46 protein-coding genes, 3 pseudogenes and 1 riboswitch (1 of these 50 running past the window's edge) are annotated in these 57,671 nt (G+C 71.9%); of the genes and pseudogenes, 21 read left to right on the top strand and 28 right to left on the bottom strand.

What is annotated here, in order from left to right; genetic code table 11:
* Positions 1-347 precede the first annotated feature (347 nt).
* From ACZ56B_RS11430 to ACZ56B_RS11490, 13 genes and pseudogenes are all read right to left on the bottom strand, one after another.
* Positions 348-887, bottom strand: a complete 540-nt coding sequence (locus tag ACZ56B_RS11430) for a hypothetical protein (RefSeq protein WP_468788679.1) — start codon at positions 885-887, stop codon at positions 348-350.
* A pseudogene (tpg, locus tag ACZ56B_RS11435) lies at positions 884-1,380 on the bottom strand (telomere-protecting terminal protein Tpg). Before tpg ends, ACZ56B_RS11430 begins: the two are co-directional and overlap by 4 nt.
* A 228-nt stretch (positions 1,381-1,608) precedes the next feature.
* Positions 1,609-2,159 (bottom strand): annotated as a pseudogene (locus ACZ56B_RS11440) (transposase); the annotation flags it as partial.
* 46 nt (positions 2,160-2,205) lie between these two features.
* Positions 2,206-2,319 (bottom strand): annotated as a pseudogene (locus tag ACZ56B_RS11445) (Pycsar system effector family protein); the annotation flags it as partial.
* 21 nt (positions 2,320-2,340) lie between these two features.
* Positions 2,341-3,363 (bottom strand): ABC transporter substrate-binding protein, encoded by a 1,023-nt coding sequence (locus ACZ56B_RS11450; protein ID WP_468788681.1) that lies wholly within the window; start codon positions 3,361-3,363, stop codon positions 2,341-2,343.
* Between the two features lie 38 nt (positions 3,364-3,401).
* Positions 3,402-4,175 carry an ABC transporter ATP-binding protein gene (locus tag ACZ56B_RS11455; RefSeq protein ID WP_468788683.1) on the bottom strand — a complete coding sequence of 258 codons (774 nt, stop codon included), beginning with the start codon at positions 4,173-4,175 and terminating at the stop codon, positions 3,402-3,404.
* Positions 4,175-5,278: a FecCD family ABC transporter permease gene (locus ACZ56B_RS11460; RefSeq protein ID WP_468788685.1), complete on the bottom strand. Its 1,104-nt coding sequence runs from the start codon at positions 5,276-5,278 to the stop codon at positions 4,175-4,177. The genes ACZ56B_RS11455 and ACZ56B_RS11460 overlap by 1 nt, the downstream gene beginning before the upstream one ends.
* Positions 5,279-5,381: 103 nt before the next feature.
* A riboswitch (cobalamin riboswitch) is annotated at positions 5,382-5,525 on the bottom strand.
* A 42-nt stretch (positions 5,526-5,567) separates the two neighbouring features.
* Positions 5,568-5,720: a hypothetical protein gene (locus tag ACZ56B_RS11465; protein WP_468788687.1), complete on the bottom strand. Its 153-nt coding sequence runs from the start codon at positions 5,718-5,720 to the stop codon at positions 5,568-5,570.
* A gap of 416 nt (positions 5,721-6,136) precedes the next feature.
* Positions 6,137-6,775, bottom strand: a complete 639-nt coding sequence (locus tag ACZ56B_RS11470; protein ID WP_468788689.1) for a maleylpyruvate isomerase family mycothiol-dependent enzyme — start codon at positions 6,773-6,775, stop codon at positions 6,137-6,139.
* A 7-nt stretch (positions 6,776-6,782) separates the two neighbouring features.
* The gene (locus tag ACZ56B_RS11475) at positions 6,783-7,598 is read right to left on the bottom strand and encodes an SAM-dependent methyltransferase (protein ID WP_468788691.1); all 816 of its coding nucleotides are present in this window, start codon (positions 7,596-7,598) and stop codon (positions 6,783-6,785) included.
* A gap of 93 nt (positions 7,599-7,691) precedes the next feature.
* A complete protein-coding gene (locus ACZ56B_RS11480; protein WP_468788693.1) occupies positions 7,692-8,975 on the bottom strand; it encodes an aminotransferase-like domain-containing protein in 1,284 nt (427 codons plus the stop codon).
* Positions 8,975-9,667 carry an aspartate/glutamate racemase family protein gene (locus ACZ56B_RS11485; protein WP_468788695.1) on the bottom strand — a complete coding sequence of 231 codons (693 nt, stop codon included), beginning with the start codon at positions 9,665-9,667 and terminating at the stop codon, positions 8,975-8,977. The genes ACZ56B_RS11480 and ACZ56B_RS11485 overlap by 1 nt, the downstream gene beginning before the upstream one ends.
* Positions 9,668-9,728: 61 nt before the next feature.
* Positions 9,729-11,153, bottom strand: coding sequence for an FAD-binding oxidoreductase (locus tag ACZ56B_RS11490; protein ID WP_468788697.1), 1,425 nt, complete (start codon positions 11,151-11,153; stop codon positions 9,729-9,731).
* Positions 11,154-11,297: 144 nt separating this feature from the next.
* On the opposite strand from ACZ56B_RS11490, the gene ACZ56B_RS11495 reads away from it, so the two are divergent.
* The 5 genes from ACZ56B_RS11495 to ACZ56B_RS11515 are packed head-to-tail and all read left to right on the top strand — an operon-like array spanning position 11,298 to position 17,086.
* Positions 11,298-13,043 carry an amino acid adenylation domain-containing protein gene (locus tag ACZ56B_RS11495; protein ID WP_468788699.1) on the top strand — a complete coding sequence of 582 codons (1,746 nt, stop codon included), beginning with the start codon at positions 11,298-11,300 and terminating at the stop codon, positions 13,041-13,043.
* 33 nt (positions 13,044-13,076) lie between these two features.
* Complete coding sequence (locus tag ACZ56B_RS11500; protein WP_468788701.1) at positions 13,077-13,289, top strand: MbtH family protein; 213 nt, start codon at positions 13,077-13,079, stop codon at positions 13,287-13,289.
* A 29-nt stretch (positions 13,290-13,318) separates the two neighbouring features.
* Positions 13,319-14,428 carry a 4-hydroxyphenylpyruvate dioxygenase gene (hppD, locus tag ACZ56B_RS11505; RefSeq protein WP_468788703.1) on the top strand — a complete coding sequence of 370 codons (1,110 nt, stop codon included), beginning with the start codon at positions 13,319-13,321 and terminating at the stop codon, positions 14,426-14,428.
* Positions 14,425-15,816 carry a condensation domain-containing protein gene (locus ACZ56B_RS11510; RefSeq protein ID WP_468788705.1) on the top strand — a complete coding sequence of 464 codons (1,392 nt, stop codon included), beginning with the start codon at positions 14,425-14,427 and terminating at the stop codon, positions 15,814-15,816. Before hppD ends, ACZ56B_RS11510 begins: the two co-directional genes overlap by 4 nt.
* A 46-nt stretch (positions 15,817-15,862) precedes the next feature.
* Complete coding sequence (locus ACZ56B_RS11515; RefSeq protein ID WP_468788707.1) at positions 15,863-17,086, top strand: NAD(P)/FAD-dependent oxidoreductase; 1,224 nt, start codon at positions 15,863-15,865, stop codon at positions 17,084-17,086.
* A gap of 282 nt (positions 17,087-17,368) precedes the next feature.
* Here ACZ56B_RS11515 and ACZ56B_RS11520 read toward each other — a convergent pair whose 3' ends face one another.
* Both ACZ56B_RS11520 and ACZ56B_RS11525 read right to left on the bottom strand, forming a co-directional pair.
* Positions 17,369-18,526, bottom strand: coding sequence for an acyltransferase family protein (locus ACZ56B_RS11520; protein WP_468788709.1), 1,158 nt, complete (start codon positions 18,524-18,526; stop codon positions 17,369-17,371).
* A 607-nt stretch (positions 18,527-19,133) separates the two neighbouring features.
* On the bottom strand, positions 19,134-20,123 hold the full coding sequence (locus ACZ56B_RS11525; protein WP_468788711.1) for an aldo/keto reductase: 990 nt from the start codon (positions 20,121-20,123) through the stop codon (positions 19,134-19,136).
* A gap of 809 nt (positions 20,124-20,932) precedes the next feature.
* Between ACZ56B_RS11525 and ACZ56B_RS11530 the strand changes: the two genes are divergently transcribed.
* The 4 genes from ACZ56B_RS11530 to tpx all read left to right on the top strand — a co-directional run bounded on the left by ACZ56B_RS11530 (position 20,933) and on the right by tpx (position 24,882).
* Positions 20,933-21,817, top strand: a complete 885-nt coding sequence (locus ACZ56B_RS11530) for a ParB/RepB/Spo0J family partition protein (protein ID WP_468788713.1) — start codon at positions 20,933-20,935, stop codon at positions 21,815-21,817.
* Positions 21,818-21,845: 28 nt separating this feature from the next.
* Positions 21,846-22,613, top strand: a complete 768-nt coding sequence (locus ACZ56B_RS11535; RefSeq protein ID WP_468788715.1) for a helix-turn-helix transcriptional regulator — start codon at positions 21,846-21,848, stop codon at positions 22,611-22,613.
* Between the two features lie 240 nt (positions 22,614-22,853).
* Positions 22,854-24,092, top strand: a complete 1,239-nt coding sequence (locus ACZ56B_RS11540) for a class I SAM-dependent methyltransferase (RefSeq protein WP_468788717.1) — start codon at positions 22,854-22,856, stop codon at positions 24,090-24,092.
* Positions 24,093-24,333: 241 nt separating this feature from the next.
* Positions 24,334-24,882 (top strand): thiol peroxidase, encoded by a 549-nt coding sequence (gene tpx / locus ACZ56B_RS11545; protein ID WP_468788719.1) that lies wholly within the window; start codon positions 24,334-24,336, stop codon positions 24,880-24,882.
* 578 nt (positions 24,883-25,460) lie between these two features.
* On the opposite strand, the gene ACZ56B_RS11550 is transcribed toward tpx, so the two are convergent.
* The 5 genes from ACZ56B_RS11550 to ACZ56B_RS11570 all read right to left on the bottom strand — a co-directional run bounded on the left by ACZ56B_RS11550 (position 25,461) and on the right by ACZ56B_RS11570 (position 31,737).
* Positions 25,461-26,588 carry an abortive phage infection protein gene (locus ACZ56B_RS11550; protein WP_468788721.1) on the bottom strand — a complete coding sequence of 376 codons (1,128 nt, stop codon included), beginning with the start codon at positions 26,586-26,588 and terminating at the stop codon, positions 25,461-25,463.
* 25 nt (positions 26,589-26,613) lie between these two features.
* Positions 26,614-28,008: an FAD-dependent oxidoreductase gene (locus tag ACZ56B_RS11555; protein ID WP_468788723.1), complete on the bottom strand. Its 1,395-nt coding sequence runs from the start codon at positions 28,006-28,008 to the stop codon at positions 26,614-26,616.
* Between the two features lie 46 nt (positions 28,009-28,054).
* Positions 28,055-29,071, bottom strand: coding sequence for an alcohol dehydrogenase catalytic domain-containing protein (locus ACZ56B_RS11560; protein WP_468788725.1), 1,017 nt, complete (start codon positions 29,069-29,071; stop codon positions 28,055-28,057).
* A 267-nt stretch (positions 29,072-29,338) separates the two neighbouring features.
* Positions 29,339-30,334, bottom strand: a complete 996-nt coding sequence (locus ACZ56B_RS11565) for an NAD-dependent epimerase/dehydratase family protein (protein WP_468788727.1) — start codon at positions 30,332-30,334, stop codon at positions 29,339-29,341.
* Positions 30,331-31,737, bottom strand: coding sequence for a nucleotide sugar dehydrogenase (locus ACZ56B_RS11570; protein WP_468788729.1), 1,407 nt, complete (start codon positions 31,735-31,737; stop codon positions 30,331-30,333). Before ACZ56B_RS11570 ends, ACZ56B_RS11565 begins: the two co-directional genes overlap by 4 nt.
* Before the next feature lie 628 nt (positions 31,738-32,365).
* On the opposite strand from ACZ56B_RS11570, the gene ACZ56B_RS11575 reads away from it, so the two are divergent.
* Entirely contained in the window at positions 32,366-32,968 is a 603-nt protein-coding gene (locus ACZ56B_RS11575) for a dihydrofolate reductase family protein (protein ID WP_468788731.1), read from the top strand.
* A 488-nt stretch (positions 32,969-33,456) separates the two neighbouring features.
* Here ACZ56B_RS11575 and ACZ56B_RS11580 read toward each other — a convergent pair whose 3' ends face one another.
* Genes ACZ56B_RS11580 through ACZ56B_RS11590 form a run of 3 tightly spaced genes read right to left on the bottom strand, consistent with a single transcriptional unit; the run spans position 33,457 to position 36,964 of the window.
* On the bottom strand, positions 33,457-34,689 hold the full coding sequence (locus tag ACZ56B_RS11580; protein ID WP_468788733.1) for a cytochrome P450 family protein: 1,233 nt from the start codon (positions 34,687-34,689) through the stop codon (positions 33,457-33,459).
* 46 nt (positions 34,690-34,735) lie between these two features.
* Positions 34,736-36,295, bottom strand: coding sequence for a 4-hydroxyphenylacetate 3-hydroxylase N-terminal domain-containing protein (locus tag ACZ56B_RS11585; protein WP_468788735.1), 1,560 nt, complete (start codon positions 36,293-36,295; stop codon positions 34,736-34,738).
* A 3-nt stretch (positions 36,296-36,298) separates the two neighbouring features.
* On the bottom strand, positions 36,299-36,964 hold the full coding sequence (locus tag ACZ56B_RS11590) for an O-methyltransferase (RefSeq protein WP_468788737.1): 666 nt from the start codon (positions 36,962-36,964) through the stop codon (positions 36,299-36,301).
* Positions 36,965-37,163: 199 nt separating this feature from the next.
* Between ACZ56B_RS11590 and ACZ56B_RS11595 the strand changes: the two genes are divergently transcribed.
* From ACZ56B_RS11595 to ACZ56B_RS11625, 7 genes are all read left to right on the top strand, one after another.
* Positions 37,164-38,612, top strand: coding sequence for a nucleotide disphospho-sugar-binding domain-containing protein (locus tag ACZ56B_RS11595; protein WP_468788739.1), 1,449 nt, complete (start codon positions 37,164-37,166; stop codon positions 38,610-38,612).
* A gap of 58 nt (positions 38,613-38,670) precedes the next feature.
* The gene (locus ACZ56B_RS11600; RefSeq protein ID WP_468788741.1) at positions 38,671-39,852 is read left to right on the top strand and encodes an acyl-CoA dehydrogenase family protein; all 1,182 of its coding nucleotides are present in this window, start codon (positions 38,671-38,673) and stop codon (positions 39,850-39,852) included.
* Positions 39,853-40,037: 185 nt separating this feature from the next.
* The gene (locus tag ACZ56B_RS11605) at positions 40,038-41,630 is read left to right on the top strand and encodes an MFS transporter (RefSeq protein ID WP_468788743.1); all 1,593 of its coding nucleotides are present in this window, start codon (positions 40,038-40,040) and stop codon (positions 41,628-41,630) included.
* Between the two features lie 478 nt (positions 41,631-42,108).
* The gene (locus ACZ56B_RS11610) at positions 42,109-42,564 is read left to right on the top strand and encodes an SgcJ/EcaC family oxidoreductase (RefSeq protein ID WP_468788745.1); all 456 of its coding nucleotides are present in this window, start codon (positions 42,109-42,111) and stop codon (positions 42,562-42,564) included.
* Positions 42,565-42,605: 41 nt separating this feature from the next.
* Positions 42,606-43,088 (top strand): SgcJ/EcaC family oxidoreductase, encoded by a 483-nt coding sequence (locus ACZ56B_RS11615; protein WP_468788747.1) that lies wholly within the window; start codon positions 42,606-42,608, stop codon positions 43,086-43,088.
* Positions 43,089-43,122: 34 nt separating this feature from the next.
* Positions 43,123-43,578, top strand: a complete 456-nt coding sequence (locus tag ACZ56B_RS11620) for an SgcJ/EcaC family oxidoreductase (protein ID WP_468788745.1) — start codon at positions 43,123-43,125, stop codon at positions 43,576-43,578.
* A gap of 41 nt (positions 43,579-43,619) precedes the next feature.
* Positions 43,620-44,075: an SgcJ/EcaC family oxidoreductase gene (locus ACZ56B_RS11625; protein WP_468788749.1), complete on the top strand. Its 456-nt coding sequence runs from the start codon at positions 43,620-43,622 to the stop codon at positions 44,073-44,075.
* 1,133 nt (positions 44,076-45,208) lie between these two features.
* Here the strand turns inward: ACZ56B_RS11625 and ACZ56B_RS11630 are convergent.
* The 3 genes from ACZ56B_RS11630 to ACZ56B_RS11640 all read right to left on the bottom strand — a co-directional run bounded on the left by ACZ56B_RS11630 (position 45,209) and on the right by ACZ56B_RS11640 (position 50,213).
* Positions 45,209-46,519 carry a cation:proton antiporter gene (locus tag ACZ56B_RS11630; protein WP_468788751.1) on the bottom strand — a complete coding sequence of 437 codons (1,311 nt, stop codon included), beginning with the start codon at positions 46,517-46,519 and terminating at the stop codon, positions 45,209-45,211.
* A gap of 913 nt (positions 46,520-47,432) precedes the next feature.
* A complete protein-coding gene (locus ACZ56B_RS11635) occupies positions 47,433-48,512 on the bottom strand; it encodes a glucose-1-phosphate thymidylyltransferase (RefSeq protein ID WP_468788753.1) in 1,080 nt (359 codons plus the stop codon).
* A gap of 1,251 nt (positions 48,513-49,763) precedes the next feature.
* Positions 49,764-50,213, bottom strand: a complete 450-nt coding sequence (locus ACZ56B_RS11640) for an acyl carrier protein (protein ID WP_468788755.1) — start codon at positions 50,211-50,213, stop codon at positions 49,764-49,766.
* Positions 50,214-50,517: 304 nt separating this feature from the next.
* Between ACZ56B_RS11640 and ACZ56B_RS11645 the strand changes: the two genes are divergently transcribed.
* The 4 genes from ACZ56B_RS11645 (at position 50,518) to ACZ56B_RS11660 (ending at position 55,432) form a co-directional block, all read left to right on the top strand.
* On the top strand, positions 50,518-51,750 hold the full coding sequence (locus tag ACZ56B_RS11645; protein WP_468788757.1) for a helix-turn-helix domain-containing protein: 1,233 nt from the start codon (positions 50,518-50,520) through the stop codon (positions 51,748-51,750).
* A gap of 338 nt (positions 51,751-52,088) precedes the next feature.
* Positions 52,089-53,654, top strand: a complete 1,566-nt coding sequence (locus tag ACZ56B_RS11650) for an aromatic amino acid lyase (RefSeq protein WP_468788759.1) — start codon at positions 52,089-52,091, stop codon at positions 53,652-53,654.
* Positions 53,655-53,758: 104 nt separating this feature from the next.
* Entirely contained in the window at positions 53,759-54,253 is a 495-nt protein-coding gene (locus ACZ56B_RS11655) for a hypothetical protein (RefSeq protein WP_468788761.1), read from the top strand.
* A gap of 144 nt (positions 54,254-54,397) precedes the next feature.
* On the top strand, positions 54,398-55,432 hold the full coding sequence (locus ACZ56B_RS11660; protein WP_468788763.1) for a carboxymuconolactone decarboxylase family protein: 1,035 nt from the start codon (positions 54,398-54,400) through the stop codon (positions 55,430-55,432).
* A gap of 174 nt (positions 55,433-55,606) precedes the next feature.
* Here ACZ56B_RS11660 and ACZ56B_RS11665 read toward each other — a convergent pair whose 3' ends face one another.
* Positions 55,607-56,893 carry a prephenate dehydrogenase gene (locus ACZ56B_RS11665; protein ID WP_468788765.1) on the bottom strand — a complete coding sequence of 429 codons (1,287 nt, stop codon included), beginning with the start codon at positions 56,891-56,893 and terminating at the stop codon, positions 55,607-55,609.
* 203 nt (positions 56,894-57,096) lie between these two features.
* Positions 57,097-57,671, bottom strand: partial view of a TIGR03084 family metal-binding protein gene (locus ACZ56B_RS11670; RefSeq protein WP_468788767.1) — the 3' portion only. Its footprint extends 229 nt past the window's final position; the window shows 575 of its 804 coding nt (coding positions 230-804); the start codon falls outside the window, past its right edge; it ends in the stop codon at positions 57,097-57,099.

Consider the following 57,671-nt stretch of genomic DNA (forward strand, 5'->3'; position numbering starts at 1 on the left):
GCCGCTCCTGGGGGCTGTGGGAGCGCAGCGACCTCACTGGGTGGCCTCCGCTGCGCTCCCGCCACTCGGGGCGCTGTGCGCCCAAGAGGCCGGCCCCGCTGCGCGGGTCGGCCCACGGGCCTGCGGCCCGAGCAGCAGCAAGGAGGGGGGTGGCTGGGTTGGGTGACCCTGCATCACTTGATGCAGCATGTACTTTTGGCGAAACCGCCCCCGCACCCCCAACCCCACCCGCCGTTTCCATGTATCAAATTAATACACTGTGTAGGAATTGGAAAATCAACCGGCCCGCACCCCGAAGGGGTGCGGGCCGGTGTTCCTTCTATCGAAGGATAGGGTTGTTCAGGTGTTCACGTGGTAATGGGAAGAATTGTTGAGGCGGTTCGCTGGAAGGTTGAATTTACTGCCCAGACGGCGAAGTTTCTCGTCGTGCCGGGTGCCTGCTGGTATTGGTATGTGTTTCCGTAAATGGCCTCACTGACCAGGATCGAGCACCAGACGCCGTTGTTGCATGAACCTATGTTGTAGTACTGCGTCACTGTGTCTGTCGGGCTCTTGGGATCCCAGGTGACGGTCACCGTCTGGGTGTTCGAGTCGTAGGTGTAGGCCAGCCCTGTCGGGGCGGGCGCCGGCTCCACGGTCGCTTGCGCGACCGAGGGAGCGGCCAGGTCCGCGGCCGGTGCCGCCATCGCGGGTACGGCTACCGGTCCGATCATCAGGGCCAACCCCACGCTCGCCATTCCTGCACGTCCCAGCCACCGCATCGAATGCTTCATGTAACACTCTCCTGTGAACGAGCTGTGCGTGACCGTCAGGTGATATCGGCGCTGGTTGAACTGCCAGGGAACGAAAGATGACGTCGGCGCACCTGGGCTCTGCTTCAGGGTCACAGCCCGCACTCCAGGGTCTTGATGTCGGTGGACTCCACGGTCAGACCGGGCGCATGGCGGCCCTGGTCTCGGAAGGGCATGTCGTCGAGCCCGTCGGCGGCGAGCTCGCGCAGCTGCTGCTCGGTGGCGCCGGCCTCCTGGGGGTCGAAGAGGCGGGCGTCATCGCTGGTGCCGGGTGCGGCGGTGAGGCCGAAACGTGCGCGGGTGTTGATGACGAGTCCGGTGGTGTGGCGGCCTGACGGCGGGCGCGTGCGCGGACGCAGGGCTGACAGCGTGCGCGTACCGCGGTCTCCAGACGCTGGGCGAAGTCGGCACGGGGCTGACGGATCTGGTCTTCGACGGCGTGCTGGGAGATGCCGGGCGCATCAGCTACGACGCGGATGCCCTCCAGCTGCTTGACCAGGTAGCGCATCTGTACGCCCGCCGTCTTGGGGATGGGGCGGGTGAAGGTCTGCTGCACGGCGCGCTCGCGGCCGTCTGTGCCGTTGCTCATCGGGGCTCTCCGCTCGTGACCGGCTGTGCGGGCCGCCGGGCGGGCAGCGGAACCCGCCGCACAGAGGCGCCCAGGGCGTTTAGTACTCCAGCAGTGGTTCGTGTTCTGAGCTGCGTTTTCGGTAGGGGCAGCGGCGGGCGACGGCCTGGCGGGGTCTTCTCCAGGCCGACCACTTCAGTCGGGTGCGTAGGCCGGGTAATAGGTGATTTCTTCGGGGTCGGACGGGCTGCGGTGGACGATGTTCCGGGTCAGTTCGCCCTTGGTGGCGAAGCCGCGTTCGTCGGGGATCTTCGCCGCCCGGCACCGGTCACGGTCCAGCGTCCAGGCTTGGGGGAGATGAAGGTCCCGGTCCACCAGAGACCGGCCCGAGCCGGTGGCATAGGCGCGAACCCCCCGATCTGGCTTGGGGTGCCCCCTCCGGGGGATTGTCGATCTTTCCCGAGGTGCCGGTGTACTGCCGGTCCACCCCGGCCGAGGTGCTGTTCTCCTTGAGGGACCGGGTGTCGTCACTGATCAGTACTCCGTCCGGGCCGAGCCGCTCGGCCGCGTAGGCACGGACGCCGTCACGCAGGGCGTCCGCGTCCCGGCGGCTGCTGTTCAGCAGCCGCCGGGGGTACGGCGACCCGTCCATTCCGCGGGCCGCCCGTCTCCGCAGACCGCGGACGTAATCACGCATCCGCCACCGCAGATCCGCCCGAACGAACCGGCCCGCCACCCGCGCGGACACCGACTGCGATTCCTCAGCCCAGCAACCGGCTCCGGTCATGCCCCCATGCCAGGATGACGACAACCACCAGCTCAGGACACGAACCGCTGCTGGAGCACCAAGGCCGCACCGTTGAACGCCAGAAGCAGACTTGCCTTGCCGTCTGTGCGGCTGATTTCGGTGACGACCGCGGCGCAGGCGGCGTCCAGGTTCTTGTCCGTACCTCCGGGCAGCCCCTCGAGAGGGCTCTGGGTTCAGGAGTGGAGGCGCCTCAGGTCCGCCGCGAGTGAGCTGATGGCCGCGGGGTTGCGCGGGCTCTCGACGAGGTCGACGTAGTCGAGAGTGATGATTCGGTCGTTCTTGACGGCGGAGACGTTCGCGAGCGGCTTGTAGGACGTGAGGAACTTCCGCTTCTGTTCCGCGGTGATGTCCCCGTAATCGTTGATCACGATGACCTCGGGGTCACGGGCGACGACCGTCTCCCAGCCCACGGTGGTCCAACTGTCCTTGAGATCCTTCATGATGTGGTCGCCGCCGGCCTTGGTGATGATGTCGTGGGGCCCGGCGAAGGCGCCGGACGTGAACGGCTTGTCCTCGCCGCTGTCGTAGAGGAACACCCGCGGCCGGTCGGCGCCCTTCGGGGCTTTCGCCTGTGCTTGGGCCACCTGCTCGCGGAACTCGGTGATGAGGGCTTCGGCCCTGTCCTCGACGCCGAAGACCTTCCCCAGGTTCCGCAGGTCCGTGTACAGCGCGTCGAGCGGGGGCATCACGCCGCGGGCCTTGCCCTGTCCGTTGCGGCACGACTCGCTGAGCAGGTACGAGTCGATGCCCAGGCGTTGCAGCACGGCGGGCGTGAAGCCCTCGCCCTCGTTGAAGCCGTAGTTCCAGCCCGCGAAGACCAGGTCGGCACGGACGTCCAGGACCAGTTCCTTGTTGATCCGGTCCTTCGAGAGCCATTCGGTCTTCCGGTAGCCGTCCTTCCACGGCACCTTGGTGAGGTCGCCCTTGTCGTCGGGCATGACGTATCCGGCCATGTGGTCCTCGAGGCCGAGGGCGAACATGATCTCGGTGATGCCCACGTCGTTGGTGACCACGCGCTGCGGAGCCCTCTCGAAGGTCTTCTTCTCGCCGCAGTTTTCGACCGTGACCGGATAGTGGCTGTCGTGTGTTCGGGCGCCGTTTCCCTTTGCCTCCTGCGACGAGACGTCGGCGCCGCAGCCGGTGACGGCGAAGGCCAGGAGGAGAGCGAAGGCGGTGGGGCGTGCGAGGTTGGGCATGGTGGTGGCTCCTTCGCGGATGGGCCGGGGTGGGCGGACTACTGGGAGGGAAGACGGTCGAAGAGCAGTTGGATCGCGCCTGTCTCGGGGTGGGGGACGCGGTGTGCCCGGACACCGAAGACGTCGGCCAGCACGACGGGCGTGAGGACGTCGTGGGGGGCGCCGGAGGCGACGATCCGGCCGCCGTCGATGACGTGCAGGACGTCGCAGTGGAGCGCGGCAAGGTTGAGGTCGTGCAGCGCGGTGAGCACGGTCAGCCCGCTGGCCCGGATCAGGGACAGGACCTCCAGCTGCTGGGCGATGTCGAGGTGGTTGGTGGGCTCGTCCAGCACCAGGACCTGCGGCTGCTGGGCGAGCGCGCGGGCGATCAGGACCCGTTGCTTCTCACCGCCGGAGAGCGTGAGGAAGCCGCGGTCGGCCAGGTGGCCGGCGCCGACTTCCTCCAGCGCGGCGGCGCACGCACGCAGGTCCTCGTCGGTGTCCCGGGCCACCGCCCCCTGGTGCGGCAGCCTGCCCATGGCCACGACCTCGGCCACCGTGAAGTCGAACTCCGTGGCCGCTTCCTGCGGAAGGGCCGCCAGCCGGCGTGCGCTCTCGCGCGTGTTCAGGGCCAGCAGGTCGTCGCCGCCGAGGCGCACCGCACCGGCTGTGGGGCGCAGGGCCCGGTAGACGCACCGCAACAGGGTCGACTTGCCGCTGCCGTTGGGCCCGACGAGGCCCACGACCTGGCCGCTGTCCGCCCGCAGTGAGATCTCCTCCAGCACCCGCGCACCGGAGATCTCCATCGTCACCGCGTCGATGTCGACCTGCATCACACGCCTCCGAAGGTGTAGGTGCGGCGGCGCATGAGCATCACGAAGCACGGCACACCGATCGCCGCCGTCAGGACGCCCAAGGGCAGTTCGGCCGGGGCGAGCACCACGCGCGACAGGATGTCGACCCAGATCAGCAGCACGGCGCCGGCCAGGGGTGCGACGGCCAGCAGCCTGCGGTGGTCCGCGCCGACCAGCATCCGGGCGGCGTGCGGGACCATCAGGCCCACGAAGCCGATCGCCCCGCTCACCGCGACCACCGCCCCGGTGACGGCGGCGGTGGTGAGGAAGAGTTCCTTACGCAACCGTGCGGGGTCCACCCCCAGCGCGGCGGCGGTCTCATCGCCCATTGCCAGGGCGTTCAGACGCCGGGCCGACCACCCGAGGTGGGCCAGGCCGGCGAGGACCGCGCCCGCCGCGACCGGTACGGAGGACCAGCTCGCGCCGCCCAGACTGCCGAGCAGCCACATCACCGCGGACCGGGCCGCCTCGCCGTGTTCCGCGGCGAACACCATGAACGTGGTCACGGCCGAGAAGCCGTAGTACATCGCGGTACCGGTGAGCACGAGCCGCAGCGGTGTCAGCCCCCGCGGGGTCCGGGCGATCGCGTACACCAGGGTCATGGCCGCGAGCGCGGAGAGGAACGCCGCCGTGGACAGCGCCCAGATGCCCAGGGCGCCGAAGACACCGAAGATGAGCACGGCGTTGGCTCCCACGCCCGCACCGGAGGAGATCCCGAGGACGAACGGGTCCGCGAGCGCGTTGCGGACCATGGCCTGGACGGCGACCCCGACGGATGCCAGACCGGCGCCGACGACCGCCGCGAGCACGGCGCGCGGGAAGCGCAGTTCCCACACGATGGTGTAGGAGGAGACCTCGTCCGCAGCGATGGCCCCACCGGTCAGCCCCGCCCAGAGGTAATGCAGCGCCTCGCTCCACGAGAGCCCCGACGCGCCGATACCCGCCCCGCAGGCCAGAGAGACGGGCAGCGCGGCGCACAGACCGGTCACGAGCAGGGGCAACGAGACGCGCCGGAGCGGTGGAGACCCGCCGCTGGCGGTGCGGTGCGGTACAGCGGGTATGCGGTCGCGGAGCGTGGCCACAGGCGGATCGCTTTCGCCTCGGGCCGTGCACCTACGTGATCAAAGGAGCGGCTCCGGGCGCCCGGGCGCCCTGCGCAGCACCCTCTCGCAGTCCACGGCGATCGACAGGAGCTTCACCACCGCGGGTAATCGGGCTCGCGGAACCCTGTACAGGACTCCGCCCACCGTTGCGGGTCAGCGCCGGACTTCGACCGGACTTCCCCCGCGGGGCGCTTGCAGCTTAGCGCGCGCCACCACGCTTTCCTTCTTGAACGGGACACCGGTGCGTGCCATCGCGGTGGGACCGCACTCAACGGGCGTCGGCCGTGCACAGAGTGAGGATGCGGACGGTGCGCTCACCGCTGTGCGCGTCACGGCCGTGCCAGCACCGGTAGTTGCCGAGGACGGGGACGTCACCCTCGACAAGCCGGAAGCACGGCAGAGCCGGTTCGGGACCGTGCACGGTCTCATCGCAGCGGGCCAGCAGGGCGCGTACCCGATCGATGTCCGGATCGCGGTGCAGAGCGAACGACCCCCTCGGTACGACAGACGATGCGACGGACGGTGCGGACGTACTCAACGCACCGGGCGACACACAGCACCGCAGAAAACCCGCGGGGAACCCGGCCACCGGGACCCGTCCGGCGGTCGGGCGGGCCCGGAAGCCGGGGTCCCTCATGACCACAGCCGGACAATGCGGGGACGCCCCACGGTCCCGGGCCGTCCCGGGCCTCGCCCGCTGTGCCCCGTCCACCGGCGGGCCACAGCGGGCGAGGCGCCGACGGCCAGCCGGGTGACCGTGCACGGACTCCGCACCACCGACCCGGTCCGTCCACGCGTCCGAAAGGGGCCGGGCACGGACGTACGCGCCCGGACCGATCAGGCCAAACGAGCGCGCAGCAGCGGCACACCCGCGCCCGACACCCGCTCCAGCCCTGCCCCACGATGGGTGAACACCAGCAGGAGCGCCGCGGTCCGGCCGGTCACGACCGGCCCGTCACCGACGTCCCAGGGCGAGTCGGTCGCCACGAACCGAATGCCACGCAGTGCCTTGCGAGGATTGAACGGGAACCGCAGCCGCCACAGGCTCTCCAGACCGGCGCGGGCGGCGTCCGGCACGATCTCGATCTCCCGGCCCAGAGGGATGGCGATGTCCTGGCTGTGCGTCAGCACGTCCATGACCGTCGTGTCCGCACCGGCGCCCGGCGCGGGCGGGACGAGACGCGAGCAGGCATGCTCACGCAGCCGCGCCACGAGTTCGCCCGTCGGCTCCCGGGCCGCCCGTACCGCCGAGTTCCTGATCATCCGGTGGAACGCGCCGCCGGAGCGCACCAGTTCCTTCATCCACCCGCCCGTCGTAAGCGTCGGTGGCAGGGTCAGATGTGCCGCCACATCGCGGACCCGCCAGCCGTCGCACAGCGACGGGGCCTCCCACTCCCCGTCGGACAGGTCGTCCAGCAGGTCGGCCAGCCGCAGCCGGGCCGCCTCGACTTCCTTCCACACGGCGTCGTCGACCACGGCGGTCTCAGTTCGCCGGCTTGCGGGCGCAGAGAACGAGGTAGCCCATGTGGTCCGGCCCCGGTGCGAACATGTCCTTCTGGCCCTGCTTGACCGTGTCGACGAACTCCGCGCCGAACTCCGCCACGAGTTCGTCCCGCAACTCCTCGACGCGCTCGACGTAGCGGTTTCCCATGCCGTACACGCGGTGCCCGCACTGCGTCCACTCCTCGACGACGAAACCGGCGGCCCGCAGGACCTCCAGCCACCCGTCGGCCGTCATCGGGCGGCGGCTGCGGAAGAACGGCGGCAGCTGGGCGTCGGGGTGGACCATGGTCGTCTCGCTGATCGCGACGCGGCCGCCCGGCTTGAGCACGCGGTGGAACTCGGACAGGGCCTTCGTCAGGTCGACCGAGTGCGACAGGGCCTCCATGGCCATCACGGCGTCGAAGTGGCCGTCGCCGTACGGCAGGTCGTGGTAATCGCGGACCTGGAACCGCACCCGGTGGAACAGGCCCGCCTTCGCCGCCCGTTTTTCCGCCGCCTCGCACTCCACCGGGCTGATCGTGATGCCGGTGACGCGGGCGCCGACCTCACGGGCGATCTGGGTCGCGGGCGCGCCGACCCCGCAGCCCGCGTCGAGCAGGTGCTCGCCGCGGCGCAGGCCGAGGATGTCGGCGACCTTGCGGGTCAGGCGCTTGCCCGCCTCCTCGACGCTGGCGTCGTCCTTGTCGTCGTACCAGTAGCCCAGGTGCTCGTACCCGTCGTTGAACATCGTCGACATCCGGCACGAACTGTCGTACAGCTCGGCCACCTGAGCCGGTGTCCAGTCCGATTCGCTCATGGAACGTCCCTTCGCAACCATCCTGTTTCCCAGTCTCCTCGGCGTACTTGGGAATCCTCGTCTCCTGCGTTGCGGAGTCGGCGCGGGCGCCGGTCAGCCGTGATCGGCCAGCAGCCGGGCGAGCCGCGCGACGCCCTCGCCGATCCGGTCGGGCCCGAGCGCGCTGCACGACAGCCGCAGCGCGTGCGTCCCGCCGTCGGCGTAGAAGAACCTCATCGGCGTCCACAGCACGCCGTACTGCTGGGCGGAGAGCTCCAGCAGCCCTTCGTCGGCCGGCACGGGCACCTCGAGCACGACGAAGAACCCGCCGTCCGGCGCGGTCCAGCGGATGCCCTGCCGGCTCGCGGCCGGGAAGTGCTCCTCGAGCGCGGCGAGCAGCGTGCGCAGGTTGCGCCGGTAGAAAGCGGTCTTCTCCCGGTTGGCCGCGCGGAGACTGCAGCCGGACTCGACGAGCAGGCCGCCGATCACCGCCTGCGCCACCGGCGAGGTGTTGACCGTGAGCATGCTCTTGACCGTCGACAACTCCTCGGCGAGCAGTGTGTGCCGCCCGCAGCGGTCGACGACCGGCTGGTCGGCGACGAGGAACCCGACCCGCGCGCCGGGGAAGCACGACTTCGCGAACGAGCCGAGGTAGACGACCCGCGTGTGCCGGTCGAGCGCCTTGAGGGACACGCGGGGCTGGTCGTCGAGGCCGAAGAGGCCGTACGGGTCGTCCTCGAGCACGATCAGGTCCTCGGCCTCCGCGACGTCGAGCAGTGCGCGTCTGGCCGCCACCGGCAGCGAGGCACCGGAGGGGTTGGAGAAGTTCGGCACGACGTAGAGGGCCTTCGGGTTGCGGCCCCCGGCCCGCACGGCGCGCGCGGCCGCCGCGACGTCCGCCGGGTCCAGTCCGCCGGGCGCCTCCGGCACCGGGACCACGTCGATCCCGAGCAGGCGCGCCGCGCCGGTGAACCCGACGTAGCAGGGGTCCACGGCGAGCACGACGTCGTCGGGCCGCGCGCACAGGCCACGCAGCGCGATGACCATCGCCTCCTGGCAGCCCGAGGTGACCGCGATCGCCTCCTGGCGCACAGTGATGCCCTCGTCGTTCGCCAGCAGCCGCGCGATCAGTTCGCCGAGCACACCGTTGGTCCTGCCGTACTGCATGAGGAGCGACCGCACCCGTTCCGGGGGCGTTCCGGACCCCGCCAGGTGGTCCTGGAAGGTGCGCAGGTACCGGGGGAGGGCGTCCGGGTCGTGGAAGCCGTCCCAGGGGCGCCCGGCCGCGAGGGAGATCGCGTCCGGGAACCGGCCAGCGACCTCGTTGAGGAAATTCATGGACGTCGCCACCGGGTCCCACACCGAGGCGTGCAGGGACTCTCGGGCCAGCTCGACCACTACGGCCTCCTCCCGTCCGACGCACCGCCCGGTGCCCTGCCCGCCGGTTCGGCGGTTGCGGCCCGCGCGGTCAGCTCGACGAGCCGGCCGCCGACGTCGATCACGGGCAGTCGGCACGCCGCGAGCACGTGCGGCAGCACCGTGGTGAAGTGGGTGCACGCGAGCACGACCGCGTCGAGCCGGGCGCGCTCGGCCAGATGCAGCGTCTCGGGCAAGTCCGACTCGCGGAACGCCGTGGCCGGGTCGCCGGTCTCGATGGCTCGCACGAGCGCCGGGTCGGAGACCCCGAGCGCGCGGTGGGCCGACGGCCCGGTCACCCGTTCGTAGCCGGCCACCGCCGACCCGTTGCCGGTGACGACCAGCACGCGCCGGTGGACGGCCGCGACCTCGCGGTAGACGGTGGCCGGGGAGACCAGGGAGAGCGCGACCGCGTCGGCCGCCGCATCGTGGTCGACCACGGCGGAGAGCGAGTTGCAGAACAGCATCGCCACCCGGTGACCGCGTGCGTCGAGGTCGCGCACCAGGCCGAGGAACGCGGCCCGCAGTGTGTCGGGGCGCTCGTACTGCAGCGCGTCCTGCTCGTCCGGGGACCCGGCCATGGGGTACGGGGTCGCGGAGTGTCCGGCGTCCCGCAGCAGGTTCGCACCGACCCCTGCGTCGAAGGGTGTCCCGGCGATGACCGCGATCTCCATCGCGCCCCCTCGTACGGTAGGGATGTCTTCCCCTAGAGCCTGGAAGCCGTGTGGACGGACATCAACTCCCGTCGTGCGCGGGCGGAACCACCTTGCCGGGGTTGAGGATTCCCGCCGGGTCGAGTGCCTGCTTGACGGCCTGGTGAACGCGTACGCCGACCGGGCCGAGTTCGCGCTCGAGCCAGTCCCGCTTGAGCAGGCCGACGCCGTGCTCGCCGGTGCAGGTCCCGCCGAGTGCGAGGCCGAGCCGCATGATCTCGTCGAACGCCGCCTGCCCCCGGGCCAGTACGGCCGGGTCGGACCGGTCGACCACGATCACCGGGTGGAGGTTGCCGACTCCCGCGTGCCCGACCACACCGACCAGCACGTCGTGGCTCTCCGCGATGCGCGCGACGCCCTCGACCAGTTCGACGATCCGGTCGCGCGGCACAGCCACGTCGTCGACGACGAGACCGCCCCGGCCGCCGGGGAACCGCCGCGCGGCGAGGTGCTCCATCGCCGGGTGCGCGAGCCTTCGGGCGGCGAGCAGCGCGTCGGCCTCCGCCTGGTCGGTCGCGACGTGCAGCTCGGTCGCGCCCGCGCGTTCGCAGTGTGCGGCCATGAGGTCCAGGTCGGGCCGCGCGGCGGGTCCCGCGTCGGACGCGGCGAGCAGCAACGCGTCGGCGTCGGTGTCCAGTCCGGACGGCCGGTACTCCTCGATGGCCCGCAGGTGCGTCCGGTCGAGGAGCTCCAGCAGGCTCGGAGTGACTCCCGACCCGGTGATGCCCGTGATCGCCCGGCCGGCCGCGGCCACCGTGGGGAACACCGCGACGAGGGTGCGGTGCGTGCGCCGTGCGGGCCGCAGTCGCAGGACGACCTCGGTGATGATGCCCAATGTGCCCTCGGACCCGGTGAACAGTCCCGTGAGGTCGTATCCGGCGGTCCGGTTCAGACCGTGCCGTCCGCAGCGCAGGACGGCGCCGTCGGCGAGGACCACGGTCAGCCCGACCACGTACCGGCCGGTGACGCCGTACTTCACGCAGCACATGCCGCCCGCGTTGGTCGCGACGTTGCCGCCGATGGTCGACGATTCCCACGAGCCGGGGTCCGGGGGGTAGTCCAGCTCGTCGCGGGCGGCCGCCCTGCTGAGGTCGGCGTTGACGACTCCCGCGCCCACGACCGCGAGACGCGCCTCGGCGTCGATGCTGATGCGCTTCAGCCGCGTGAGCGACACGATGACCGCGCCGTCGACGGCGTTGGCCCCGCCGGCGAGTCCGGTCAGTGCGCCTTGCGGCACGACGGGGAGACCGTGCGCCGCGGCGACCCGCACCGCGGCGGCCACCTCGGCGGTGTCGCGCGGGCGTACGACGACGAGCGGTGTGCCGGCCGGGCACAGGCCGGACTGGTCGCGGCTGCCGGCGTGCAGCAGGTCCGGGTCGGTGAGCACGCTGCCCGGCTCGGGGAGTACGGCCCGCAGGTCGGCGACGGCGTCTGTCGTGGTCGTCATCCGTCCACGATAGGCAGCTCGTGTGCCCGCTCCGCCTGCCCCGCGGGGAACTTCCGCGACCACCGCAAACAGGGAGATGTCCGCGGCGGCGGCACTCCCCACACTGAATCGCGACACGAAGACAGGGCGGATGGGAGATTGACTGTGTCCCGGTTGGTACACGAGGTTTTCGCCGCACAAGCCGCCCGTACACCGGATGCCGTCGCGGTCCGGTCGGACGATGCGGTGCTCACTTATCGCGAGTTGGACGAGCGGGCCAACGGGCTGGCCCATCACCTGGTGGCTCTCGGCGTCGAACCGGGCGCCCCGGTCGCCGTGCTGCTGGAGCGCTCGGCGCAGGTCGTCGTCGCACTGCTCGCCACGCTCAAGGCGGGCGGGGCGTACCTGCCGGTGCACTCCGGTTATCCCGCGGACCGGCAGCAGTGGATCGTCGCGCAGTCCGGCGCCGAGATTCTGCTGACCGACGCCGCGACGACCCGGAGCGGGCTGCCGGAGGTCGCGCGGACCGTCCTCGTCGGGAACGCCCCGGTGAGCGCCGCCGCATCCGCCACGCCACCGGCGGTGGCGGTCGGCGAGGACGACCTCGCCTACGTGATGTACACGTCGGGTTCGACGGGGCACCCCAAGGGCGTCGCGGTCCGCCACGGCGGCACCGTCGACCTCGCGCTCGACCGCTGCTGGGACACCGGCAACCACGAGCGGGTGTCGCTGATCGCTCCGATCGCGTTCGACGTGTCGCTCTACGAGATCCTGGTCCCGCTGCTGCGCGGCGGCAGCGTGGTCGTGTTCCCCGACGGCCCGTTCGACATCGACCGGCTGCGCGCACACATCACCGAGCACGACATCACCGCACTGCACCTGGCTGCGGGCCTGTTCCGGGTGGTGGCCGAAGAAGCGCCGGACCTCTTCGCGACGGTCCGTGAGGTGCTCACCGGCGGCGACGTCATCGCCCCCGGCGCCGTCGACCGGGTCCTGCGAACCTGCCCGGACCTCGTCGTACGGGCCCTGTACGGCACCACGGAGGCCACGGTCTTCAGCACGCACGCGGCGCTGACCGCCCCCTACCGCGCCGGGGTCACCGTCGGCTCCGGCCGGGCGTTCGACGGGGTGGAGCTGTACGTGCTCGACGAGCGGCTCGACCCGGTGCCGCCCGGCGCCGTCGGCGAGCTCTACGTCGCGGGCCGCGGCCTCGCCAGGAACTACCTCGGCCGGCCGGACCTCACCGCGGAGGCGTTCGTCGCCAACCCGTTCCACGACGGCGGCGGGCGAATGTACCGCACCGGTGACCTCGCCCGGCTGTCCGCCGACGGCGAGCTGGAGTTCGCCGGGCGTGCCACCGATCTGGTCAAGATCCTCGGTTTCCGGGTGGAGCTGGCCGAGATCGAGTCCGTCCTGGCCGGATTCCCCGGTTTGGCGCACGTGGCGGTCGTCGCCCACGAGGTCGGCGCCGACACCCGCCTGGCCGCGTACGTGGTGCCGGGGGACGGCGAACCGGACCTCGCCGCGCTCCGCGAACACGTCCGCGAGGCCCTGCCTGGATACATGGTCCCCGCCGCGTTCACCGTGATCGACCGGCTGCCGCTGACCGCCAACGGCAAGCTCGACCGCTCGGCCCTGCCGGTGCCGGAGTTCCGCGGCGAGACGGCCTACCGGGCCCCCGCCGACCCGACGGAGGAGGCCATCTGCCGGATCTTCGCGCAGGTGCTCGGCCTGTCCACGGTGGGTGCCGAGGACGACTTCTTCGATCTGGGCGGCCACTCGCTGCTCGCCATGCGCCTGCTCAACCGCATCCGTGCGGAGCTGGGCGTCGAGGTGCCGATCCGCACCCTTTTCAACACGCCGACGGTGGCCGGCCTCGCCGAGGTGGTGGCCGTCGAGCGGGCCGCGTAGGGCCGCCGAGCCCCGAGAACGAGAGGGACACAGATGAGCCAGACCATGGCTGACCAGGCCACCAACCCCTTCGACGACGAGGACGGCAACTACACGGTCCTCGTCAACGCGGTCGGCGAGCACTCGCTGTGGCCCGCGGGGATCCCCGTGCCGGGCGGCTGGCGCGTCGTCCACGGCCCCGTCCGGCGCGCCGCCTGCCTCGAATTCGTCAACGAGGCATGGCGACACCTCGACGCCCGCGTGTGACGAGAGCCGACCACCTGACTGGAGAACTCATGCCCCCATCCGATCCGTTCGTCTTCGACGACCTGCGTCTGGACCACATCCGGTTCCACGTCCGGCGCATCGACACCGTGCTGGGCTGGCTGGTCGGCGGCTACGGGCTCGCGGTGCGCGCGGTGTCCGAGCCCGGGCTGGGCCCCGACGCCGAAACCGGGGCCCGGTCGGTCGAGGTGGGTGCGAACGACATCAGCCTCGTGCTCACCGAGGCGGTCACCGGCGACCACCCCGCCGCACGGTACGTGGCGCGCCACGGCGACGGGGTGGCCGACATCGCGCTGCGGGTGCCCGACGCCGCGGCCGCCCACGCGGTGGCCGTCGGCCGCGGCGCCCGGTCCGTGGCGGCGCCGGCCCGGGTCGGTGACCTGGTGACCGCGTCGGTCGGCGGATTCGGCGACGTTGTGCACACGTTCGTCGAGCGTCCCGACGGGGCGGGCGGTCCGGCCGTACCCGGCCTGCGCCCCGTCCCGCGGGACGTCTCCGCCTCGGCGAACCGTCTGCGGTCCGTCGACCACTTCGCGGTGTGCGTGCGGCCCGGCGACATCGACGACACGGCCGCGTTCTACCGGAACGTGTTCGACTTCGAGCTCACCTTCACCGAGAAGCTCCAGATCGGTGCCCAGGCGATGACGACGAAGGTCGTGGAGAGCCGTTCCGGCGACGTGACGCTGACCCTGATCGAGCCGGACACCACCCAGGAGCCGGGCCATATCGACGAGTTCCTCGACGAGCACGGCTGCGCGGGGGTGCAGCACATCGCCTTCGCCACCGACGAGATCGTGACCGCCGTCGCGGAGCTGCGGCGGCGGGGCGTGGCGTTCATGGGCACGCCGGACGCGTACTACCGCACGCTGACGGACCGGGTGGCTCCGACCCGCTACACGGTGGACGAGCTGCGTGGCCAGGAGATCCTCGTCGACGAGGACCACGGCGGCCAGCTGTACCAGATCTTCGCCAAGTCCGTGCACCCGAGGAACACGATCTTCCTCGAACTCATCGAGCGGATGGGCGCGCGGACCTTCGGCAGCGGCAACATCACCGCCCTCTACGAGGCCGCGGAGCGCCAGCGGGGCGCCGCCGACGGTAGTGGGAACAGGGCCGCATGAGCCGGCACCCGACGAGCGCGAACGGAAACGAACCCATGGACCTGCCCGGCGACCGCGTACCCCTTTCCACCAACCTCGAGATGCTCTGCATGTTCGACAAGGGCGAGCAGGACGGCTCGTTCGGCCCCCGGCACCTGGTCATCCTCGCGTGGCGGCTGCTCGGCGAACTGGACCCGACGGCGTTCCAGGGCGCCATCGACGACGTGGTGGCGCGCCACGAGATGCTGCGCACCCAGATCGTCCGCGACGACGGCGAGCCGTACCAGAGGGTGTTCCCGCCGAGCCCGCCGGAACTGATGGTCGTCGACCTCCCGCCGGACGAGTCCCGCTCGCGCGAGGAGCAGGTGGACGACTTCGTCAACGAGATCGAGGCCACCACGATGAGCGTGGAGCAACTGCCGCACCTGCGGGTCGTGTTGGGCAGGTTCGACAAGAAGGACGCCGTGTGCGTCCTGGTCACCCATCATGTGGCGAGCGACGGTGTGTCCCTGCAGGTGATCATCCGCGACATCGCGAACTTCTACGCGGCCCGCAGGGGCTTCCCGGTGGAGGCTCCCGCGCCGGCCAGGCAGTACCGCGAGTTCACCGCGTGGCAGCGGGAGGCGCTCGCCTCGCCGCGGGCGGAGGAATCACGGGCGTACTGGCGGGAGGCGATGCGCGACGCCGAGATCGTCGACCTCCCCACCGACCGTCTGCCCGAGCCGGACGGTCCGGCCCTCTACGCGGTGTACCGGTTCGTGCTCGAGCCCGAGGTGGCCTCGGCGACGACGGCGTTCGCCACGGCCATGCGCTGCTCGCCGTTCATGGTGATGATGGCGGCCTTCAACGTCCTGCTGCACCAGCGGGCGGGCGCCGACGACCTGGTCTCGGCGGTCATCACCTCGGGCCGGGGCGAGCCCGACTACAACGAGACCGTCGGACCGTTCTTCAACATGCTGCCGTTGCGCACCGGGCTCGGCGAGTGCCGCAACTTCATGGAGCTGGTCCGCCGCACCCGGGAGGCCTGCCTCGCCGCGTACACCCACGAGCTGCCGTTCGCGCAGATCGCCGCGCAGGCGCCGACGCTCACGAGGACGTACGAAAGGCCGGGCACCGCAGTCTGGGCGTTCCAGGTGATGCAGTACCCGGGTGTGACGGAGGCGGAGCTGATCGGCGACGTGGAGTACACCGCGGTCCGCAAGCGGCTCAAGTCCCACCCGGTGACCTCCGACATCCCCAACGGCGTTCTGTGGGGACTGGACATCCTGCCGACCGGCGAGGTCGCGGGCACGGCCAGGTTCAACAACGGGGAGTACGACGAGTCCACTGTGGTCGGCATGGTCGAGCAGTTCCGCCGCATCCTCCGGGGCGGCGTCTCGGACCCGGGGTCCCCGCTGTCCGCGCTGTGACCCGGACGTCGGTCAAGTCCACCAGGAACAGGAATGGGAGAGTGCAGTGAGCACAGACGACGAGTTCGACGTCGTGGTGATCGGTGGCGGTCCCGGCGGTTCGGCGACCGCGGGACTGCTGGCCATGAAGGGCCACAGCGTGCTCGTGATCGAGCGCGAGAAGTTCCCGCGTTACCACATCGGCGAGTCGCTCATCACCGGGCTGATGCCCACGCTCGAGGACCTCGGCCTCCTGGAGCGGCTGGAGGCGATGGGGTTCACCAAGAAGTACGGCGGCACGCTGCTGTGGGGCAAGAACCAGGGCACGTGGGGTTTCCGGTTCCAGGAGTCGGCCCTGTACGAGCACGCCTACCAGGTGCGGCGCGCCGACTTCGACGCGCTGCTGCTCGCCCGCGCCCGCGAACTCGGCGTGGCCGTGCTGGAAGAGGCCGCGGTCAGGGGGCCGGTCCTCGACGGCGACCGGGTGGTCGGCGTGACCTACACGGAGAAGGGCAGCAAGGAGCCCCGGACCGTGCGGAGCAGGATGCTCGTCGACGCGTCGGGGCAGAACCACCTGCTGGGCCGCGAGTTCGACCTGGTCCGCTACCACGATGACCTGCGGAACATCGCCACCTGGACGTACTGGCAGGGCTGCAACCTCTACGGCGGCACCAAGGCCGGCGACATCGTGGTGGAGAACCGGCCGTCGGGCTGGTTCTGGTTCATCCCGCTGCACGACGGCACGGTGAGCCTCGGCTACGTGACGCCGATCGACGAGTACAAGGCGTCCGGCAAGTCCCTGGAGCAGCTGTACGCCGACGAGATGGCGAAAACCGAGGAGATCAAGACCCTCACGGCCGGCGCGCGGCGGGTCACCGGCTTCCGCAACATCAAGGATTGGTCCTACACCTGTGAGAAGTTCCACGGCCCCGGCTGGACGCTCGTCGGCGACGCCGCGGCCTTCATCGACCCGCTGCTGTCCACCGGCGTCACCCTGGCGCTGCGCGGCTCACGGGCGCTGTCCGAGGCGATCGACGAGGTGCTGACCGACCCGTCGTCGGAGACGGAGATCCTCGACTGGTACGAGAAGAGCTACCGGTCCTTCCTGGACTCCGTGCTGGACTTCGTGCGGTTCTTCTACGACCGCACGAAGAACAAGGAGGACTACTGGGACAAGGCGCAGGCGCAGATCGACCCGAGCAAGCTGCGCCCGCGGGAGATGGACTTCGCGCGGATGCTGTCGGGGCTCACGGGCATCGACGACATCTTCGACAAGCGCAGAGCGGCCTGAGCGGCACGACCCGAACGGCTCGGCAGCGGGGAACCCACCGCTGCCGAGCCGTTCTTCTTCGCGCGGCGCGGCGGGGAGGGCGGCGGCGGACCCGGCTCCCGGTGACGCGACCTCGGTGACGCGACGCCCGCGGCGGGCCGCCCGGCGGTTCCTCCTCCCGAACCGCCGGGTGGCCCGCCGCGCTGGTTCCGCGGTGCCGTGTGCCGGCCGCGATCCCGTCCCGGCGCGGCGGCCGAGGAGCACCGCCGGGGCGGCGCTCCCGGCGGACGTGGCCGGGAGCCGCTATGAGGCGGTCCTCAGAGGGCTCCCGAGCAGGAGCGCCTCGGTCCTGCGGCGGCCGTCGAGCAGGCGCAGCACCGGCCGTTCGACGAGGGTGGCCAGCAGCCAGCCGAGGACGAGCACGGCGCCGACCGTGAGGGCGGACTTGCCGAGCGCGCCGCCGAGCGTCAGCGGCCTGACCCAGTTGGCGGGGTCGGCGGTGTGGATCGGACCGTAGGAGATGACGATCCAGTGCACCAGGTAGACGCAGAAGGAGATCCCGCCGAGTGCGGTCATGGGCCGGCTGCCGAACACGGTCCGCCCGCCCGCGGACTCACGCCTGGCCACCGCGGCGATCAGCAGGGCGAGCGGTACTGCGGTCACGGCGAACCCGGAGGTCTCCCCGGGGATCTGCACGCTGGCGACGAGTCCGGCGAGCGAGAGCAGGGCCGAGACGACGACGCCGGGGCCGTGCCACCGTCGGGTGGCCACCATCCGGGCCGCGAACAGGCCGAGCAGGAACTCCAGCATCCTGGTGACCGGGACGTAGCCGACGAACCAGGTCTGCGGCCACGAGTCGGAGGTGTTGACCAGCAGCGGCTCGGCCGGGAACAGCTTGCCCAGGAACGGGACCGCGACCAGCAGCGCGACGACGGCGAGCGTGGGCGCCCAGAGTCGCTCGGCACGGATCCGCCGAACCAGCCGGTTGAGCCACGGGAACACCGCGTAGAACAGCAACGCGCAGGAGAGCGCCCAGGTGGGGCCGTTGGGATTCCCGGTGAGCACCACCTCCTGGTCCGGGATCCAGTTCTGCACCAGCAGCAGGGTGGGGATCGTCCGCCAGAGCGGCGGGGCGAGGCCGGCGCCGGCGGCCAGCAGGAGCGCGGCGACCAGCGTGATCACGTGCACGGGGAAGAGCCGCGCCACGCGTCTTCGCCAGAAACGGCGCGCGGTGACATCGCCGTCGTGCACCCAGCCGAGGGCGAACCCGGTGAGGACGAAGAAGAAGGTGAAGCCCATCACGCCCAGTTTGTAGTCGTACGACCACAGTGTCTGGGCCGTCGGGTCGACCCGCAGCACGAGCGAGATCCCGACATGGGAGACCAGGACCATGCAGACGGCGACGAAGCCTAAACCGGACAGGGAGGGCAGCCGGGCGGGCGCGGGTTTCGTGAGGTTCATGGGTGATCGGTCCGTTTCGGTGTCGTGGGGCGATGCCCGTGACCGGGGCGCGCCCCGGTCGGGGCGGACGACTGAGGACCGAATCCTCCACTCATTTCGAGACAGCGGACATCTCTGCTCTTGCGCACCTCGCTCCTGGAGACCGCCGTCCCGGGACCCCGCCGCGGGCGGGACGGGCTCTCCACCGGGGAGTGCGCGGCCGGAAGTCCCACGGCGCACTCCGGCGGCATTCGTCCGAACGGCACTCGACGGTGACGGACACCGGCGGGACGCGACCGGCGCTCCGCACGGCGCGGCCGTGTGCCGGCCGGCACCGTCGCGTGGCGCCCGGATCAGGAGCCGGAGGTGCCGGATGTCGTGGGGAAGGCCGTCGCCCCGGCCGCGGTGGCCCCCGCCACCGCGCGGCGCGCACCGCCGGCGACGTGCGCGTCGACCCGCCGGCCGCTCACCGCGGCGAACCGCTCGCCCCGTCGGGTGCGACCCGTCCGTCTCCGGGCCCGGCCGGGTGCGGGGACGCGTTCTCCTCGCGGCCGGAGCAGCGGCCTCCACCCGTGGGAGTCACCGCCACGGCACCGGCCGGGGTCGGGGTGCTGAGCGGGCCCGCGCCTCAATCGATCCACGCGCGCGGCGCGGGACCACCGTGACCGACCGGTGGGAAGATCTTCTCCAGTTCGTGGAGGTCCTCGGGCGACAACTCCAGATCGAGTGCCCGAAGGGCGCTCTCGACCTGGCCGACGGTGCGCGGCCCGATCACCGGGAACGTCGTGCCCGGCCGCGAGAGCACCCAGGCCAGCCCGACTTCCGCGGGGTCACGCCTCAGGTCGGCACAGAACTGCTCGTAACGCTCGACGGCAGCCCGGCCGGCGGGCAGCGCCGACGCCGCACGTCCTTGCGCCGACTTGGCCGCCGTGCCCTCACGCGCCTTGCGCAGCGCCCCGCTCAGCAGCCCGCCGTGCAGCGGCGCCCACACCATCACGGCGAGACCGTGCGCCCGCGCGGCGGGCAGGATCTCCAGCTCGGGCTGCCGGGTGAGGAGGTTGTACGCGCACTGCTCGGAGACCAACCCGACCAGGCCGCGCTCACGGGCCGTGTGCTGGGCGTCGGCGATGTTCCACCCGGCGAAGTTCGACGACCCGACGTAGCGCACCTTGCCCTGGCTGATCAGCTGGTCCATGGCCTGCCACACCACCTCCCAGCAGACGTCCGGGTCGTACCGGTGCATCTGGTAGAGGTCGATCCGGTCGGTGCCCAGGCGGCGCAGCGACGCCTCGCAGCCCTGGATGATGTGGTGAGCGGACAGTCCCCGGTCATTGGGGCCGTCACCCATCGGCTCACCGACCTTGGTCGCGATGACGACGTCGTCACGACGGCGGGGCGAGCGGGCCAGCCACCGCCCGATCAGTTCCTCGGTGTACCCCCGGTGCACGCGCCACCCGTAGATGTCGGCGGTGTCGATCATGTTCATGCCGTTCGCCAGTGCCGCGTCGAGGATCCGGCACGCGTCGGGCTCGTCGGTGCGTCCGCCGAAGTTCACGGTGCCGACGGCCAGCCGCCCGACCCGCAGCCCGGTGCGGCCGAACGGGACCTGCCGCTTCACGCTGCCGTCACCGCCACCGCGCCCGGGCCCGGTTGCGTGTGCGACGGGACGGTGTGGTCGCCGGCGTGCCCGCCGACCTGAAACGCGCTCATGCGGCCGCCTCCCACGCTGCCGGTCGGATGTCCGTCCGCCAGTGTGGGCCGGTCCTCGTGCGGCCGCATCTCCTCGCGTGCTCCGGGCATCCCGTCCGCGCGCGGAGGAGCGCGGGCGCGCGGGAAGGGCGCCCGGTACGGACAGCGGTGGCATCCGGCCCTAGCAGCGCTGCCCGCGAGCGCGGCGGGCGTTCGCGGGCGGGACGGATCCGGTCGCCGGGGCGCCGGGGAAACGGCACGGGGCGCCGGCCGTGACCGCTCCCGCCTCCCGGATCCCGTCCTGTCCGTCCCGCCGTCCCACCTGCTGCGCCGCCCTCGGCTCCGTTTTCTCCGAATGGACCGGCACTCCCGCACGAGACGGTGCGGACGTCGAGCCGGTACATTCGGGCCGGGCCCCGGGCGAATCCGCTCGAGCAGCCGACCGGCTTCCCCGGAAGAACTGCCAAAGTCTCCCTGTCTATTCAGCGGGCACTTACGGGAAAACAGCCGACCGGTAGGCTTCTGGCCGATTCATCGCCCATCTGTAGCCCGTCTGCACCGGAAGTGGATCGGTGCCCCTGCTTGGAGGGCCTCATGAAAAGCTCTACCGACGGCGCCATGGGACTTCCGCCCCACTTCACTCAGCCTGTACCGGTTGCGGACCTCTTACCTGCGGATTCCCCTCGTCTGAGCGGGATCGACGAATCTCATGCACAACGACTTGCCAAAGTCTACGCATTGCTGCCGCCGATAATGGTCCACCGCCCCACTATGCGGGTGATCGACGGGATGCACCGCCTCAGAGCCGCGACCATCGTCGGGCTGGATGTTATCGACGCCCAGTTCTTCGACGGAGCCGAGGACGAGGCGTTCATCCAGTCGGTCGCCCGGAACATCGCCCATGGCCTGCCGCTGTCGCTCGCCGACCGCAGGGCGGCCGCCGGGCGCATCCTTGCCGCTTTCCCGGCCATGTCCGACCAGAGCCTGGTCGTCTACACCGGACTCGACATCGAGACCGTGGCCGAGGTGCGCCGGTGTTCAGCCATCCGCCGCCCCCCGCGGCTGAACGCCGACGCCGGTGGCGACGACACGGTGCGTCCGTCCGGTTGCGCGTCCGACCGCGGGGCGGCCGCCGAGCGCGTGGCGCGCCGGCCCGAACCGGAGGCGGGGACCGTCGCCCGGGAGTCCGGGCTGCCACCGGATGCCGCCCGTGATGCCCGGCAGCGGCTGCGCCGGGGCGAGGAGCCCATGGCCGCGGGCCGTCCGAGCGCGTCCGCTCCGCAGAGGTCCGGTGGTACCCGGGGCCTTCCGCCGGGGGCGGGAAGCACGTCAGGCCCGGCGCGGCCCGCGGTGACACGCGGTTCCCTGGACCTCCTGCGCCGCCTCGCCGCCGATCCGTCCCTGCGGGATTCGGAAGCGGGCCGCGATTTTCTGCGCTGGCTCCACGCCCACTTCTTCACCGACGAGGCGTGGAGGAGGCGCATCGACGCCGTTCCCCCGCACTGCACGGACACCGTTGCGGAAGTCGCCCTGAAGTGCTCGGACATCTGGCTCAGGTTCGCCCGGGAATTGTCCGACCGTCGGAACCTCGCCCCTGCGGCCCCCGTACGGACCCGCGACTGAAACTTTCTGGAGCCCCGAAGGGATGCCTATGAACACCGCCTCCGTCGAGAAAGCCGTCCGTCTCGTCATCGACGAGATGCATGTCCAGCTCGGTCAGGACCTGACCCTCGACGACATGGCTCGTACCGCGATGTTCAGCAAGTTCCACTTCACCCGGGTCTTCCGAGAAGTCACCGGGACCTCTCCGAAGCGTTTCCTGTCCGCGTTACGGCTGCAAGAGGCGAAATACCTCCTCGTCAACACCGAGAGCAGTGTGGCCGATATCAGCAGCCAGGTCGGATACAGCAGCGTCGGCACCTTCAGCTCACGCTTCAAATCGTGCGTCGGCGTCTCGCCGAGCAGGTTCCGGGAATCCAGTGGGAACGTCACGGCCCTGCGTACGGACCCGCCTGCCGGCACCGACCACCCGACTTCCCTGCGAGGCCGGGTCGTGCTTCCCGGCAACCGGGCCCTGGGCCAGGTCTTCGTCGGCCTCTTCCCCGGCTCCATCTCCCAGGGCCACCCCGTGCGCCACACCCTCATGGACGGGCCCGGCCCCTTCGAGCTCCGGGACGTGCCCCCGGGGACGTGGTACGTACTGGCGCACTCCGTTCCCTACGGCAGTCCGCCCGCGCCGGTCGGCTGCGGCGGCAGAGGCCCGAACGTCCTGTCCGTCGGACGGTACGGGCCGGTCAGCGTGCGCCCCGGTGTGCTGATGATGCCCGCCGACATCGTCCTGCACCCGGCCGACCTCCTGGACCCGCCGGTTCTGATCGCCCTGCCCGGCAGCGGTGCCGGCGTGCCGGCGGCGGCCTGAGGCGCACCGGCGCCGCGGTCGCCGGCGGGACGCCCGGTGCCGGACACCGTCGGCTCCGGCCGTGCCGACAACAGCGGCTCGACCAGCACCCCGGATCGTCGCACCCGCTCACGCCCGGCGGCACGTCCCGCCGAGGTCCTGTCGCGGGAGCCACGCGGCAATCGGAGAGATGCTCCTTCCACGGCGGACGCCGAACAATCGGACGTCCGTACATTGGTCGGCCGGTGTGAGGAGCCAGCTGTGAGTGACGGTACAACGTTCTGTCAGACGTGCGAAAACGTCGCGGTCAGCAAATTCTTGACACTCGGTATGCAGCCCGCTTGTCTCTTCCTGGAGAACACGGCGGAGGCGGAGAGCGAACAATCCTGGCCGCTCGATCTGGGTTTCTGCCCGCAGTGCAGTTTGGTCCAGATCATGGAACCGGTCAGCGAGCGGATTCTCTTCTCGGGTGACTACCACCACCTCGCCGGGCTGACCGGGGGCTACCGCAGGCATCTGCGGGAACTCGCGGACGAGCTGGCGAAGTTCCACGATCCGCGCCCCGGCCCGGAAGAGCGGCGCCCCTCCGTCGTCGAGATCGGGAGCAACGACGGGAGCCTGCTGGACGAGCTGGCCGAACGCGGCTTCGAGGTCCTCGGAGTCGACCCGAACGGTGCGGAGTCACCAGGCGGATCGCCGGTCGTCAAGGAGTACTTCAGCTCGGAGGTGGCGGCGCGCCTGCTGTCGGGTACCGGACCGGCGGACGTCGTCGTGGCGCTCAACACGTTCGCCCACATCACCCACCTGCACGACTTCCTGGGCGGGGTGGGCTCGATCCTGAGCGATCAGGGGATGTTCGTCTCCGAATCGCACTACCTGCCCGACCTCCTCGAAACCCTGCAATACGATTTCGCTTATCACGAGCACTCGAGGTACTACTCGCTGACGGCGCTCCAGGAGGCCTTCAGGGCCCATGGACTCGAAGTCTTCCACATCGAACGGATCGCCACCCATGGCGGGTCGATCCGCGTTTACGCCGGCTTCGAGGGCGCCCACGAGGTGCACGATTCCGTGACCACGCTCCGCGCTTACGAGGACACCCTCGGGCTCACCGACGAGGCGGTCTACCGGAGGTTCGCCGCCCGCGTGGAAGAGCACCGCGGACGACTTCGCGACCTGCTGGGCGTGCTGACGAGGGACGGCTCGCGCGTGGCGGCCGCCTCTTCCCCCGCACGAGCGGTCACGCTGCTCAACTACTGCTCGCTGGGACCGGAAGAGATCGACTTCATTTCGGAGATCAGCCCGCGCAAGATCGGCAAGCTGTCCCCCGGCACCCACGTACCGATCGTCCACCAGGACCGGCTGTGCGGTCCCGACCAGCCGGAGTACGCCCTGCTGCTCTCCTGGCACATCGCTGACGAACTGATCTCCCGGCTCCGGGAGGAGGGGTTCAAGGGGAAGTTCGTCGTCCCGCTCCCGGAGCCCCGGGTGATCGGGTGATCACGGGATCCGCCGCGCCCCGGCCGGGGACGCGCCCCGAGCGGCCGGGGGACGGGTGCCGAAAGGAGGAGCGCCGGGCGGCGCGCCGTGCAGCGGTGCCGCGGACGGATCGCCCCGCGCCGGCGCCCTGCCCCCGCGCACCAGGGCCTTCCCGCCGGCTCCGGGACCACGTCCGCACCGTCTCCGCCGACGGCCTCACCACGTGTGCCACGGACGGGACCACACCGCTGAGAGGGAGAACATGACGAGCATCGAACGCACAGGGGTCACGACGTTCCGGGGGAACCCGGTGACCCTGCTCGGCCCGGAGGTGGCCGTCGGCGACCGGGCGCCGGACTTCACCGTGCTGGGCAACGACATGACGCCGGTCCGGTTCTCCTCGCTGAGCGGCACCACACGGGTGATCTCGGTCGTCCCGTCACTGGAGACACCCGTCTGCGACCTGCAGACGCGCCGTTTCAACGAGGCCGTGGCCGGACCCGGCGGGGTGCCGGTGCTGACGGTGTCGGTGGACCTGCCGTTCGCCCAGGCCCGCTGGTGCGGTGCGGCGGGGGTCGAGGGCGTGCGGACCCTGTCCGACCACCGCGACCTGTCGTTCGGCCTGGCCTACGGCGTGGTGATCAAGGAGTTCCGCCTGCTGGCCCGCGCGGTGTTCGTGGTGGATGCCGCGGACACGGTGGTCCACGCCGAGTACGTCCCGGAGGTCGGGCGGCTCCCGGACGTCGACGCCGCGGTGACCGCGGTCCAGAGGGCCGGGACCGCGCGCAGGTCCGCCGACCGCACCGCTTGACCGCCCCTTCCGGACGGTCGTCCCGCGAAGGCCGCCGCACGGGTCCTCCCCTCCCACCCGTGCGGCGGCCTTCGCCTGCGGTGCCGACCGCCGGGGTACGGCCACGGGCCGGGGGGCGGCGTGTCCGGCCGGACGGCACACGCGCGGGCGGACGACGTGGAAGGGCGCCGGGACCGCTTCCCGCGTTTCTGAAGTCGCCGCGGCGGCCGGCTCGCGGGGCCGGAGTCCGGGGGCCCGCGAGGCGCGGACCGTGGCCCGGGACCGCGGCAGCCGGTCCGTTCCGCCGCGGGTCGGGACCGGCCCGGGCCGGCGTCACGAAGCGTCCGCGCGCCTCGCACCGGCCCGGGCCGGCCGCCCCGCCGACCCGTCACGTGACCGCGGACAAGGCCTACGGCTCACGCGGGTGCCGCGGCGTCGCCGCCCGGCACGCAAGGACCGCCGCCTCCCGCGAAGCGGCGGTCGCCCGCGCCTGCTTCCGCACCGGGCGGGATCCGCGGGGAGGCGAACACCGGTGGTCGTGGCCGCGCCCGGCGCGGCCGGACCGACCGGTGCGCACGGACGGCGGCCGCGCCTCCCCGTCAGGCCGCGGCGGTGCGGAGGCGCTCCCGCTCGGCCACCGCGCCGTAGTAGCGGGCGATCGCGCGGAAGGATTCCTTCGGCTCGACCCGGTAGGTCGACAGGTGGTCGAAGGGGTCGTCGCGGATCGACTTCGTGATCGTCATCGACGCGGTGTCCAGGTCGTACTTCGGGTCCGAGGAGTGCGGGTGCGTCGGGTGGACCAGTTCGGTCACCGCGACGCTGTAGATGCCCAGCTCGTCGAACAGGCGCAGCGACTCCAGGTGGAAGTCGGCCTGGGCCCGCTCGTCGCGGACGAAGCCGGGGAACACCGTCGGGGGCTCCACCGTGCGGTCGACGATGTCGAAGCCCAGCAGCCCCTTGGTGTGGCTGTCCTTGTACGTGAACGACCCGTACTCGGAGATCATGACGGGCTTGCCCCACTTGAGGTACGCGTTGAGCTCCTTCGCGTAAGCCTCCCGGGACGGGTGCGGGTAGTAGTACTCGACCAGGCCGATGTAGTCGACCAGCGACCAGTCGACGTCCTCGAAGGGGCCGCCGGAGTAGGTGATCCCGCCCTTGAACGCCGCCCGTCCGACCGCCGCGGCCTTCGCGAGGAAGGCGTTGAGCTTGCGCGCGATGTCCTCGCGGTCGAGGGGGCCGGCCGGCTTCAGGAAATGGTGGTCGGCGTCGGGAAAGGCGTTGCCCATGCGATTGTGGTAGAATTCGCCGGGCATGATGCCCTCGGTCTGGATCGAGTGCGTGCAGCCGATGCTCAGATGAATGTCCGCTCCCTGCCTGCGGAACGACTCGCCCAGCTCACCGACTTCGCCGATGAAGTCCAGCACGTCCTGCTGCGCGCCGTCCATGAGCCGCGGCTGCAGCCACACGTGCAGGCCGCGGTCGAGCGCGTACGCCACCGTCGCCCGGAGCCGGTCGAGCGCGGTGCCGTAGACGGTCACCGAATTGGCGTTGAGCTCGTCGGCCACCAGGTCGATCTCCGACCGCATCAGCTCGTCGCTCCACACCATGCGGGAGAGGTCGCCCTGACCGGTCTGGTGGTTCGAGCCGACATCGTAGGCGACCCCGCGGTAGTGCAGCCCGCTGCCGTTCGTCGCGAGTATCGTGCGGTCCTCGTTCGCCACAGTCATCTCCTTCTCTGCTGGTCCCCGCGTCCTATGCGGCGTCGGGGAGTTTCCTGCCGGACGGCTGGGGCGCCGTGGCGGGCACGCCGCCGCCCGGAGTCGTCATGCCGCGGGAGATCTGCAGGACGCGGGCCATCATCCGCGGCCTCATGAGGGCGGTGGGCGGGTCGATGAGTCCGGCGACCCGCATGAAACCCCTGGCGACCTCGGAGTCCTTCGAGGCCGCGTACTGCACCCGGCCCACGTAGGCGTTGCCCATGTTGCTCTTGACCGTGCGCTTGCCCTCGACTCCGGGGAACGCCAGGTCGCCGCCCGCGGACACCTCCCAGGGGTTGTCCACGACCTTGCCGAGCGCCTTGAGGTAGGACCCCGGGTCGAACCGTCCCCCGCGCAGGTGCTCGCGCAGCGTCATGACCTCCCAGGCCGCCACGCTCATGCCCTGCCCGTACACCGGGTTGAAGCTGCACACGGCGTCGCCGAGCACGGCGAGGCCGTCCGGGAAGCGGCGCATCCGCTCGTAGCGGCGTCGGACGCTGGCCGGGAACCCGAAGGAGGTCGGGGCGTCGATCGGTTCGGCGTCCTTGATGCCCTCGTACACGTCCGGCACCGGCAGCGACCGGGCGAACTCCAGGAAACCCTCGGGGTCGGTCGGTGGGTGGTCGCCGAGGATCCCGGTGAGCGACACGATGCACATGTCCTCGGTGGACAGGCCGAAGAACGCGCCGCGCGGGTGGGCGGGGGACGCGACCGGGTTGATCGACCACGTGTCCTGGAACGAGCCGGGCACGCGGTGGTAGAAGCGCGTCGTGTAGGCGAGCCCGATCTTCACCCGTTCCTCGGAGGGACGCTCGTACCCCATCTCCGCCAGCCACACCGGGGTGCGCGAGCCGCGGCCGGTCGCGTCCACGACGAGGTCCGCGCCGAGCACCACGTCCTCACCCGTGCCGTCGGCAGGCCGCACCCGCGCGCCGACGACCCGCCCGTTGTCCGGGGTGGACACCAGGCCGAGGATGCCGTGGCGCTCCAGGTAGGTGACGTTGGGCAGCGCGGCGACGCGGGTGCGGATCTCGTGTTCGAGGATCGGCCGGGGCGGGGTGACCGAGAGCAGCCCGGTCTTCGTGTACGGCAGTCGGCGGCCGTTGAAGTACCAGCGCATCTCGCCGAGGTCGCCGACCGGGTAGCCCTGGTGCCTCATGTCCTCGGTGAAGCCGGGGAACAGCTCCTCGAGGATCAGGTGTCCGCGGGCGTGCAGGCCGTGGGCGTGGCGGCTGTGCGGGGCGCCCTTGCGGGTGGCCGAGACGCCGAGCACGGTGTCCCGGTCGACCACCACGACGTCGTGGTAGAACTCGGCGAGCACCCGGGCGGCCAGGCTCCCGGCCACGCTCCCGCCGAGAACGACGGCGCGGTTTCCGACGTGGTCGCGCATGCGTGTTCCTCCTGGTTCTGCCCCGCTCGCCGGGGTGATGGATGTGTCAGTAGCGGACGACTGCGCGGAACCGGACCTCGCCCTTGTCCACCTTGGCCACCGCCTCGGCGATCTGTTCCGCCTCGAAGGTCTCGACGACCGGCCGCACCGCGCCGGCGGCGACCTGCGCGAGCGCGTCCTCGAGAACCGGCGTCCCGTCGTGCGTGGCCCCGACGATCCGCTGCCCGAGTCCGAAGAACGGCAGCGTCGGCGGGAGGGTGAACGCCCCGGAGGTGTCGATGCCGGCGAGGACCAGCCGCCCGCCGGGACGCAGACCGGCCATCGCGTCGGCCGCCGCGGCGTAGGAGGGCCCCGTGGCCAGCACGACGTCCGCGCCGCCCGCGGCGAGCAGGCCGGCCCCGTCCGCGACGACCGCGGCCGCGCCGAGCTCCACGGCGATGTCGTGCTTGTCGGGGGACGAGGTGATCGCCACCGTGTCGTGGCCCGCAGCGCGGGAGTACTGCAGCGCGAGGTGGCCGAGCGCGCCGACGCCGAGTACCGCGACACGCTCGTGCGGGTGGGCGTGCGCGGCGCGTAGGGCGCTGAGGGCGGTGTAACCGGCGCACAGCACCGGCACGGCCTGCTCCGGGGTCACACCGGCGGGGATGCGGACGGTCTCCTCGGCCCGTACGGCAAGGTACTCGGCCTGCCCGCCCGGCACGGTGAACCCGGTGGAGACCGGCGCCGCGCAGAGGAAGGCGGCCCGCGCGGACAGCGGTGCGCCGAGCGCGCAGTACGCGCACTCCCCGCAGGTGCCGCGGATCCACGTGGTGCCGACGAGGTCGCCGACCGACCGGCTCGTGACACCGGGTCCCACCTCGACGACCTCACCGACCGGCTCGTGGCCGGGGATGGCCGGGTCGGTCGAGGGGAACGGCAGGATCCCCTTGCCGGCCAGCACGTCGTTCGAGCACACTCCGCTGGCCAGCACCCGGACGAGTACCTCGCCCGGGCCCGCGACGGGCGTGGGGACCTCACGGACCTCCCAGGTGGCGCCTGCCTCCGGGATCACGACTGCCTTCATCGGGAACCACCTCGTCTCCGTCGAACCGGGCGCCGGCGCGACCCGCGTTGCGACGCTCGCATCCGCGGGCGCCCCGTCGCACCTTCGGGCGTGCGGGATCGCCGGTGCGCGCCCCGGTGTGACGGCGCGCCCCCTGCGCGCGGCGGTACCGGCTGGACCGTTCCCGGCCGTGTCGCGGGCACCGGCCACCGGACGGAGCGGGAACCGGTGCCCGGTCCTCCCCGGCGGCGGGAACCCGTTCGCCGTGGGCCGGCCGCCGGGGTCCGGTCACTCGGCCCCGCTGTCGGGCAGGGCGCGCCACCAGTCGCTGGCCCGCGCCCACTCGATCGTCTCGACCAGTCCGTCCCGCAGGGACGTCTCCGGGCGCCAGCCGAGGACCCGGCCCGCCTTGGCGTTGTCCGGCACACGGCGCTCGAGGTCCTCGTAGGACTTCCCGAGCGCGGTGGCGGTGTCGACGTCCACGACGGACGTCGTGCCGGTGAGCTCGGCCACCAGGCGGATCACCGCGCCCACGGTCGTCTCGACCATGCTGCCGAGGTTGAACACCTCGCCGACCGCGGCCGGCTCGTCCGCCGCGCGGATCGTGCCGGCCACCGCGTCGTCGACGAACGTGAAGCAGCGGGTCTGCCGGCCCTGGTCGTACACCACCAGCGGGCGGCCGTTGAGGGCGCGGTGCACCGAGCGGCTCACCACGTACGCGGGACGCTGGCGGGGCCCGTAGACGTTGAAGTAGCGCACGATCGTCGCCTCGAGGCCGTGCTGGCGGGCGAAGGCGAACGTGAGGTGCTCGGCCAGCGCCTTGCTCGACGAGTAGGACCACCGGTCCGACGCGGTCGAGCCGAGGACCCGATCGCTGTCCTCCGACCACGGCACCGCCGGGTTCTTGCCCAGCACCTCGCTGGTGGAGGCGAGGACGACCTTGGCGCCTGCCCGGGCGGCGACGTCCAGGACGTTGCGGGTGCCCGAGAAGTTGACGTCGATGACGTCGAGCGGGCGCGCGAGGTACTGGTCGACGCCCACCACCGCGGCGAGGTGGTAGACCACGTCCACGCCGCGGCCGGCCCGCTCGAGCGCGGTCCCGTCGCGCAGGTCGCCCTCGATGACCCGCACTCCGGAGCGCGCGGCGCCGCGCGGGGCCGCCGCGTCGAACACGGTCACCTCGTCGCCCCGGTCACGCAGCCGCTCGACCAAGTGGTGGCCGACGAACCCGGTGCCGCCGGTGACGAGGACGCGTTGAGGCGTGTGCCGTGCGGACCCGTTCACCGGACCGCCTCCGCTGCGTGGGCGGCGAACTCGCCCGGCGAGCCGGCCACGGCCGGGCCGCGGCCGATTCCGCGGTAGACGTACCCGGCCGCGGTGAGCTCCGCGATGCGCTCCTTCGGGTAGTACGCGCGGCCGTCGAACAGCACGCAGTTCCGCGCGACCGGCAGCGCCGCGTAGTCGATGCCGGCGAAGTCGCGGTGCAGCGCGAGGACCGCGACGCAGTCGGCGCCGAGGACCGCCTCCTCGACAGTGGCGCTGAGCGGGATCCCGAACATCGCCTCCGCCTCCTCCGCGTCGACGAGCGGGTCGTGCAGCCGTACGGTCACGCCCGCCCGGGTGAGCGCCCGGACCGTGTCGAGCACCGGGGTCGCGCGCAGGTCGCCGGTGTCGTTCTTGAACGCGAGACCGAGCACGGCCACCGTCGCCCACGCGGAGGCCTTGCCCTGTGCGGCCAGTTCGTCGGTCATCAGGCGCGCGGCGTACTCCGGCATGCCGGAGTTGACCTCCCGGCCGGCGCCGGCGGTGAGGATGTCCACGCCGAAGCGCCGTGCGGTGTTCCACACCATCCACGGGTCCTTCGTCAAGCACGATCCGCCGACCCCGACGCTGGGCAGCATGATGTTGATCTTCCCCGTGCCCTTCTGGATCGTGTTCGCCGCGGCGATGACGTCGAGCACGTCCACGCCGTGGGGCGCGCAGAACTTGGCGAGCTCGTTGGCCAGCGCGATGTTCAGGTCGATCCACCAGTTGCTGGCGAGCTTGACGATCTCGGCGGCCTCCAGCGAGTCGCACGGGATCACCTCGACCCCCAGGGCCCGCTGCCAGAACGCGGTGGCGGCGTGGACGCTGGCCTCCTCGTACCCGCCCGCCACGATCGGGAAGGTGCTCAGCTCCCGCAGCGCCGTCCCCTCCGCGAGCCGCTCCGGGGTGAACGCCAGCCCGAAGTCGACGCCGCCGACGAGCCCGCTGCTCTCCAGCAACGGCAGCACGACCTCACGGGTCGTGCCCGGCGGCACCGTGCTCTTGACCACCACGAGCTGGCCGGGTCGCAGATGCCCGGCCAGGGCGAGGGAAGCGCCACGCAGTTGTTCGTCGGCCAGCGACCCGTCGTCGCGGACCGGGGTGCCCACGGTGATCAGGACGACGTCGGCGGCCGCGGTCGCGGCCATGTCCGTGACGACCCGCAGCCGGCCCGACTCCAGGCCGGCGAGGACCTTCTCGGCGAGCCCCGGCTCCTCGAGCCGGAAATGCCCGCGTTCGACCTCGTCGACGAGCCGGGCGTCGGCGTCCACCGCGACGACGTCGAACCCGCGGTCGGCCAGGGTCGCCGCGATGCACGAGCCGACGTATCCGAAGCCGATCACGGCGACCGTGGGTTGACCGCCCTCAGGCAGGAATCGCATTCCCGTCTCCAATCCAGTGTTCCGGACGCGGGCTGGGCCCGCCCGGTGGCCCCTGGACCCATCGTGGACAAAGGGCGCGGCGCGTGGCGTCTTCTCCCGTGCCGGGCCGGGCAGCGGGACCACGCCCCTGATCCGGCGGGCTGCCGCGCGCCCCGGGACCGGCGCACGGCGGTTCACGAGGCCACGACGCCGGGCCCGGGCGCCGTCCCCCGAATATCCGGAAGGACAGCGGGAAACCGGGGTGAAGCCACACGCGGTGGTCGATGCGTCCGCCGGGCCCCCGTGCACCAGGACACAGGTCGGGAGGAACAGAACCACCATGCCCGCTCATGCTTGCTGGTCCGCCTCCCCCGTGGTCGCACGATGGGGTGAGCGGCGTGCCGAGACGGTGGGCGCCCACCGGGCCGTTGGTAGGTTCACCGTGCGTGACCTCGGACGCGCCTGGTTCCGGATGCCCGTACTCGACCACCGTGCGTCGGCGGGGGGCCCGCGTCGGGGCACGTCCTGGTCCTCGTCCGCCGGTCCTGCCGACGCCTGCCTTCGCTGACCGGGTCGGGGATCGGTGGAACCCGCACGCACAGCACCCGGTCACCGACGGCTCCGTCGGCACCGACACGAAGGACACGAAGTGACAGCGCAGACCGACGGCCGCCGGGTCGTCACCAACATGTCCCTCTCCCTCGACGGCCGCTACGCCGCACCGCACGACCCGCTGGACATGGGCTGGGTGATGCCGTACGCCGTGACCGACGTCGCCCGCGACCACCTGACCGGTCTCTGGCAGTCGGCGACGACGGCCCTGCTCGGCCGGGTCAACGCCGAGGGCTTCCTGAGCTTCTGGCCCACCGTCATCGGCGCGCAGGACGCCGACCCGCGCGACGAGGGCTTCGCGAAGTGGCTCGTCGACGCCGACAAGGTGGTCCTCTCCTCCACCCTCGACCGGGCGCCGTGGGAACGGACGACGGTCGTCGACAAGCCGACCACCGAGGTGGTCGCGGACCTCAGGACCACCGACGGCGGCGACATCCTCGTGCTCTCCAGCGCGAGCGTCGTCAAGGCGCTGCTGGCGGCCGACGAGGTCGACCGGCTGGCCCTCACGGTCTTCCCGGTCTTCCTCGGCGGCGGGCCGCGCCTCTTCGACGACGGCCTGCCCGCGGGACGGTGGACGCTGGCCGGCCAGACCGCGGGCGAACACGGCACGCTGGCCCTCGTCTACGACCGGGTCCGCTGAGCGTGCGCGCTGACGGCGCAGGGGACGTGGCGCGCACAGGGGTTCCGGCGAACCCGCTGGTCCGATGGAGCCGGCCCGCTCCCGCTCGGCGGGCGCCGCGCGTTCCCGAACCTCGGGTACGGCCGGTGGGGCACCGGTACGTTCGCGCCCAGGGGTGTCATCGGCCGTCTCCCCGAGGGGACGGCGGCCCCACGGCCTCGCCCGTGTGCCGCGCTCGGTCCACGCGGGGGCACTCGGGACACCGTCGTCCGGTCCACGGCCCGCCGGGGAAGCGCGGGCGTGCGCCGGTCCGGTGAGGACGTCGTCCGCGCACCGTTCGTCGCCGGCCGTCCCGTACGAGACCACGACGCCGCGCTCGAACACTGTCTCCCGGTGCTCCGGAGGAGCACCGGGAGACAGTGGGGAAGCCGTACGCGGCGACCGGCCGATCCGGTACGCGCCGAGGACCGGCGGCCGCCGGCCACGGTCCTGGGCGAGGACCGGAGGACTCAGGCAGCCGCTCGGACCGTGGAGGCGGTGTAGCGGATCGGCAGGGCCTGCAGGCGATGCACGAAGTAGCTCGGCTTCCACTCCAGGCTCGACTCCGGCACCGCCAGCTCGATGTCCTGGAGGCGGTCCAGCAGGGTGGTGAAGAAGACGTCGCCCTCCAGCCGGGCCAGTGGGGCACCGAGGCAGAAGTGGATGCCGTGGCTGAACGACAGGTGCGGCTTCTGCCGGTCGATGTCGAACCGGGTGGGCTCCGGGAACTCGCGGGCGTCGTAATTCGTCGCCGGCATCGATATCACGACGTGCTCGCCCGGCTCGACCACGACGTCACCGATCGCCACGGTGTCCTTGGCGAAGTGGTACGCCACGGTCACCACCGGCGGGTCGATCCGCAGCATCTCCTCGACCGCCTGCGGGACCAGCGAGGGGTTCGCGCGCAGCCGGGCGGTCTGCTCGGGGTTGCGGATCAGTGCCAGCAGGCCGTTGGCGATCATGTTCACCGCGGTCTCGACCGAGCCGGTCAGCATCAGGAAGATGTTCGCCCGCAGCTCGATGTCCGACAGCGTGGCGTTGTCCTCCTGGCCGTGCACGATCGCGGAGATCATGTCGTCCCCGCTGCTGTCGACCTTGCGATGCTTGATCAGCTCACCGAGATACCGGTCGAAGTACGTGCCCGCCTCGGCCAGCTCGTTCTCGTCCGAGCTCACCGAGAGGCCGGTCACCACGCCGCAGTAGTACCGGAACTCCTCCCGGTCGGACATCGGCACGCCGAACCAGTCGCAGATCACCGAGTTCGGCAGCGGCACCGCGAGCGACTCGATGACCTCGGTCTCGCCCGCCGACGCGATCGCGTCGATCAGGTCGTCGGTGATCCGTTGCACCTTGGGCCGCAGGTTCTCCAGGTACCGCGGGGTGAAGGCCTGGGAGACCAGCTTCTTCATACGGGTGTGCCGCGGCCGGTCGTTGAAGACCATCGAGTGCCGGAAGAACTCGTTGTTGTACAGCGCGAGGTACTTCTGCAGGCTCTCGTCGGCATGCACGTTGCTGCGGGCCAGCCGTGGGTCGGACAGGGCGCGGCGGGCCTCCTTGTACCCGGTCACCAGCCAGCCCGGCATGCCGTCGGGCAGCAGCACCTTGTGCACCGGCTTGTCGCTGCCGACCCTCTCGAGCAGGGCCACCGGGTCGGTCATCTCGGGCGCCGTCAGCGCGATCGGGCAGCCGTCTCGCTCAGACATCGTTCTCTCCTAGGGCGTGGATCTGTGTCTCGGGTTCCGGGGTGTGCTAGCTGGACAGGTCCGGCACGGTCCACCCGTCGAGGTCGTACTCGGCGAGGCACCTGTCGACGAAGGCGCGGTAGTCGTCGATCTGCCCGGACGCCAGCTGGCTGAACAGCAGCTCGATCCGGGTGTTCTCGTGGTTGCCCGCGTAGTTGCGCTCGTACAGCTCGTGCCGGCCCGCGAACTCCGTGCCCACCGAGTCCCACAGGAGCTTCATGACCTTGGCGCGGGTCACCGCGTCGATCCCGTTGGAGCCCCGCAGGTACGTGTCGAGGTAACCGCGGATGTCCGGGTTCGCGAAGTCGTCCGTGCTGGAGTTGACGTAGATCAGCGCGCTCGCCACGTCCTGCAGCACGATCTCCCGCACCCGCGGGTAACCGATCTGGGTGAACCACCGGTACGCCTGGCCGTACTGTGAGTTGGGCAGCAGCGCCCCGTTGCGCCACGGCACCGGGTTGCGCGCAGCCGCGTCCGACAGTCCCCAGAAGAGGTTCCGCCACGCCAGGACCTCGCCGACCCGGGTCTGCACGCCGCGGAAGTCCTCGGTGCCGGTGATCTCCAGCGCCTTGGACAGCAGGCCGGCGATGAACTCGAGCTTCACCGCGAGACGCGTGCAGCCCTGGAACGTCGAGCGCTCGATGAAGCCCGACTGGCCCGTGAACGTCTGCGCCTTGCCGATGTCGCCGTAGACGAACACGTTCTCCCACGGGATGAGCACGTCGTCGAGGACGAGGATCGTGTCGTTCTCGTCGAGCCGCGAGGAGAGCGGGTAGTCGAAGGGCGAGCCCGTCGCCGACGCCTGCTTCGTGTAGGACGGGCGGCAGATGAGCTTCATCCCCCTGGCGTCCATGGGGATCGTGGCCACGAGTGCGAACTCCCGCTTCTTGACCGGGAGCCCGTAGTGGGCGATGAAGTTGTAGTGGGTGAGGGCCGAGCCGGTCGCGACGACCTTGGCGCCGCTCACGACCAGGCCGGCATCGGTCTCCTTGTGCGCGTGGACGAAGACGTCCCCGACCTGGTCCGGCGGAAGCCTGCGGTCCACCGGTGGGTTGACCAGCGCGTGGTTCCAGTAGAGGACCTTCTCCTGCGACTCGCGGTACCAGCGGCGCGCATTGTCGTCGAACGGCTTGTAGAACTCGGCGTTCGCACCGAGAGTGCCGAGGAACGAAGCCTTGTAGTCGGGACTGCGGCCCATCCAGCCGTAGCCGAGCCGCGCCCACTCGGCGATCGCCTGCTGGTCGGAGACCATGTCCTCGACGCTGTGCGGCGTGCGGAAGAACCGGTGCGTGTAACCGTCGCTACCGGTGTCGGTGGGTGCGGTCAGCAGGTCCTTCGTGGCCGGGTCGTGCAGGGCGTCGTACAGGCGTGCGGTCATGCGGATCGGGTTGCGGAACGCCACGTGGTCGGTGACGTCCTTGATCCGCTCGCCGTAGAGGTAGACCTCGCGGCCGTCACGCAGGCTCTCGACGTACTCGTCGCCGGTCAGCGGGCGGGTGCGCCGGCGGTCCCCGGTCCCGGCACCGTCGGGATCGTGTCCACTGCGCTGGGATGCGGTGGCGGCCATGGCTCAGAGCTTCCGCGCGAGCGTCACGCCGTCGGCGAAGGGCAGCATCACGGTTTCGAACCGCTCGTCCACGGCGAGCTTCGCGTTGACCTCGCGTATCGTCTCGGCCGCGTAACGCCGCAGGTCGTCCTCGACCTCCTCCGGCGCGAAAACCGTGCCGTTCAGCAGGACGTTGTCCAGGATCAGCAGGCCACCGGGGCGCAGCAGCCGGGCGGCGGTCTCCACGTAGTGCGGGTAGGACAGCTTGTCCGCGTCCACGAACACCAGGTCGGCCTCGCCGTCGCGGACGAGTTGGGACAGCGTCCTGCGCGCGGGCCCGAGCACGAACTGGATCCGGTCGGCGACCCCCGCCGCGTCCCAGTGCCTGCGTGCGATGTGGATCCAGTCCTCGGTCACGTCGAAGGTGTAGACCCGCCCGCCCGGCGCGAGGCCGCGGGCGAAGCACAACGCCGACAGCCCGGTGAACGTGCCGATGTCGACGACCGTGCGCGGCGCCATCGTCTTGGCGAGCGTGGTCAGGAAACCGGCCTGCTCCACCGGGGTCAGCATCTCGTACAGGTCGCCGAGCTCCTGGGTGTCGGTGATCACCGCCGCCACGACCGGGTCCGGTTGCGTGCACGACGAGACGATGTAGTTGCTGGCGTGCTCGTCGACCCGAAACGTACTCATGCGGCCTCCCACGGTGCCGGTCGGATGTCCGTTCGCCAGTGTCGAGCGGTCCCTCGGGCGGCCGCATCTCCTTGCGTGCACTGCGACCGCTTGTCCGCACGCGGGGAGATGCGGGTGCGGGGCGGGCGATCACAGGATCGGAACGGTCACCTGTCCACGTGGGAAGTGGTGGGGCCCCGCCGCCGATTGGAGAACGCCCATGCGTGTCCTGTTCACCATCTACCCGAACTCCTACGCCCACCTGTATCCGGTGGTGCCGCTGGCGTGGGCGCTGCAGAGCGCCGGCCACGAGGTGCGGATCGCGACGCACCACAGCTCCGCGGAGATGATCCTGGGCACGGGCCTCACCCCTGTTCCGCTCGGCAACCCGGAGCAGGTCCCCGTCCGGCTGACCGAGGACTGCAGCCAGCCCGCGCACCCGGACCTGGTGCTGAAGTACGCCGACGCGATGGGGCTGAGCAAGGAGGACCGCGAGCACTGGATCGTGTTCTTCCAGTACTTGATGAACCCGATCTCGGACTACGTGCGAGTGGACCGCGACGAGGCGAGCGACCTCGTCGACTTCGCCAGGACCTGGAAGCCCGACCTGATCCTCTGGGACCCCACCCACCCCGCCGGCGGTGTCGCGGGCAAGGTGTCGGGCGCCGCCCACGCTCGCCTGCTGATCAGCCAGGACCAGTTCGGCTGGTCCCTCGACCGGCTGGCCGAGAGCGCCGACGCGCTGCGCGCCGCGGGTCTGGACGAGAACCCGCTCGCGAGCCTGCTGGCGCCGCTGGCCGAGAAGTACGGGCTGGAGGTCGACCGGGAGCTGCTCGTCGGGCAGTGGACGGTCGACCCGATGCTGGAGGACTTCCGCCTGCCGACGACCACGAAGAAGCTGGCGATGCGGCAGGTGCCCTACGTGGACCCGCAGGTGTCTCCGGGCTGGATGTACGAGCGGCCCGAGCAGGGCCGCTGTGACTGCTGCGGCCGCCGGGGCGCGCGCCGGGTGGCGCTGTCGCTCGGCGAGTCGACCCGCCGGTTCATACCGGGTGACTGGGACCGCGCGCCGAAGATCCTCAAGGCGTGCGAGGGCCTGGAGGACATCGAGTTCATCGCCACGCTCGACAAGATGCAGCTGGCCGACGTCGAGAAGGTGCCGAGCAACGTGCGCACGTTCGACTGGGTGCCGCTGCCCGCGCTGATGCCGACCTGCTCGACCCTGATCCACCACGGCGGCAACGGCACCTACGCCTCGGCCGTCGCCCACCAGGTGCCGCAGCTCGTCTGTGACATCGAGGGCGAGTCGGTGCTGCTGAAGCTGATCGATGACGAGCCGGACGAGCTGCGCACCGGCACGTACCGCAACGGCTACGAGGCGGGCGTCCGCGAGGACACCGGGGCGGCCGGTCCGCACTGGGAGCTGCCGGCCAAGAAGATCGAGGCGACCCCGGTGTCGGACTTCGTCATCGCCAAGGGCGTGGGCGGCCGGCTCGACCACCGTGCGCAGAGCGTCGAGGAGATCCGCGAGCTGATCTGGCGAACCGCCCACGACCCGGCCTTCCACCACGCGGCGGTCAACCTGCGCAACGAGTGGCTCGCCATGCCCAGTCCGAGCGACATCATCCCGGACCTCGAAAAACTCATCGTGCAGAACCGCCGCCTCTGAACACCGCCACCGTCCCGCATCAACCCCCGTGTCGCGAAGCGACACGTCTGGAGGCACCGTGCCGACCACGGAAAAACCGAAACGGGAGCAACTCGTGGCCCGTGCCGCCGCGCTGGTACCGCTGCTGCGGGCGAGCGCCGCCCGCGCGGACGAGGAGCGGAGACTGTCGCCGGAGGTGATCGAGGCCCTCGCCGACGCCGGCGTGTTCCGCCTGCGCGTGCCGGCCCGCTACGGCGGCTACGAGGCGGACACCCGCACGCTCGTCGACGTCACCACCGAACTCGGCCGCGGCGACGGCTCCGTCGCCTGGGTCGCGCAGGTCTACTCCATCCCGGGCTGGATGGTCGGCATGTTCCCGGACGCCGTGCAGGACGAGGTGTTCGCCGTGCCCGACGCGCGGGTGTGCGGCACGCTGAGCCCGTCGGCGGTCGCCGCGCCGGCTCCCGGCGGCATCGTCGTCAACGGCAAGTGGGGTTTCATCTCCGGTGCTCACCACGCCCACTGGCAGGTGATCATCTCGATGTTCTTCCCCGAGGGGGGCGAGCCCTACCCGGTGATGGCCCTGGTGCCGATGTCCGACCTGGAGACCATCGACGACTGGTACGCCAGTGGGCTGAAGGGCAGCGGCAGCATCACGACGACGGCCCGGGACCTGTTCGTGCCGGCGGAACGCGTCGTGCCGCTGCCCGCGGTCCTGCAGGGCCGGTCCGCGTCGGCGGCCAGTGCACGGATCCCGATGTACCGGACACCGCTGCTGCCGGTCGCCACCGCCTCGACCGCCGGCACGCTGCTCGGTCTCGCCAAGGCCGCGCGGGAGGTCTTCCACGAGCGCCTGCCCGCCCGCAAGATCACCTACACCGGCTACGAGAGCCAGAGCGCCGCACCGGTCACCCACCTGCAGGTCGCCGATGCGGCGCAGAAGATCGATCAGGCGGAGTTCCACGCGGTCCGGCTCGCCGAGACCGTGGACGCCAAGGCCGCCGACCACGCGCCGTGGAAACTGGAGGAACGCGCCCGCGCCCGCGCCGACGTCGGCACGGTCTGCTCCCTCGCCCAGTCGGCCGTGGAGACCCTCGCGGCGGCGAGCGGCGGGTCGTCGGTGTACCGGGACGTGCCGATCCAGCGGATCGCGAACGACCTGCGTGCCGCGGCGCTGCACGCCTTGATCAACCCGGCCACCAACGCCGAACTCTACGGCCGGGTCCTGTGCGGGCTCGAGCCGGACACCCCCTACATCTGACGGCAGCCGGGTCGCCGCGATGCCCGCCCCCCACCGTTCACCACGTGCAACGGAAAACCGCAATAAGGAAGTTGTCGCGTCACCGTGAGCCTGAAATTCTCACGGAACGTGCACGTTGGTTTCCGCGGCACGTAGTGGATCGTCCGGATTTCGAATGGCTAGCACCATTTGGTTAGGAGAAAACAATGACCGTCACAGGCGTAGCCCCACCCAGCGCCGGACGGCGGCAGTGGTGGGCGCTGGTCGTGCTCGCGCTGCCCACCTTCATGGCGGCCATGGACATCACCGCCCTCTTCCTCGCGCTGCCGCACATCTCCGCGGACCTCCACACGTCCAGCACGCAGGAGCTGTGGATCACCGATATCTACGGGTTCCTCATCGCGGGCTTCCTGGTCACGATGGGCACGCTCGGCGACCGGATCGGCAGGCGCAAGGTCCTGCTGGTCGGTGCGACGGCGTTCGGCATCCTGTCGGTGGTCGCCGCGTACTCGACGAGCCCGGAGATGCTGATCGTCGTCCGTGCCCTGCTGGGTATCGCCGGCGCCACGATCATGCCGTCGACGCTGGCGTTCATCATGACGATGTTCCAGAACCCCAAGCAGATGAGTGCGGCGATCGGCGTGTGGGCGACCTCGATGCTGGCCGGCATCGCCATCGGCCCGGCCATCGGTGGCCTGCTGCTCGGCGCCTTCTGGTGGGGCTCGGTGTTCCTGGTCGCCGTGCCCGTCATGCTCGTCCTGCTGGTGACCGCTCCGAAGCTGCTGCCGGACATCAAGAACCCCATGGCGGGCAAGCTGGACCTGCTGAGCGTGCTGCTGTCCCTGCTCGCGATCCTGCCGGTGATCTACGGCCTCAAGGAGACGGTGAGCTACGGCTGGTCGGCCCTTCCGATCCTGGTGTTCGCGCTCGGCGTGGTGTCCGGCGTCGCCTTCGTCATGCGGCAGCGCCGGCTGGAGAGCCCGCTGCTGGACCTGAGCCTGTTCGGCATCCGCACCGTCAGCGGCGGCCTGGTGCTCGGTCTGCTGTTCGCCATGATCCAGGGCGGTATGGGCCTGCTGGTCACCCAGTTCCTGCAGATCGTCGGAGGCTACTCGGCCCTGCAGACCGCGCTGTGGCTGCTGATCCCCGCCGGTGTGATGGTGATCGGCATCCAGCTGACCACTCCGATCAGCCAGAAGGTGCGCCCGGGCGTCGTCCTGATGACCGGCCTCGTCATCGCGTCGATCGGTATGTTCCTGCTGACCCAGGTCGACGTCGTCGGCGGCACGGCGATGCTGGTCATCGGCACCAGCATCGTCTACCTCGGCGGAAGCCCGATCGGCGTCCTGGTCAACCAGGTCGTCATGGGCGCCGCGCCGCCGGAGCGCATGGGCTCGGCCGCTTCGCTGCAGTCGACCGGCGGCGAACTGGGCGTCGCGCTGGGCATCGCCACGGTGGGCACCATCGCCACCGGGTTCTACACCAATGCGCTCGACCTGCCCGACGACGTCCCCGAGGGGGCGGCCGACGCGGCGCAGGAGAGCATCGCCAGTGCGGCCGCCACGGCGGGCAACCAGTCCCCCGACGTGGCCGACGGCATCCTCGCCGCCGCGCACGACGCCTTCACCAGCGCGCTGAACTCCACGGCCGCGATCTGCGCCGTCGCGTTCCTCGGCCTCGCGGCGCTCGCGTACGCCACCATCCGGCACGTTCCCGTCCCGACGCCGCCGCCCGCACCGCCGGCCGACGACGCGGCGGCCGGCGCCGAGACGGCCGACGAGAGCGCCGTACACACCTGACGGACGGGCACCACGCCCCACAGCCCAACGGCAGGCCGGCCCCCGTGATCACGGGGGCCGGCCTGCCGTCTCTGCGCCACCGGCCCCGGCGAGGAGCGTGCCCGGGGACTCGGCAGCATCCCGGAGCCGACCGCCCGCCGGGGTCTCCCGTCCCGGACCCGGGCCGACGCACGGGACCGGCTGTACGAGGCCGTGCCGCACCGGCTCGACGGGCGAGGACGATCGTCGGAGACGGGCCTCGGAGAGCCCCGACGGCACGGCTTCCGGCGACGGCGTCCCGCCGGCCGGAAGCCGGTCGGACCCGGTTCCCGGATCGCCCCGACCACGCTCCTTCACGCCGACGGCCCTTCGGCCGCCCCGTGCCGGATCCGGCGGCGGATGTTCGCAACTTAAAAGATGTCGTTGCCGTCAGGAAGGAGCAACTCTCTTCTAGAAGCGTTCGGTAGGCCTGTCCGAGTCCGTTGACGTGGAGGTTGTGATGTCTGTGGTGGTTTCCGATCTGGACGCCTATTACGGCTCGTTCACCAGTGAGCGCGAGAAGGAGGCCCTGGGAGTTCCGCTGCGCCTGGTCGCCGCGTGGTCGAAGAACGACGCGGACGGGGTGGCGGACCAGTTCACCGAGGACGGCGTTCTGATCCTCCCCGGTGACGTGTTGAAGAAGGGCCGTGAGGAGATCCGCTCGTTCATGGCGGCCGCCTATGCGGGGCCGTTCAAGGGGACGGGTGTGACGGGCACACCGGTCGACGTGCGGTTCGTGAGCGAAGAGGTCGCCCTGCTGCGGACGCACGGGGGGATCCTGGCGCCCGGGGAGACGGAGATCGCCCCGGAGCTGGCGGTGCGGTCGACCTGGGTGCTCGTCAAGCGGAACGGCGAGTGGAAGCTGGCGGGCTACCAGAACAGCCCGCGGGGCGCCGGCGCGACGTTGCGCTGGTGACGACCGGAACCCCTCCCCACCCACACACGAGGAGAACACACATGTCCACTGCGGTGTCCACATGGGGTAACGCCTCAGATCTGCTTTCCGCCGACGGGGTCGAGGAAGACCTCTCCTACTACCGGGAGTTCACTCGCGAGGACGAGAAGGCCGTCCTCTCGGTGGCCATGCGGATACAAGCCGCCTGGGCGGCCAACGACGCGGACGCGTTCGCCGACCTGTTCGCGCAGAACGGCAGCCTGCTCATGCAGGACGAGCAGCTCACCAGCCGCGAGCAGATCCGTGCCTTCATGGCCGCGGGTTTCGCCGGACCGTACAAGGGCGCCCGCGTGAGCGGCGGCCCGCTCCTGGTGACCTTCCTCAGTGACGACACCGCCATGGTGATCACCGAGGGAGGGATCATCCCCGCGGGCGGGACCACCGTCTCCCCCGAGCACGAGATCCGGGCGATGTGGGTGATCGTCAAGGACGTCGACGGCACGCCCAGGCTCCTGTCCCACCAGAGCAGCCCGGTCAGGGGCTGATCCGGGCCGGGATCCCGTTGACGTGGAGGTTGTGATGTCTGTGGTGGTTTCCGATCTGGACGCCTATTACGGCTCGTTCACCAGTGAGCGCGAGAAGGAGGCCCTGGGAGTTCCGCTGCGCCTGGTCGCCGCGTGGTCGAAGAACGACGCGGACGGGGTGGCGGACCAGTTCACCGAGGACGGCGTTCTGATCCTCCCCGGTGACGTGTTGAAGAAGGGCCGTGAGGAGATCCGCTCGTTCATGGCGGCCGCCTATGCGGGGCCGTTCAAGGGGACGGGTGTGACGGGCACACCGGTCGACGTGCGGTTCGTGAGCGAAGAGGTCGCCCTGCTGCGGACGCACGGGGGGATCCTGGCGCCCGGGGAGACGGAGATCGCCCCGGAGCTGGCGGTGCGGTCGACCTGGGTGCTCGTCAAGCGGAACGGCGAGTGGAAGCTGGCGGGCTACCAGAACAGCCCGCGGGGCGCCGGCGCGACGTTGCGCTGGTGACGACCGGAACCCCTCCCCACCCACACACGAGGAGAACACACATGTCCACAAAGGCGGCGGCGCTGGTCGACCAGGCCAAGCAGTGGGCCGGTTACTACGGTTCGTACTCCAACGGAGAGGAAGGCGCCGCGTACACCGCGCCCCTGCGCGTCCGGGCCGCATGGGAGTCCCAGGACGCCGAGGCGGTCGCCGGCATGTTCACGGAGAACGGCAGCCTGCTCCTGGGGGACGAGCAGCTCACCGGCCGTGAGCAGATCAGGGATTTCCTGAAGAAGGCCTTCCAGGAACAGTACCGCGGCACGCGGATTCCCGAGGAGCCCCTGGAGGTCAGGCTGCTCACCCCGCAGGTCGCGCTCGCCGTCACACAGGGCGGGCAGGTGGCCGAGGCGGCCGAGACCTGGACGCCGGAGGACGAGTACCGGGCGATGTGGGTGCTCGTCAAGCACGACGGCGACTGGAAGGTCGTCTGCCGCCAGACCAGCCCGGTCAAGGGCTGACGGCCGTCCGGCGCGTTCCCTTCCCGCACCGGCCGCACGCACCGCGGGGCAAGCAGCGCGCGCACGGCCGTGTGATCGTGAGAAGGGGCCGCCGCCCCCGGCTCTCCCTCGGAGGCGACGCGGCAGCGCAGGCGCACGGATCACCGTGCGGCACCCGGCTGCGGACCCAGCGACGACGCGTGAAGAGGCGCCCACCGGCACCCGGCGGGCGCAGCCGGGAACGGCCCGGCTGCGCCCGCCGGGTGCCCATCGGTGTTGCCGGCCGCCCAGCACGCCCCCGGCGCCCGGCCGCCGTGGAGACCGCCGGCCCGGAACCTCCCCGGCCGTGAGGGACCGCTCCGGCGGACTGCGCCGGTCCCTCCTCCCGACGCCGCGCGTGTACGGGCCGTGCCCGCGGGACCGCCCGGTCGGCCCCGCCGACTTCTCCGGCAACGGCCGCACCGTGCGGCCTCGATCCGCGGGTGGGTCCGCCGGCGCACCCGTCCCCGGCTCCGCGCACCGAGCGGCCGCGAGGACAGCGCGCGTCCCGCCGTCGGCCCGACGCCTCCGCGCGACCCGTGCGCCCACAACGGCGCACGTACCTCACGGATCCCCCGCTCCACAGGTTCCGGCCCCGGCCGACGGTCCCGCGCCACGAGCCGGTTCCCGCCGCGGGGTCTTCGGTGAGCCGCGCGTGGGAACCGGGGGAAGGAGCGGGCGGTCTCCTCTTCCCCCTTCCTTCCCGTCACCGTCCACTGCGGACGGGCAGCCAACCGCTCCGCAGGACGGCGGGGAGCGGCGTCGGCCGGACGGACGGTCCCGCGCGGGGGGCATCGCCACCGCGGTGAACCTCAAGGACGCCTCCCGGCCCTGTCCCGGTCGACGGCGACCCGCCCGCCGCGGCCGGCGGAGCGGGCGCCCCGGCACCCCGTCCGGCGGCGAGCGCACGGTTCCGCCCCGGGTCCCCGGGTCCCCGGGTCCCCGGGTCCCCGGGCCCGCCGGCCTCGCGGACGGCGGGCCCGGACCCACGTCCGCGGGGCGGGACGGCCGGGGAGCGGGGATCCTCCGGGCGCCCGCCACGCGCAGCTCGCGCGCCCGGACGCGGCGGGGCCGTCACCGCCCTTTCGGCTCGCGGCCCCCGCCCACGGGGCCCCTCAGCTCCGCTGTCCGTCGAGGACCTCGCCCCGCGAGTGCAGGCGGAGTTGCTCCTCCTGGGAGTACTCGACGCGGTTCATGGCCAGGCGCAGCAGTGGCGGCGCCATGATCGAGGTCACCACGGCGACGAGGACCACGATGGTGTACGTGGCGGTGTCCAGGATCCCCAGTCGCAGGCCGACCATCGCGACGATGATCTCGATGACACCGCGGGCGTTCATCCCGGCGCCGAGCGCCAGCGCCTCCCACTTGCTCAGCCGGCTCAGCCGGGCTCCGAGGTAGGCCCCGGCGAATTTGCCGACGACCGCGACGACGAGCACGGCCAGAGCAGCCGCCAGCACCTCGGGCCGGCTCAGCGCCCTGAGGTCGACCCTCAACCCCGCGGTCGCGAAGAACAGCGGAGCCAGCACGGCGAGGACGACGGTGCGGAGCCCGGCCGTGCGCTCCGCGGTGAACTCCTTGTTCGAACCGATGAGGATGCCGCAGACGAACGCCCCGAAGACCGCTTCCAGTCCGAGGGACTGGGTGCCGGATGCGGCGAGCAGGACCAGCACGGCGAAGATCGCGACGATCCGCTCCTGGGAACCGGCGTTGAGCCGCAGGGCGGTCCGGACGAGGGGACGCCCGATCACGACCGCCAGGAGCAGGACGAGCAGCATGCGCATCAGCGTGAGGGCGATGTCGTCGGCTCCGAGACCGCCCACGGCCATCGCGGAGACGATCGACAGCAGGAACCACCCGAAAGCGTCGTCGACCATGCCGGCCATGAGCGTCAGCTGACCCACGTTCCGGTGGATGAGATTCATGTCCATGAGCGTCTTGGCGATGACCGGGATCGCGCTGACGCACATGGCCACGCCCATGAAGAGCGCGAAGACCGTGGTGTCGGACCTACCGGGGGAGAGCACCTGCGCCAGCGGGTAACCGACGGCGATGCCGAGTCCGAGGGGAATGATCAGCCCGGACAGGCTGATCCGCAATGCCGTACGGCCTCGGCGGCGCATCAGGCCGAGGTCCATCTCGGCTCCGGTGAGCCCCACCAGGAGCAGGACGGCGATCTGCCCGACTGCGTCGAGCAGGTGGATCTGCGCCGGATCGGCCGGCAACAACCAGCCGGAGAGGTCCGGGGCCATCCATCCCATCAGCGAGGGTCCCAGCAAGACGCCCGCGGTCAGCTCCCCCGTGATCGGGGGCATTCCCATGCGCACTGCGAGGCGGCCCAGCACTACGGCCAGGAGAAGCAGCACGCCCACCTGGAGCAGGAAGACGAGCAACGAGTGGGAGTCCAGGGACTCCACCGGGGCTACCATCAGAGAAACTCCTCGGTGATGTTTTCCGCCCATGGGGCCGGCCACGATCGGTATGCGTGTGGCCGAACGGCCTGGAGGCGGAGATCCAGCTTTCGTCGTCGCGGAAGCGGGGCCGCACACGGTGCCGGGCCGGGCGGCGTCGGTGAGCGCGCCGGCGGAACGCCGTGCGTGCGCGGACGCATCGCCGCCCGTGTCCGGACGGCCGGGCGCGTCGCCGCGAACCGTCGCCTTGGCGTCGCCGCGGGCGGCCGGGCACTTCGCGGGACGGCTTCCGGCGAGTGCGCGGCCTTCGGCGGCAGCCGTCCGTCGTGTGCTCGGCAGCCGGATCGTCCGGTGGCCCGCCGCTCGCCCGGCGTCGTTCGGCGGACCTCGGACATGTGCCCGGGCCCCGCTTCGGCCGGCGCCCGGTGACCTCCTGCCCCGGCCGCCGCACGGGTGTCCCGCGCGGTCCTTCGTCCGGGCGGGACGGATGTCCACGTCGTGCGGCGTGCCCGGCCGTTCGCAGGTCCTCGGTGAGGGACCGGGCCGCCCACCGCCGCACCGGGCCGCGGGACGCCCGCCCGGTCGTCTCCCCCCGGGGACGGGGCCGGCCGCCTCGACCGCGTCCGTCCCGTACGGGGAGCAGAACCCGGCGGGCTCATCGGCGAGCGCGGCATCGGGACCGACCCACCGGGTGCCGGCCGGCTCCACGGTCCCGGCGGCCGCCGGGGCGTCCCGCGGCATCACGACGCTCCCCGGCGGCAGCCGGAGCCGCGGCGGCGCGCGAGACGGCACGCCGGACCGGCCACCACCGCGGCGGGGCGCTCCGGCGTGCCGGCGTCCTCGGGCGGCCCCCGGTCACCCGTCACGGGTGTCTCCCGGCCGGGGCGCCGGCTCGGAGCACCGGCGTGCGAAGGGCGCACCGGACCGGGCCTCAGGCAACGGTCATCTCGATCCGCGCGTGGTCACCGATCACGAGGCGGTGGCCCAGGTCGCCCTTCTCGCCCGGGCCGACCGCGGCGAACCGGCCGACGAGGGAACCGCGCAGGCCCCGGGGTGTGCAGAGGTAGGCCCCCTGGAGCACGACCGAATCGGACACATGGGTGTCGCGCACCACGCAGTCGTGTCCGATCGAGGTCCCCGGCCCGATCCAACTGTCTTCGACCAGCGTGCCCGCCCCGATGATCACCGGTCCCTCGATACGGGAACGGACCACCCGGGCACCCGGCTCGATGACGACCCGGCCGTGCAGTTCGCTGGCCGCGTCGACCTGGCCCCTGACGTCGGTGCGCAGCTCGCCGAGCAGCCGGCGGTTGCACTGCAGGACGTCGTCGGCCCGGCCGACGTCCTTCCAGAAGCCGTCGTACCGGCGGGCCACGACATCGTCCCCCCGGCCGATCAGCCACTGGACGGCGTCGGTGATCTCCAGTTCGCCGCGGGCGCTGGGCGCGATGGCCTCGGTCGCCGCGTGAATGGCCGCCGTGAAGTAGTACAGACCCACGACGGCGAGGTCGGTGCGTGGCTGCGAGGGCTTCTCCACCAGACGCAGCACCGAGCCGTCCGTGTCCACCTCGGCCACACCGTAGGCACGCGGGTCCGCCACCTTCTGCACCACGAGGCCGGCGGCCGGACGCCGTTCCCGGAACTCCTCGACGATTCCGGTGACCGTGTCGTCCGTGTCGGCCAGGATGTTGTCCCCCAGGTACATCAGGAAGTCGTCGTCGCCGAGGAACGGACGGGCCGTCCGCACCGCGTGGGCCAGGCCCAGCGGCCGGTCCTGCCGCAGATAGGTGAGGTTCACGCCGAAGCGGGAGCCGTCGCCCATGGCCGCGGAGATCGCCTCCGTCCAGTCACCGGTGAGGAGGCAGATCTCCGTCACACCCAGTTCACGGATGTGTGTGATCACGTGCTCCAGAACCGGCCTGTTCGCGAGCGGGATGAGCTGTTTCGGCGTGGAATACGTGAATGGACGGAGGCGGACGCCGAATCCGCCCGTCAGCACCAGTGCCTTCACCGGCCATCGCCTCCTGGTCTCATGCGTAGGCGGTTCCAGGTCGGTCCCATCCCACCTCGCGAGCCCTGGGCGGCTCATCTTCCGGGGTGCCGTGAACGGCATGCGCAACGCGTGGCCGGCCGGCTCGGCGGAACCGGGGCGCGTGCCCGGCCGTCCGACGGTTCCGGCGCGGCAACGCGCCGGAACCGTCTCGAAGCGCCCGGACCGGGTCGTTGCGCACGGGCGGCGGCCGGATCGCGGGTTCGTCGGGGAGCGGGCAGGACCCGCGTGTTCATCCCGTGCCCGCAGCGCTTCGTCGAGCGGCGCGACTCACGGGTGGCCACACGGTCGACGGTGGCCGAGCCCCGGGCGCGGGTACGCGGACGGGTCCGCGGGCGGACCGGGCGCGCGCACGCCCGGCGAGGGATCCGCCGGTGCCCGGGAGATCGCTGCGGAGCCCGGTGTGCGACGGTGGATCGGGCTGCGGGTGTGCTTCGGGGCGGTCCGGGTGCCCGTGCTGCGGCCGGAAGGGGCCGACGGGCCGGGGCCCGTGAGGAGACGGGCGGCTCGTGCGGTGTCACGGGCGGGGCGGCACCCGGCGCGCCCGGGAGGGACGCCCCGGTCCGTGGGGAGCAGTGCGGTGCTCCCCACCCGGGGGAGGCGGGGCGGTCGCTGCCGCGCCCGGGGCCGTGGGTGCTGCGGTCACACCCCCTCGTCGGCTCAGGGCCAGTCCAGTTCGCCGGGATCGTCGGGGCCTCCCAGGACGGGGCTGCCCGGGCCGGCGGCGTGCCGGACGGTGAGCGGGGTGGTGCACATGAGGCCTCCTCGGAGATGAGCGGAGCGACCGCTGGCGCTGGGTTCCGTACTCGTTCGGAAGCTGAAACTAGCGAGCTGACCTCGCGTTTGACAAACACTTGTCAAACTTAGGCAACTTGCCAGTATGGGCGGGATCTTGCCTCGCGCACACGGCCCGTTCCGTGCGGCGGGAGGTGTGGCGGCGCACGGAACGGGCCGAGGCCGCGTCGGGCTGGTTTCCGGGCGCGCCTCGCCGCGGGCGGATCGTGGGGGTGCGCGTCGGGTCCTGCCGTGAGGACCGGGCAGCGGCAGGTGACGGTGGGCGGGCCGGTGTCGGCGAGAGGGGGCCGCCACGTCCGGACGCGAGGCGGGGGCGGAGGGGGGACGGCGCGGACCGGCGGCGACCGGCGGCAACGCGACAGCCGAACGCCGTGGATGCTCGCCTGCGGCCCCCTCCGGGCGACGGGCCGGAGGAGGTCAGGGACGCGGTGCCCCGCAAGTGGGCCTCCGGGCCGCGACGTCCGTCCCCCGGGTTCGGTCGGCAGGTCGTCTCAGGAACGGCTCGTGCCCTCCCTCGCACCGGGCGGTCGGCCGGTAACCGGCCGTGCCCTCCCGGCATTCCCCGGCTCGCGCACGGTGCACCAGTGCGACCTGATCGCCCAGGTTCCGCCGTGACATGTCGTACAGCGACACCGTGACGTCGAACTCCTGCCCGATGCGCCTCACCAGACGGGAGATCAGCAGCGAGTCGCCGCCGCGGACGAAGAAGTCGGAGTGCTCGGTGAGGTCCGAGCGGCCGAGCAGCTCGCTCCACGCCCGGACCATGAAGTCCCTCACGTCATAGGCCGGATCGGCGGGGTGAGCGGGGCTCGGGGCGTCGTACGCGGTGGCCGGCGCACCTGCGGCTTCAGAGTGATCACGGGTCATTTACGCTACTCCTGTCGGCTGCGTCGAGCGACGGTGGCCGGGCGCGCCCGTACCCCCATGTTGCCAAGCAGCGTACGTCACAGGCGTCCGTGCTGGCAGATGGTTTGCCTACACAGTTGCCAAGCTTTCGCGAGTACCCGGTGGGTCCGAGTGGGCGAGAGGCGCAGCCTGCGAGCTCCTCGGGTTTGCCAAAGAAGGCGGCGGGGCGGTGTCGTTTGGCACGCCCGGTGAGGAAGCTGTGACACACTAGTGGCAAGTGGTCCGGCTGGAACCTCCGCAGTCCATCCACCATTGGGGCAATCACGTGCTGGAACAGCCATCCTTCGGCCGTCGACTCAAGCAGCTGCGGACCGAACGGGGCCTTTCGCAGGCCACCCTCGCCGGTGACGGCATATCGACCGGATACCTGTCGCGCCTGGAGTCCGGAGCCCGACAGCCCACGGATCGCGTCGTGGCGTACCTGGCCGACCGGCTGGGGGTGGGCCCTTCGGAGTTCGAGGAGAGCCGGACGACCTCGCTGGCCCGGATTCTGTCGATCGCCACCTCCCTCGATTCGGACGAGACCAACGAGCAGCTCGCCGAGGCACTGGAGTCGGCTCGGACGCAGGACCCGATGCTGCGCTGGCAGGCCCTGTGGCGGCTCGCCGAGTGGAAGCGCCGGCACGGTGAGAACGCCGCCGAGCGCGCTTACCTCGACGAGCTCGTCGTGCTCAGCGAGGAGACCGGTCTGGCCGAACTGCGTTGCAGAGCGCTGACCCGGCTCGCCAGGTCGCTGCGCACGGCGGGCGAGATCGCCCCGGCCGCCGACGCGGCAGCCACCGCCCACCGCCTGGCCCGGGAGAACGAGCTGTCCGCCCAGGACCTGGCCGCGGTCCTGCTCGTCCTGGTCTCCGTGGAGGCGGAGGCGGGCAGGCTGCCGGACGCCCGGCAGCACGCCGACGAGTTGGCCGTCCTGGTCGAGGGCCGCAGCGACGCGCTGTGGGCCGAGGCCATGTGGACCGTGGTCGCCGTGCGGGTGCGCCAAGGCGACTTCGGGCCCGCGCAGGAGCTCCTGGAGCAGGCCCTCGACCGGTTCGGCAGCGGGGAGAACGTGACGCTGTGGCTGCGGTTGCGGCTCATCGCGGCCGATCTGCACCTGCAGAAGTTCCCGCCCGAACCAGAGGTCGCCCAGCGGTACATCGAGGACGCGGAGGCGGCGCTGCCCTTCTGCGGCACCTCCGCGATAGAGCACGAGCTGACCGCCCTCAGAACCCACCTCGCTTTCCACGAGGGCAGGTTCGAGGACGCCCGGGCCCTGCTCGACCGGCTCGGCCGGTCCGACCGGCGGATGTCCTACCGGAGCCGGATCAGGCTCGAGGTCCTGGAGAACCAGCTGCGCATCCTCGAGGGCGACGAGGACGCGGGCGTGGCCGGGCTGCAGCGGCTCGCTCTGCGGGCCCAGGAGTCCTCCAACATCGACCTCGCGGCGACGATCTGGCGGATCGCCGCGGAGTGCCTGCTCAAGTCCCGCGGCAAGGTGCCGGGCGTCAGGGCCTGACCGCGCACGGCACCGGGGCGGAAACACGGCGGGGCACGCCCGCACCCCCACCGGCTGCCGTACCGGGTTCCCCGCGCGGCGAGGAGACCCGCGCGGCGGCCGGACCGTGTTCCGGGGGAGGTCACCGCGCCGGGTTCTTCGTCCACCGGGCACGCAGGCCCGCTCCGACTGCGCACGGAAGGAGACGCGGCCGGATCGGGGCGAGGCCGAGAATGGACTGTCGCGGCCGGGGAGCGCGGTCCGGTCCGACGCCGCCCGGCCGGGTCCGGCGACCGGCAGGGCGAGGCAGCCGCTCCCGGGTCCGCCGGGAGCGGCGGCACGATGCAGGGAGTGAGGCGTTGTCCGTGCTTCAGAGCGACGTTGTCCCCGTCTTCGTCGACGGCGAGACCCTGACCGTCGGCGCGGTGCGCCGGGTCGCCGAAGAGGGCGCGGCGGTGAGCCTCAGCCGGAGCGCGGTGGCCAGGGCGGGCGCCAGTAGGCAGGCCCTGGAGGACCTCGTCCGCCGGGACGTGCCGGTCGACGGAGTGACGTCCTTCGACCGCGGCGGAGCGGTGCGGGTCGGCGTCGACGAGGCGGGCGAACTCCAGGCCAACCTGATCCGCAGTCACAGCACGGGCGTAGGACCCCTGTTCGCCTCGGATGAGGCCAGGGCCGTCGTCGTGACCCTGCTGAACTCACTGGCCAAGGGATACTCCGCGGTGCGTCCCGTGATACTTGAGCGCCTTGCCGCGTATCTCAACGGCGGGCTCACACCGGCCGTCCCCGAAATCGGTTCCCTGGGTGCCGGAGGGGACACGACGCCCCTGGCCCATGTCGCGGGCACCCTGATCGGCGAGGGGCATGTCCTGCTGGACGGCAAGCGGGTGGAGACGGCGCAGGTCCTGCGGGAGCGGGGCGTCCGGCCGCTGCGGCTCGGCTTCAAGGAGGGCCGGGCGCTGATCGGCGGCACGTCCGCGATGACCGGCCTCGGCTCGCTGGTCGTGGCGCGGGCGCTCGACCAGGTACGGCAGGCGGAGGTCGCCACAGCCCTGGTGACCGGGGTGCTCGGCGGTTCGGCGGAGCACTGCCTCGCCGCGGGGCACGACCTCGCCCGCCCCCATCCGGGACAGATCGACACGGCCGCGAACCTGCGGGAGCTGCTGCGCGGCGGCGCCACGGCGCCGTCCGCGGGCGGTGCACCGAGCGGGTCACGCGCCCCGTGGGCGTATTCGCTGCGGGCCGTCCCGCAGGTGGTCGGGGCCGTGCGGGACACCCTGTACCGGGCGGTGAGCACCCTGGAGACCGAGCTCAACTCGGCCCAGGACGACCCGCTGTTCCTGCCGGACCAGGAAGTGTTCCACGGGGCGAACGGCCACGGCCAGCCGGTCGCCTTCGCCCTGGACTTCGTGACAATCGCGCTCGTCCAGCTCGGCGTCCTGGCCGAGCGGCAGTTCCAGCAGGTCCTGAACGCCGGGGCCGGCGACGGGCTGCCCCCGTTCCTCACCGCCGCCGACCCGGCGCTGCACCACGGCTTCGCCGGGATGCGATTCCCGGCGTCCGCCCTGGTGGCGGAGAACCGCACGATAGGCCCGGCCAGTACGCAGGGCGTGCCCTCCACGGGCACGGCCCACGACGTCGTCAGCATGGGCCTGGTCGCGGTCCGCGGGGCGCGGAAGGTACTGGAGAACAACAACCGGATCCTCGCGATGGAGTTCCTGGCCGCCGCCCAGGCCGTGGATGTGTCCCGCCGGTTCGGCGACCTCGCTCCGGCGGCGCAGGCGGCCTACGACGCCGTGCGGTCCCTGGTGCCGATGCTGGGCGTGGACCGTCCCCTGGCCGAGGACGTCGAACTGACGGCCACCGCCCTGGCACGGGGTGAGGTGCTGCGGGCGATCGGCCGGTACGGGAATGTCGTGCCGCGCTGAGGCTTCCCCGCCCGCCGCGCCGGGCACCGCGAGCAGACCGGTCACGCTTTCCACCCGCTGCACGACGGACGTGACGCCCGGCTCTGGTGAGAGAGGTGAGGAAGATGAGCGACAGTCGGCGAGGATTCCCGGGGGCGAACGACGACCCGGGGGGCTACGGCGGCGGGTCCGGCGCACCGGCCGCCGGCACCGTCGGCGAAGTACCGGCCGCGGCGGTCCTGAGCGCCACGGCGCGCGCGTCCACCGCCTACACCGCGTCCGCCGCACAGAGCGCCGCCACGGCGCTGGTGCGGATGTTCGTCGGCCAGGGGACCTTCGCCCCCGAACTCTGGGGGCCGCCCGAGGCACCCGGCACGGTCCCGGCCGACCCCGTGGACAGCGACGCGCAGCCGGCCGGCCCGGGGCGGATCCGTACCGCGGTCGGCCCGGTCCCCGGGGACGGAAGGCCGAACGGGCACCCCGCGGCGTGCACGGGCCCGGTGCGCGCGGTCCGCGCCCCGTTCCGGAGCAGTCCGGAGGATGCGGCGAACGGCGGGGACCGGGGAGGATCGGCCACGCGCCCCCGCCGGGTCGTACACGCCGACGGCGGCAGCCGGTGACTTCGCCGTGCCCGCCCGTGCGCGCCCGGCCGCGGCAGGGGGCGCCCCCCGGTGAGCACGGCCCGGTCACGGGCCGCACCGGTGGTCCGGCGGTTGCGGACGCGGTCCCGAACCGGGCCGCGCGTGATTCAGGAGGTGCGTGACGTGAGGCCCGTCGTCAAAGCGGTGCTGCGGGGTGCGCTCAAGGACGTGCGGCATGTGCGGGCCGTCGCTCCGGGGCGTGCCGGGGAGTCGGTGGCCCGCGTGTACGCACAGATCGAGCGGGACTTCGGGGTGCTCGCCCCGCCACTGGCCCTGCACTCGCCCGCGCCCCCGGTACTCGCGGCGAGCTGGCTGCTGCTGCGGGAGATCGTCCTGGTCGAGGGGCGGGTGGGCCGGGCGGCCAAGGAGGTCGTCGCCACCGAGGTGTCACGGGCCAACTCCTGCCCGTACTGCGTGGACGTCCACCAGAGCACGCTGCGGGAACTCCCGGGACCACCGGCCGCCGACCGCGACGCCCTCGGCGCCTGGGCTCGTTCCAGCGGACTCCGTCCGGCACCGGGACGACCGCCCGCCAGGCCGCCGTTCGGCCCGCAGGAGGCTCCCGAGCTCTACGGCGTGGCCGTCACCTTCCACTACATCAACCGCATGGTCAGCATCTACCTCGCCGACTCACCCGTGCCCGACCGGGCGCCCGGGTTCCTGCGCGGTGCGATCCTGCGTACGGCCGCGCGGTCGATGCGGCCGGCCGGCGCCGTCCCGCTGCGGCCCGGCGCGTCATTGGACCTGCTGCCCGGGACGCCGCTGCCGGCCGGTCTCGAATGGGCAGCCCCGAACGGGACCGTGGCCGCGGCGCTCGGCCGGGCCGCCGGCGCGGTGGAGGGCGCGGCGCACTGGGTGCCGGAACGGGTGCGGGAACTCCTGGGCGCACGCCTCGCCACGTGGGACGGCGGCCCCATGGGCCTGCGCCGCGCCTGGCTGGAGGAGGCCGTCGAAGGCCTGCCCGCGGCCGAACGGCCGACGGCCCGGCTCGCGTTGCTCAGCGCGTTCGCCTGCTACCAAATCACCGACGCCGACGTCTCGGTCTTCCGCGAACAGCACCCCACCGACCGGGAACTGATCGAGGTGACGTCGTGGGCGGCGCTGTCGGCCGCGCTCCGTGTGGGCCGCCGCTTCGAGGCGGCCCACACGTCCTCGTGACGCGGGCATCCGTCCCGCGGATCTTGCCCCGAGTGGTGCCCGGCGCGCAGCGGCTGGTGCGACGGCGTCCCCCGCGTGCGGCCGCGCACGCGATCCGTTCGCCGGTCCCGTGCGGGAGTGCCCCGCGCCGTTCGTCCCGGAACGGCGCGGGGCGCTCGGGGCGGCCCGCCGCGCTCAGCCGGCGAACCGGTGGATGCGCGGGGCCGGTCCGGACGGCCTGCCGGGACGCATCCTCAACGGCCCGTGCTGCGTACGGCGGGGTGCGGGGTGCGCGGGAGCGGACCGGTTGCCGGAGAGCGGCAGGATCCACCCGTCCAGTCCCGGACGCTCCGCCTCGTCCTCGGGGCCCTCGGGGTCCTCGGGCGACCGCCCCCCATGGGCTCCGCCCGGATCCCGGACCCCCGCGCCGGTGGCGGGTCCCGCGGCGGCCGGAGCCCGTCCCACGTCGGCGGCTTCGTCGACGGCCGCTTCCTCACGCGCCGCTCCTCCGTCGGCGGGTAGGGGTTCTCCTCGGGCCCCGGCAGCAGTGCCTTCCGCCGGGTCCGCGGAGTCCTCGCGCACCGCGGCGACGCCACCGTCACGCGCCGTCTCCGGCGCCCCGCCGGTCGCCACGGCCTCGAGCAGGGCGGTCCGGCCGAGGTTCCCACGGCCGAGGAGAGCGGAGACCAGGGTCGACCCGTCACTGCCGCGGTCCCGCAACTCGCTCGACACGGCGGACAACTGCCCGGCGATGCGGTCCACCACGTCGGCCACCGCCTCCGGGTTCTGGGCGAAGATGTCGCTCCACATCCGGTGGTCGCTGCCCGCGATGCGCGTCGTGTCCCGCAGACCGGCGCCGGCGAGCGCGAGGACCTCGCGGTCGACATCGGCGAGCTGAGCCGCCAGCGCGGAGCAGACGAGCTGGGGGACATGCGAGACCACGGCGGCGGCCTCGTCGTGCTCCTCGGGCGTCATGTCCCGGCGGCGCCCTCCGCACAGCGACACCAGCGCGTCGACCGCCTCGAGGGCTTCCGGCTGAACGGTGGGGTACGGGCACAGGATCCACGGCCGCCCGGCGAACAGGTCCGCCTGTGCCGCGCCGGGGCCGGACTGCTCCCGGCCCGCCATGGGGTGCCCTGGGACGTAGCCCATCAGGTCGCTGCCGCGCATCTCGGCCTCCGCCCAGATGATCTTCTTGGTCCCGGCGACATCGGTGTAGGCGCGGCCGAGTCCGCGGGCCTGCGCCGTGTAGAGGGCGTCCGCGACGGTGGCCGGCGGGGTGGCGATCACCACGAGGTCCGCGGGCGGTGTGGCCGGGGTCAGCTCCCGCCCGGCTCCCCTGCGGCGGGCATGGTCCAGGGCACTTCGGTCACGGTCCTCCAGGGCCACTTCGACTCCGGCCCGGGTGAGTGCGAGTGCGATGGACGTACCGATCAGTCCGCATCCGATCACCGTGACGCGCCGCAGGCCGGTACTGGTCATGGTCTCCTCCTTGGCGAGCTTCTGTCTCGGGTGGGTGCGGGCGGCGGGGCCCGGGGCGGCGGGGAGGGGGAGGATGCGTGTCCCGGGGCGGGCCGCGGGACCGCGTGACCGGCGCGGTCCCCCGACGCGGCGGCCTCCGGCCGTCGGGACGGCCGCGGGTCCGCGCTACGCCCCGGCCGCCCGGTCCGTGCGGTTCGTCCCGCTCACGCCGCCGAGTCCGCGAACTGGCCCGGCTGCCGGCCCTCGCCGTGCGGACCGCGGTAGGCCTGGGCGATGTCCAGCCACTGCTCCGCGTCGGCACCGGTCGCCGTCAGGGCGAGATCGTCGCGGTGCCGGCGGCGGGTGACCAGGAGGCAGAAGTCGTGGGCGGGGCCGCTGATCGTCTGCTCGGCGTCCTCGGGGCCGACGGTCCACAGCTCGCCGGAGGGGGCGGTGAGTTCGAAGCGGAAGTGCTCGGAGGGCGGGGTCAGACCGTGGGATTCGTAGCCGAAGTCGCGGGTCAGCCAGGCGAAGTTGACCAGGTGGAGCAGACGGCCGGTGGGCTCCCTGCGGACGCCGAGCGTGTCGGCGATGTCCTGTCCGTGGCCGAAGAGCTCCATGATCCCGGCGCAGGCGAGGACGACCGGCGGCAGCGGATTGACCAGCCACGGCACGAACGAGTTCTCCGGCACCCGGCCGAGCGCCTCCACCGAGGCGTCCCCACCGGCTCGGAAGCGGGCGAGCAGCTCCTCGGGCGGGAAGGAGTTGAACTGCTTCAGGGCGGAGTCGACGGCGCCGT

The organism is Streptomyces sp. NPDC034670 (assembly GCF_055574875.1).

Coding starts and splice junctions, on each gene's coding strand:
- ACZ56B_RS11590 (WP_468788737.1), bottom strand. CDS start 36,964: ATGAGTACGTTTCGGGTCGACGAGCACGCCAGCAACTACATCGTCTCG.
- ACZ56B_RS11485 (WP_468788695.1), bottom strand. CDS start 9,667: ATGGAGATCGCGGTCATCGCCGGGACACCCTTCGACGCAGGGGTCGGT.
- ACZ56B_RS11630 (WP_468788751.1), bottom strand. CDS start 46,519: ATGGTAGCCCCGGTGGAGTCCCTGGACTCCCACTCGTTGCTCGTCTTC.
- ACZ56B_RS11595 (WP_468788739.1), top strand. CDS start 37,164: ATGCGTGTCCTGTTCACCATCTACCCGAACTCCTACGCCCACCTGTAT.
- ACZ56B_RS11570 (WP_468788729.1), bottom strand. CDS start 31,737: ATGCGATTCCTGCCTGAGGGCGGTCAACCCACGGTCGCCGTGATCGGC.
- ACZ56B_RS11520 (WP_468788709.1), bottom strand. CDS start 18,526: ATGAACCTCACGAAACCCGCGCCCGCCCGGCTGCCCTCCCTGTCCGGT.
- ACZ56B_RS11665 (WP_468788765.1), bottom strand. CDS start 56,893: ATGACCAGTACCGGCCTGCGGCGCGTCACGGTGATCGGATGCGGACTG.
- ACZ56B_RS11490 (WP_468788697.1), bottom strand. CDS start 11,153: ATGACGACCACGACAGACGCCGTCGCCGACCTGCGGGCCGTACTCCCC.
- ACZ56B_RS11640 (WP_468788755.1), bottom strand. CDS start 50,213: ATGACCCGTGATCACTCTGAAGCCGCAGGTGCGCCGGCCACCGCGTAC.
- ACZ56B_RS11610 (WP_468788745.1), top strand. CDS start 42,109: ATGTCTGTGGTGGTTTCCGATCTGGACGCCTATTACGGCTCGTTCACC.
- ACZ56B_RS11500 (WP_468788701.1), top strand. CDS start 13,077: ATGAGCCAGACCATGGCTGACCAGGCCACCAACCCCTTCGACGACGAG.
- ACZ56B_RS11560 (WP_468788725.1), bottom strand. CDS start 29,071: ATGAAGGCAGTCGTGATCCCGGAGGCAGGCGCCACCTGGGAGGTCCGT.
- ACZ56B_RS11455 (WP_468788683.1), bottom strand. CDS start 4,175: ATGCAGGTCGACATCGACGCGGTGACGATGGAGATCTCCGGTGCGCGG.
- ACZ56B_RS11625 (WP_468788749.1), top strand. CDS start 43,620: ATGTCCACAAAGGCGGCGGCGCTGGTCGACCAGGCCAAGCAGTGGGCC.
- ACZ56B_RS11535 (WP_468788715.1), top strand. CDS start 21,846: ATGAACACCGCCTCCGTCGAGAAAGCCGTCCGTCTCGTCATCGACGAG.
- ACZ56B_RS11555 (WP_468788723.1), bottom strand. CDS start 28,008: ATGCGCGACCACGTCGGAAACCGCGCCGTCGTTCTCGGCGGGAGCGTG.
- hppD (WP_468788703.1), top strand. CDS start 13,319: ATGCCCCCATCCGATCCGTTCGTCTTCGACGACCTGCGTCTGGACCAC.
- ACZ56B_RS11585 (WP_468788735.1), bottom strand. CDS start 36,295: ATGGCCGCCACCGCATCCCAGCGCAGTGGACACGATCCCGACGGTGCC.
- ACZ56B_RS11450 (WP_468788681.1), bottom strand. CDS start 3,363: ATGCCCAACCTCGCACGCCCCACCGCCTTCGCTCTCCTCCTGGCCTTC.
- ACZ56B_RS11620 (WP_468788745.1), top strand. CDS start 43,123: ATGTCTGTGGTGGTTTCCGATCTGGACGCCTATTACGGCTCGTTCACC.
- tpx (WP_468788719.1), top strand. CDS start 24,334: ATGACGAGCATCGAACGCACAGGGGTCACGACGTTCCGGGGGAACCCG.
- ACZ56B_RS11475 (WP_468788691.1), bottom strand. CDS start 7,598: ATGAGCGAATCGGACTGGACACCGGCTCAGGTGGCCGAGCTGTACGAC.
- ACZ56B_RS11550 (WP_468788721.1), bottom strand. CDS start 26,588: ATGACTGTGGCGAACGAGGACCGCACGATACTCGCGACGAACGGCAGC.
- ACZ56B_RS11510 (WP_468788705.1), top strand. CDS start 14,425: ATGAGCCGGCACCCGACGAGCGCGAACGGAAACGAACCCATGGACCTG.
- ACZ56B_RS11655 (WP_468788761.1), top strand. CDS start 53,759: ATGAGCGACAGTCGGCGAGGATTCCCGGGGGCGAACGACGACCCGGGG.
- ACZ56B_RS11615 (WP_468788747.1), top strand. CDS start 42,606: ATGTCCACTGCGGTGTCCACATGGGGTAACGCCTCAGATCTGCTTTCC.
- ACZ56B_RS11605 (WP_468788743.1), top strand. CDS start 40,038: ATGACCGTCACAGGCGTAGCCCCACCCAGCGCCGGACGGCGGCAGTGG.
- ACZ56B_RS11580 (WP_468788733.1), bottom strand. CDS start 34,689: ATGTCTGAGCGAGACGGCTGCCCGATCGCGCTGACGGCGCCCGAGATG.